Genomic DNA, 57671 nt, shown 5'->3' with positions numbered 1-57671 from the left:
GCGGATCCTCGCGGGCGCCGTAGACGTCGAGCACGACCACCTCGTCGGCCAGGCTCAGCGCGGTGCCGAACTCGGCCGCGAACGTGGCGGTGCGGCTGTACAGATGCGGCTGGAACACCACGATCACCCGGCCGCGACGGGTGCGCGCGCCGTCGCGTGCCTCCTGGGCGACGAGCTGCGCGGCGGCCTCGAGCACGGCCCTGACCTCGGTGGGGTGGTGGGCGTAGTCGTCGAAGACGCGGACACCGTTTTCCCGGCCGGTGAACTGGAACCGGCGATGCACGCCGCCGAATCCCTCCAGGCCCTGCACGATCTCGTCGACATCGACGCCGGTGGCGCGGGCGGCCAGCAGCGCGGCCAGCGCGTTGAGCGCCATGTGCCTGCCCGGCACCGACAGTCGCAGCGCACGCGGGGTGGTTTCGCCGTCGAGCTGGAATTCGACGATGCCGCCGATGTCACGCGGTTGCCAGTCGAGCAGGCGCGCACCGACGGTCACGGGGGCGTCGGCGAGATCGCCCGAGCCGTAACCGAGGACCGTGATCCCGCGTCCGGCCATCCGCGGTGCGACCCGTTGAGCCAGCGCGCGCGAACCGGGATCGTCGAGGCACACCACCAGCAGGCCGCCGGGGGCGAGCCGGTCGGCGAAGTCGTCGAAGACCTGGACGTAGGCCTCGTCGGTGCCGAAGTAGTCCAGGTGATCGGATTCGATATTGGTGACCACGGCGACGTCCGGGTCGTATTGCAGCAGTGAGCCGTCGGACTCGTCGGCCTCGGCGACGAAGATGTCGCCGCTGCCGTGGTGGGCGTTGGTGCCCGCCTCGTTGAGCTCGCCGCCGACCGCGAACGACGGGTCGGCGCCGCAGTGCTGCAGCGTGACGATCAGCATCGAGGTGGTGGAGGTCTTGCCGTGGGTGCCCGAGACCAGCAGGGTCTTGTGCCCGCGCATCAACGAGGCGAGCACCGTGGGACGCATCAGGACCGGGATATCGCGCCGATTCGCTTCGACCAGTTCGGGATTGGTCTTCGGAATGGCGGCGTAGGTGGTGACGACGACCGTCGGGCCGCCGGGCAGCAGGTCGAGTGCGTCGGCGGAGTGGCCGATACGCACCTCGGCGCCGCGGGCCCGCAGCGACAGCACCCCACGGCTCTCCTTGGCATCGGAACCGGAGACCTTGCCGCCCCGCGAGAGCAGGATGCGCGCGATGCCCGACATGCCGGCTCCACCGATGCCGACCATGTGCACGCGCTCGAGCTCGGGCGGCAGGGCGGCACCGGCGGATTCGCCGATCCGGCCCGCGCTCGAACCACCGCGCTCGGCTTCGGGCTCGCTCATCGGGCGACCTCGGTGACGATCCTGGCCACCGTATCGGCGGCGTCGCGATGGCCTGCGCCTGCGGCGGCGCGGCTCATCTGCGCGAGTGCGGCGGGGTCGAGCAGCAGCGGAATCACCTCTTCGATCACATATTTCGGGGTCAACTCGGCGTCGGCCACAATTGTGCCACCACCTTGCGCCACCACTGGTCGGGCGTTGAATTCCTGTTCGCCGTTGCCGTGCGGCAAGGGCACGTAGAAGGCGGGCAGGCCGACCGCCGACACCTCGGCCACGGTCATCGCACCGGATCGGCACACCACCGCGTCGGCGGCGGCGTAGGCCAGGTCCATGCGGGACAGGTAGGGCACCGCGACATACGGTGCGGGTGCGTCGGCGGTGCTCACCTCGACACTGTTCTTCGGGCCGTGCGCGTGCAACACCGAGACACCCGCGGCCGCGAGTTGCGGTGCGGCACCGGAGACGGCCTCGTTGAGACTGCGCGCGCCCTGCGAACCGCCGAACACCAGCAGCACCGGACCCTCGGCGGGCAGTCCGAAGTGTGCGCGAGCCTGTGCGCGCAGCGCCGGACGATCGAGCTCGGTGATGGAGGCGCGCACCGGAATACCGACGACCTGTGCGCCGGCCAGCCCCGAATCAGGGACGGCGGCCAGCACTTTCGCGGCAAGACGGGCACCGACCTTGTTGGCGATCCCGGCCTTCGCGTTGGCCTCGTGCACGATCACCGGCACCTTGCGCTTGCGGCCGAACAGCCCACCGCGAGCGGCGAGGTAGGCGGGCAGTGCGACATAACCGCCGAAACCGATGATCACATCGGCCTGGACGTCGTCGATCACCGCCCTGGTGGCCTTGACCGAGGCGCGTACGCGGCCGGGTAGTCGCAGCAGGTCGGCGGAGGGCTTGCGCGGCAACGGCACCGGCGGGATGAGTTTCAAGGGGTACCCACGTTCGGGCACCAGTTTCGTCTCGAGTCCACGTTCGGTACCCAAGGCCGTCACCCGGATCGAATCGTCGAGTCTGCGCAGCGCGTCGGCGACTGCCAACGCGGGTTCGATGTGGCCTGCGGTTCCCCCGCCTGCGACGATCACCGACAACCCGGATCGCGGGTTACTCACCTGGATCTACCTCGTTCTCTGTCGTATCGAATCTCGCGAAGGCCTTGTCACGTTCCGCTACCTCCGCCGGTCCGCCGTTTCACCGGGCGGTGTGGCATCGGATAGGTCGGCTCCCATGCTCGTGTCGACCGTAGCGAACTCGTACCGCGGCTCTCCGGCGCACGTCGCCTCCGGTCGGCGGGCGGTTGGCGACGGGGTGCCTGACGTGGGCGTTCGGTTCTGGCGCGCGGCGCGGGCTTACGCGGCGGGCTCGGCGGGGTGTACACCTCGGGCACCGGCAGTCGCAGCAGTCGGCTGAGTCGGCCGTCCTGACCGGCCTGCAACGCCGAGACGGCCTCCGGTTCGTGCCGGGCGGCGCTGGCGATGATGCCGAACATGAACAGCGTGATCGCCAGCGAGGAGCCACCGGCGGACACCAACGGCAACTGCAGACCGGTCACCGGCAGCAGCCCGACGACGTAGCCGATGTTGATCAGCGCCTGCGCGGTGATCCAGGTGGTGGCGGTGGCGGTGAGCAGGCGCAGGAACGGGTCGACCGAGCGCAACGCGATGCGAATGCCCGCATAGACGAACAGGGCCAGCAGTGCCAGCACCAGCATGCAGCCGAGGAAGCCCAGTTCCTCACCGATGATGGCGAAGATGAAGTCGTTGTGCGAGTTGGGCAGGTAGCTCCACTTCGCGCGGCTCTGGCCGAGGCCACGGCCCCAGATGCCGCCGTCGGCGAGGGAGTACTTGGCTTGGCGTGCTTGGTAGTTGACGCCTTGCGGATCGTCACCGGGGTTGAAGAACGCGCGCACCCGGTCGGAGCGGTAGCCGGCCGACAGCGCCAGCACCGACGCGGCGACCAGGCCGGTGACGAGGATCCCGACGAACAACCGCACCGGCAGCCCGCCGAACCACAGCAACGCCATCAACACGATGCCGAGCGCGATGGTGGTCGACAGGTTCGGCTCGAGCACCACCAGCAGACACACCAGCAGACCGGCGGGCACCAGCGGTACCAGGATGTCCTTGAGGTGGGCGCCCCGGCGCGAGGCGAGCAGGTGCGCACCCCACACGATCAGGGTCACCTTGACGACTTCGGAGGGCTGGATCGACAGCGGGCCGATGTCGAACCAGCGGCGCGCGCCGCCGTGGATCGAGCCGATGCCGGGAATGAGCACCAGCACCAACGCGAGCACCGAGATGCTGAAGATCGGGAACGACCACTGGCGCAGGAACCGCAGCGGCAGCCGCAGCGCCACATAGAACGCGACAGCGCCGAGCGCGGCGAACATCGCCTGCTGGATGAACAGCGAGTAGGCCGAACCACCACCGGCATAGGCCTCGACACTCGACGCCGACAGCACCATCACCAGACCGAGCACCGTGAGCAGGGTGGCGATGGTGACGATCAGGAGGAACGACGCGAGCGGCCGAGCCAACCACGCGCCGAACCGCTCCCCCGCCCAATTCGGTTGCCCCGAACTCTTTCGACGGGTACTCGCGCCCGTCGCGACCCGGCTGTCGTCCACGCTGCCCCGGCTCTTACCCACGCTGCCCCCTCTTGGGCGGTGACGGTTCGACCGGGCGCGCCTTCGTCACAGCGCCCGCCCGATGTCACCATCTTCCAGTGCCGTCACCGCATCCACGAAACAGCGTCCGCGATGGGTGTAGTCGTCGTACATGTCCAGGGAAGCGGCCGCGGGTGCGAGCAGAACGGTGTCGCCGGCGCGAGCCAGGCCCGCCGCGGCGCGCACCGCACGGCCCATGACCGCCTCGGCTCGCTGGGATCTCGACGACTCCATGTCTGCATCGTCTCCCGCATCCAGCTCGATGACCGGGACTTCGGGTGCGTGTCGCGCCATCGCGGCGGCGATCACCGGCGCATCGGCCCCGAAAAGCACCGCGCCGACCAGCCGGTCACCGATCTCTTCGATCAGATCGTCGACACTCGCGCCCTTGAGCAGACCGCCCGCCACCCACACCACCTGCGGATGCGCCATGATCGCGGCGCGCGCGGCGTGCGGGTTGGTGGCCTTGGAGTCGTCGATGAACTCGACACCGCCCAGTTCGCGCACGAACGCGGTGCGGTGCGGGCCCACCTTGTGTTCGGCGAGGCCTTCCTTGACGAACTGCGGCGCCACGTCGATGGCCCTGGTCAACGCGGACGCGGCCAGCGCGTCGGCGATGCCCGCCGGTCCCGGCGGGCTGATGTCGCTGGTCTCGGCGAGGATCGCGGCCTTGGTGAACGCGCGGTCGAGCAGTTTGCCGTCGACCACGCCCAGCTCACCGTCGGCGGGGACACCGATCCGGAAGCCGACCGTGCGGCGCGCCTTGGCTTTGCGGGCCAGCGAGCCGGCGACGGGATCGTCGAGGCCGACGACGCCGACGCGACCGGTCAGCGCGCGCGCCTTCGCGGCGGCATAGGCGTCGAGGCCGCCGTGCCAGTCCAGGTGGTCCTCGGCGACATTGAGCACCACGCCCGCCTCGGGGCGCACCGACGGCGCCCAGTGCAGCTGGAACGAGGACAGCTCGACGGCGAGCACCTGCGGGCCGGGATTGCGGCGCAGCGCGTCCAGGATCGGCAGACCGATATTGCCGCAGGCCACGCTGGCGATGCCGGCGGCGCGCAGGATCGAGTGCGTCATCTGGGTGGTGGTGGTCTTGCCGTTGGTGCCGGTGATCACCAGCCACTTGCGGACCGGGCCGTAGATGCGGGCCTGATCGACCCACCAGGCGAATTCGACGTCACCCCAGACGGGCACGCCCTCGGTGACCGCGGAGACCAGCACCGGCGAGTCCGGGCGCCAGCCCGGGCTGGTGATGACCAGCGCGAACCGGCTCAGATCGGCGCTTTCGAGTTCGACGCTGGTGGCGATCTCGAGGCCGAGTTCGGCGGCCTCGGCCAGTGCCTTGGCGCCGTTGTCGGTGACCACGGGGTGGGCACCGATATCGCGCAGCGGTTCGATCAGCGAGCGTCCGGAGACGCCCCAACCGGCGACGAGAACGTCACGGCCACGCAGGAATTCGAGCATCGGGCCCGGGGAACGCAGGGCGCGGGGCGAGTGTTCGACCATGTCTCTACTCACCCGACCTGTGACAGATATTCGCTGTAGAACAGACCGAGGCCCACCGCGGCGGAGATGCCCGCCAAGATCCAGAACCGGATGATCACCGTGGTTTCGGCCCACTTACTCAACTCGAAGTGATGGTGGAACGGCGCCATCTTGAACAACCGATTGCGCGTGGTGCGGTACACCGCCACCTGCAGCATCACCGACGCCGCCTCGGCGACGAACAGCGCGCCGATCACGGCCATCAGCAGTTCGGTGCGAGTGGTGATCGACAGACCGGCGATCAGGCCGCCGAGTGCCAGCGAACCGGTGTCGCCCATGAAGATTCGCGCGGGCGCGGCGTTCCACCACAGGAAGCCGATACACGCGGCAGCCGCCGCGGCGCAGACCAAGGCCAGATCCAGGGGGTCGCGCACGTTGTAGCAGCCGGCTTCGGGACTGGTGGAGCAGGAATTGCGGTACTGCCAGAAGGTGATGATCACATACGCGCCGAGCAGCAGGCTCATCGAACCGGCCGCGAGACCGTCGAGGCCGTCGGTCAGGTTGACCGCGTTGGACCAGGCGATCACCAGGAACAGCACCCAGATCACGAAGATCAGCGCGCCCATCGACAGGGTGTTCCAGTCCCGCACGTAGGACAGGTGCTTGCTGGCGGGGGTGAGCCCGTCGGTGCTGCGGAACTGCAGGGCCAGCACCGCGAAGATGACCGCGGCGGCGGTCTGGCCGATGTACTTGCCCGCGGCCGTCAGCCCCAGATTGCGCTGTTTGCGCAGCTTGATGAAGTCGTCGAGGAAGCCGACGATGCCGAGCGCGGTGGTGAGCCCGAGCACGAGCAGACCCGACGCCGTCGGACCTTCCGCGTCGTAGCCGATACCGATCAGGTGCGAGCCGAGGTAACCCGCCCACATACCGATCAGGATCGCGACACCACCCATAGTGGGAGTACCGCGCTTGGCCTGGTGACTGGCCGGGCCGTCGACCCGGATCTCCTGGCCGAAGCCCTGTTTGGCGAACACTCGAACCAGCAACGGCGTCAACAGGATCGACACCGCCAGTGCGATCGCCGCCGCGAACAAGATTTGCCTCATCGAGCTGAACTACCTTCCGCTGCCCCGGTCAGGTGCTCGGCGACGGCCCACAGGCCCACCGCCTTCGACGCCTTGACCAGTACCACATCGCCTGCGGCGATCTCGTCGTCGAGCAGCGCGATCGCCGCGTCGATATCGGGAACGAGGATCGATTCCTCGCCCCATGAGCCTTCCATCACCGCTCCCTGGTGCATGCCGTGGGAGGGTCGTCCGGTGCCGACCACGATCAACCGGTCGACGTCGAGGCGCACGGCCAGACGTCCGATCGCGTCGTGTTCGATCACCGAGGTGTCGCCGAGTTCGCCCATCTCACCGAGCACGGCCCAGCTGCGCCGGGGTTCGGAGCTCGACTTCGCGAGGGTGACCAGCGCTTTGAGTGCCGCGCGCACGGAGTCGGGGTTGGCGTTGTAGGAGTCGTTGATGACGGTGACGCCCGCGGGGGTCGTCGTCACGTCCATCCGGCGGACCGAGGCCGCGGTGGCGCCGGCCAGCGCCTTGGCCACGGTCGCCAGGTCGGCACCGCATTCGAGGGCGACGGCGGCGGCGGCCAGTGCGTTGCCGACCTGGTGTTCGCCGTGAACCGCGAGCTGCACCGGGACCGATTCGCCGCCCACGTGCAGGGTGAAGTGGGCGCGGGCCTGGTCGTCGGTGGTCACGTCGGTAGCACGGATATCGGCGTCGCCGGACAGGCCGACCTTCACCACGCGTGCCTTCGTCCGCGAAGCCATGGCCGAGACGTTCGGGTCGTCGGCGTTGAGCACGGCCAGTCCCTCGGCGGGCAGTGCCTCGACGAGTTCGCCCTTGGCCTGCGCGATCGCCTCGCGGCTGCCGAACTCACCGAGGTGGGCGGTGCCGACATTGAGCACGACACCGATCCGGGGCGGCGCGATCCGGGCCAGTTCCGCGATGTGGCCGCGACCGCGCGCGGACAGTTCCAGGGCGAGGAACTTGGTGTCGGTACCCGCGCGCAGAGCCGTCCACGGGTGGCCGAGTTCGTTGTTGAACGAGCCGGGCGGTGCCACCACGGCACCGAGCGGTGCCAGCACCGCGGCCAGCAGGTCCTTGGTCGAGGTCTTGCCGGAGGAACCGGTGACGCCGACGACGGTGAGTCCGGTGCGCTCGGCGAGCCGCTCGGTGCTCACCCGTGCCAGCTCGGCCAGCGCGGCGAGTACCGCGGCGCCGGAACCGTCTTCGTCGGAGCTCAGCGCGACCGAGGTCGCCGGCACCGAACCGAGGTCCGGTGCGACGACGACGGCGGGCACGCCGACCGGGCGGGCGGCCAGTACCGCGACCGCCCCGGCGGCGACGGCCTTCGCGGCGTAGTCGTGTCCATCGGAGTTGGCGCCGGGTAGCGCGAGGAACAGATCGCCGGAACCGATTCGGCGCGAATCGAATTCGACCGAACCGGTCACCAGTGCCTGGGGGTCGGGTACGTCGTGCAGCTCGCCGCCGACGACGTCCGCGATCTCCCGCAGTGTCATCTCGATCATGAAACCGTCAAGTCCTCCGAGTCCGTCTGCGGACGCTGTTGGGTCCGCAGGGTATCCAGCGCCACCGCGACTACCTCGCGGTCGTCGAAGGGATGCTTGACGCCCTTGATCTCCTGCCCCGCCTCGTGACCCTTGCCCGCGACGAGTACCACGTCCCCGGTTCGGGCCCAAGCGAGTGCGGCGGCGATGGCCGCCGCGCGATCACCGATCTCGCGGATCTCGCCGCGGTCGGTGGCCGGGAGTTCGGTGGCACCGGCCACCACGGCGGACCTGATGGCCGCCGGGTCCTCGGTGCGTGGGTTGTCGTCGGTGACGATCAGCAGATCGGCACGTGCCGCCGCGGCGCCCATGAGCGGGCGTTTGGCCACGTCCCGGTCGCCACCGGCGCCGAGCACGACGGCCAGTCGGCCCGCGCCCGCTTCGGTGAGGTGGCCGCGCAGGGTGCTCACCACGGATTCGATGGCGGCGGGCTTGTGCGCGTAGTCGACGACGGCGAGGAAATCCTGACCGCGCTCGACGCGCTGCATCCGGCCCGGCACATCGACGACGGCCAGCGCGGGGGCGGCGACGGCGGGGTCGACGCCTGCCGCGGCGCAGGTGGCGACGGCCAGCAGCGCGTTGGCGACGTTGTAGCGGCCGGGCAGGCGCAGGCGCACCGCCAGTTCACCGGCGGGCCCGGCGGCGGTGAATTCCTGCTCGCCACCGGTGGTCTTGATATCTCCGCTGACCTGCCAGGTCGCGCCGCGATCGGTGGTCGACACGGTGACCGGCTCGACCAGGTCACCGGCCAGGCGGGTGCCCCATTCGTCGTCGACGCAGATCACCGCGGTGCGCGCGGCGATCGGCGAATCCGCCTCGAACAGCCGACGTTTCGCGGCGAAGTAGTCCTCGAAGTCCTTGTGGAAGTCGAGATGGTCCTGGGACAGATTCGTGAACGCGCCGACCGCGAACCGCACACCGTCGACCCGGCCCAACGCGAGCGCGTGGCTCGACACCTCCATCACGACCGCGTCGACACCCTGCTCGACCATCGCGGCGAACATCGCGTGCAGTTGCGGCGCCTCGGGCGTGGTGAGCGCGCTCGGCACCCGCTGCCCGCCGATCCGCGTTTCGATGGTGCCGATCAGCCCGGTGGACAGTCCGGCCGCGGCCAGCCCGGCTTCCACCAGATACGCGGTGGTGGTCTTGCCCGAGGTGCCGGTGATGCCCACGATGCGCAGTCGATCGCTGGGGTGGCCGTAGATCTCGGCGCAGAGTTCGCCGAGTACGGCGCGGGGCTGCTCACGCACCAGCACGGGCACCGACACGTCACCGATCAGCTCCGCGCCCGCGGCATCGGTGAACACGGCCACCGCACCGTTGGCGATCGCGTCGGCGGCGAAGCGGGCGCCGTGGGAGGTCGTGCCTGGCAGCGCGGTGAACAGGTCACCGGGGCGCACCGCGTTGGAACGTTGCTCGATGCCGGTGACCGTCACTTCGGTGGACGGTGTCGGGGCGCCGACGAGGTCCGCTACGGCCTGCAGCGATATCGACGGCGGAGTGGTTGGCCGGAGCGCGTGCGGGCTGGACTGCGCGGGCACAAGGCTCCTCTCTGAGAGTGATCGAGCGCGTAGGCGAGACGAGCAGTCAGGTTACCGACGCGCGGTGTCGGACGGACAACGTGGGTTGAGTTAGTCGGTGGTTCTCGGCCCGCCCGCCGCCGGACTGGGTGGCGGGCGCGAGGAAGGAGTACCCAGGAGGAGAGAAGTGAGCCGAGAACCCGCGGCACCAGCCGCTACGAAGTTGCCTCGAGCACCAACTGCTTCGGCTCCGGCGACGGCGGCACCCGGTCGCGCTGCAACGCCCAGGAGGCGATGCTGTGGAACAGCGGCGCGGCGGACCCGCCGCCGGTGCCGTCGGAGCTGCGCACGGGGGCGTCGAGCATCATGCCGATCACGTAGCGGGGGTTGTCGGCGGGCGCCATTCCGGCGAAGGTGCTGTAGAACGACGAGGTCGAATAGCACCGGCACGCGGGGTCGACCTTCTGCGCGGTGCCGGTCTTGCCCGCCACCTGGTATCCCTCGATCGCGGCGGGTGCCCCGGTGCCCATCTGCACACCCATCGGGTCCTTCTGCACGGTCGCCTGGAACAGCTCGCGCAGCGTCTGCGCGGTCCGCGGGCTGACCACGCGCACGCCGTCGGGCTGCAGTTCCTCGGTGCGGGTGCCGTCCGGGGCGACCTTCGCCTTGACGATGCGCGGCGGGATCCGCAGGCCGTCGTTGGCGATGGCCTGGTACATGGCGGTCATCTGCAATGTTGTCATCGAAAGGCCCTGGCCGATGGGCAGATTCGCGAAGGAACCGCCGGACCACTGATCGCGGGCGGGTACCTGACCGCCGCTCTCGCCGGGCAGGCCGACGCCGGTGCGCTGACCGAGCCCGAAGCGGTCGACCATATCGGCGAACCGGTCCTCCCCCACGCGCTGGGCGAGCATGAGAGTGCCGACGTTGGAGGACTTTCCGAAGATGCCGGTGGTGGTATAGGGCGCGACATCGTGTTGCCACGCGTCGTTCACGGTGACACCCGACATGCGGATCGAGCCGGGCACCTGCAGCACCTCGTCGGGAGTGGTCACGCCGTATTCGATGGCGGCCGCCGCGGTGACGATCTTGTTGACCGAGCCCGGCTCGAAGGGCTCGGAGACCGAGGGATTGCCCATCTTGCCCGAGGCCCAATGATTTGGCCCCAGTGCGGGATTGAAGGTGCCGTCGTTGGCCATGGCCAGCACCTGGCCGGTCTTGGCGTCGAGTACCACCGCCGAGGCCGAGGACGCACCGGACACCTGTTTGGCCTGTTGCACCTGCTGCTGCACGTAGTACTGCAGGTCCGCGTCGAGGGTGAGTTCGACGCCGTAGCCGTTCACCGCCGGCTGCAGGTCGCGGTAGCTGCCGGGGATCACCGCACCGTCGGAACCCTGATCGTAGGTGCGCGAACCGTCTGTACCCGACAGCACCGAATCCAGTGCCGACTCCAGACCCATCTGACCGTGTTTGTCACCGCCGATCGCGCCGATGACATTGGACGCCAGTGAGCCACCGGGATATTCGCGCAGGTCCTGCCGTTCGGCACCGACCTCCGGGAATTTCGCGGTGATCTCGGCGGCCACTCGCGGATCGACGTTCTTGACCAGGTAGTGGAACAGTTTGTCACTGCGCAGCTTGTCCAGCAGTTCCTGCTCGGTGGGCAGTCCGGGTGCCGCACCGAGCTTGTCGTGGATGAACTTCGCGATGTCCTCCAGCCGCTGCTCCGGGTCCGGTGCGCTCGGCTTGATCTTCTTGGCTTCGGCCAACTGCTTGCGCACCGTGACCGGCTGGAAGGTCAGGGCTTTCACGGTGAGTGTGAAGGCGAGCTGATTGCCGTACCGGTCGGTGATCGGACCACGCACAGCGGCCTCGGTGTCCTTCTTGGTGCGCTGCGAAGCCGACTGAGCCTGCAACGCCGGGGCGGCCAGGCTCTGGATGTAGAGCAGCTGCAACGCGACCACGGCCAGGGTGGCCAGCAGGGTGACCCGGCCGATGCCGAGGCGCAGGCGGATCGGCCGATCCGGGGAGAGCGAGCCGGAACGGCCCCTCGACGAGACCGGCCCGCGCCGCTGCTGCGACGCGGGCCCACTCTGCTTCATCGGAGAGCGTCCGGCGATTCGACGACCTGCGGCTGTTCGCTCGGCGGCCCGGCCGCGGGAGCTCGTAGGCCCGGGGTCGTGGCACCGGGTAACGGCTCTGCGGCCGCAACCACCGGGTCAGCCACGGCACCCGGTGCGGGCGGCGGCGTGTCCGCCGAGGCCAGAAGTTCACCCTGGCCTGCGACGTCGACCCGATCGGGCACGGTCACCGGGGCAGGCGCGATCGGAGCAGGCACCGCAGCGGCCGCGGGCTGCGGCGAAACGGCCGGAGCCTGCGGCGAATTCGCCGTCGGTGTCGGCGGTGACGCGAGCACGTTCGGCGCGACACCGGTCGGCGCGGCGGGACCGGCCGTGGCCGCGCCGGGCTGAACCGGCACCACCCGCTCACCCTGCGCCTGGGCGTGCCCGGGCGCGGGACTGTTCGGCGTGGTGGTCGGCGGGCCGTTCAGCGGCGGCACCGGCGCACCCTGTGCGGGCGTCGGGTTACCGATCACGGTGACCTCGCCGTCGGCACCGATCACCAGCCGGGCCGGATCCTTGGCGGGGATCATGCCGAGCTCGCGTGCACGGGAGGCTAATTCGGGGGCGGAATCGGCGGCGGCGACCTCGCGCTGCAGGGCAGCCCGCTCGTCGTCGAGCTTGCGGTTGACCGCCCTGGCGTCACCGAGCTGGTAGCTGTCCTCGGCGGCGCGGGTGGTGAGCAGCAGGGTCAGGGCCAGGCCGCAGCCGAGCAAACCGATGATCGCGGTGACGAACGGGATCCGCCCCGCCATCGTCGAGTCCCGTTCGGGCAGGTCGATGCCGTCGAGCAACTGCTCTCTGGTGCGCTTGCGGGCGTAGGCCCGCTCTGCCGCACCGGACTTCACTCGTTCGGCCGCCTGCACGCGCCGAGCTGTCTTGCCCGGCACTGCGATGGTGCTCGTCCGCACGCTCATCGTTTCCCCTCCTGTGTCCTCCCTGACCTCTCCGCGATTCGTTCGGCCGCGCGCATCCGCACCGGCGCGGATCGCGGATTGACCTCGATCTCGGCTTCGGTCGCTTTTTCCGCTCCACGGGTGAGCATCGTGAATTCCGGTCCCATGCCGGGCAGTTCGACCGGCAGGTCCATCGGGGACCGGGACACGATCCGTGGCGCGAGTTCGTGTTTGACCAGCCGATCTTCGAGCGACTGATACGACATGACGCAGATCCGTCCGCCCACCCGCAGTGAATCCAGGGCCGCGGGCAGTGCTGCCCGCAGCGAGTCGAGCTCACCGTTGACCTCCACCCGCAGCGCCTGGAACGAGCGCTTGGCCGGATGTCCGCCGGTGCGGCGCGCCGCGGCCGGAATGGTCGCGTAGAGCACCTCGACGAGTTCGGCGCTGGTGGTGAACGGTTTCACCGCTCGCCTGCGCAGCACCTCCGAGGCGATCTTGCCCGCGAACCGTTCGTCACCATAGGTTTTCAGCACCCGGGCCAGGTCGCCGTGGCTGTAGGTGTTGAGCACGTCGGCGGCGGTGATGCCGGTGGTCGGGTCCATCCGCATGTCCAGTGGCGCGTCGACGGAGTAGGCGAAGCCGCGCTCGGCTTCGTCGAGTTGCATCGACGACACCCCGAGATCCATGAGGACGGCCGATACGGAGCCGGTTTCGTCCAATCCCGCTTCGGCCAGCGCCGCGGGGATGCCGTCGTAGCGGGTGTGCACCAGCGTGATCCGGTCGGCGTAGGGCGCGAGGCGCTCACCCGCCATCCGCAAGGCGGTGGTGTCGCGGTCGAGACCGACCAGGCGTGCTTTCGGATAGGTGCGCAGGAAATGTGCTGCGTGGCCGCCCAATCCGAGTGTGGCGTCGATGAAGACGGCGCCCGGTTCGCTCAGCGCGGGGCCGAGCAGGTCGTCGGCGCGCTCGAGCAGGACCGGCACATGACGGGGGTTCTCGGCGTCATGGTTCACCTCGACCTCCCGGAGTACTGCCTCGCGTCGCAGACGGGTCGCCTTGCCACACAGTGCTTTTCGAATGAGTGCTTGTCGAACGAGTTCGGTGCGAATGCTTCGAGGTCTCTGACCGGAGCAAGGCACCTGGCGTCGGGGAAGTACGTCAGGGTCCACGCCCGGGCAGAGGCCTCGCGGCACTCGCCTGCTCGCCAGGTCAGAAGATTCCGCCCAGCGACTCGTCTCCGGCTTGCGCGTAGTCCTCCTCGTGTTCTTCGAGGTAGGTCTCCCACGCCTGCTTGTCCCATATCTCGAGGAAGTCGACCGAACCGATCACCACGCAATCCCGCGAGAGGTTCGCATAGCGCCGATGGTCCGGCGACAGCGTGATCCGGCCTTGTGCGTCCGGACGTTGCTCGTCGGTGCCTGCCGCCAGCGCTCGAACGAAAGCCCTTGCCTGCGGGTTACTTCGAGACGCCGACGCGGCTCGCCGCGCGAGCGCGGTGAACTCGTCTTTGGGATACACGGCCAGGCTGTGGTCTTGGCCTTTCGTGACCATCAACCCTCCCGCCAGATCGTCTCGAAATTTCGCAGGCAACGTCAGCCGCCCTTTGTCGTCCAATCGGGGGGTGTAGGTACCGAGGAACATCTCGGCCACCTCCCTACTGGATTCACCTCGCCGTACGGCCTCTCCTGTAGTGCGCGACCCACATTACCCCACTTTCCCCCACTTTCAATCGAAACCCTGCGTGATCCTGCTCCCCGCCAACGCAATTCCGCAGGTCATCCCAGCTATCACTGAGATTCGCGGTTATCCCGTGTTCGGGCAACCCGCGCGGGTCGGCAACCCCCGGTTCCGACAACGTTCAGCAAACATCCCAGGTGCGAACCAGGTCGAGCGACCTGATGGGGGAAGTGTGGGGCGCGGTGGGGAACCGCCCTGACCGCGCTCGATCAGGGAACCGGGCCACAGACGCACGAAGGCGGCGCCGCACCCGGTGGTGGGTGCGGCGCCGCCTTCGTAGTCGGCTAGGTCTGAGCTATTCCTGCTCGAACCGTCGACGGAATCGGTCTTCCATTCGCTCGGAGAAGCCGCCGGACTTGCGCTGGCGACCACCTCGGGCCGGGGGTCCCGCCGTCGGGCCGCTGCCCGCGGCGGGGGGCTCGGTCGCGTCCGGTCTTGCGGCGTGACGCGAGGTGCCGATCATCAGCAGGACACCAGCGCCGAACATGGCGATGAATCCGACGAGGCTGATGATCGGGAAACCGCCCGGCTTGAACGGGGCGGCGATGCCGGCGACGAGCAGAAAAAGGCCGACGGCGAACAACGCCGCAGCCTGGAGTCTGCGTCGACTCGACGTGGAACGAAGTCGTCCGCCGCGGACGGACGAGGCGAACTTCGGGTCCTCAGCATAGAGAGCGCTCTCGATCTGTTCGAGCATGCGCTGCTCGTGCTCGGAGAGTGGCACGGTACCTCCCCCGGCACTAGGCGTGGCTGGTCGCCTCCGGGTAGGCGACGGGTAGCCGACCTTGGCGGCTATCTGCTCCCCATGATACGAGTTCGATCGGTGGCGTACCACCTACTCGGTCATAACTAAGCGGTCATGTCGCGGCCACGACTCGGCTGCGGGAGGTTCTTAGCCGCGGCTACCAGCGCATCGTCGACGTCGTAGAGGAACGCGCCCACCCGTGAGCAGAACTCGTCAGCTTGCGTATCGGTGATCGCACGGTCCAATCCGGCCTCCAGCGCGGCCCGTAATTGCGAGTGCGCCTCGAAGTAGTCGGCCCACATCACGAACTCCGGACTGGCGCGTCTCAGTAACACCCACGCGCTGCGCGATCGCGCGCGCGGCGCCCGATCGGCGCCCGTGAGCGCGATCATGGAGCCCGCACCACGCAGCGCGGCCAGGTACGCGGTGCGGAACCGCTCCCCCGGTTCGTGCTCCCAGGCGGAATCGGTGAGCAGCGCATCGGCCTGGCGTAGTAGTCCGCCTGCGCGCCCGTCGTGGCCCGCGCGTGCTCGACCATCGTTGTGACCAGCCATCTGCTGCCCCTTTCGCCCCTCGCACTGATCGAACTGACATTCGAACGTTTGAATTGAGATTGAATATAGGGACACCCACCGACAACTTCGGCGCGTCCGCGCCCATCGACGAGAGCCATGACAGCCGTCAAGCCGAATCACACCCCCGCCCCCGTCATCGTCGACCTCAGCGTCGCCGCCCTGCGCGCACGCCTGCACGACGCCCTGTCGGTCTATGTGGCCGCGATGGATTACCCCCGTGGCACCGAGCACCACCGCGCCCCGATGTGGACCGAACACACCACCAGGGCAGGCTGGCGGGCCGTGGCCGCGGTGCTACCAGACGATGCGGGCGGCGTCGACCTGCGCACCGCGCCGATGCTGGCGATCGCCTACGGCTACAGCGGCGCCCCGCGACAGTGGTGGCATCAGCAGGTGCAGACCGGGATGCGCCGCTGCGGGTGGCCCGATGCCGCCGCCCGTGACCTGCTCGCCGACTATTTCGAACTCACCGAGCTGCACGTCCACCCGGCCGCGCAGGGGCGCGGCATCGGAGCCCGACTGCTGGCTCGGCTGCTGGCCGACCGCGCCGAGGCCGCCGTGCTGCTGTCGACGCCGGAGGTTCCGGAAGAGGCGAACCGGGCCTGGAAGTTGTACCGGCGGGCCGGATTCACCGATGTGGTCCGCGATTTCGTGTTCGCGGGCGACACACGGCCGTTCGCCATCCTCGGGCGCAGGCTGCCGATGCCACCGGCGGAACTATGACGACGGTGGTGGTCGGATCCGGCCACAACGCCCTGGTCGCGGCCTGTTATCTGGCGCGTGCCGGGCAGCGGGTGCAGGTACTGGAGCGCGATGAGGTGCCCGGTGGAGCGGTGTCGACGGTGGAGCGGTTCCCCGGCCATCTGGTCGATCGAGGTTCCTCCGCGCACATCATGATCCGGCACACCGGGATCATCGAGGAACTCGAGCTCGAGCGGTTCGGATTGCGCTATCTCGACTGCGATCCGTGGGGGTTCACGCCCGCCGACGGCGTGCGGCCGCCGATCGTGTTCCACCGTGATCTCGACGAGACGTGCGCGTCGATCGCGGCGGCGTGCGGTGTCAAGGACGCTGACGCATATCGCGGGTTCGTCGGGGTGTGGGGCGAGCGCAGCGCGCGGGTGATGCGGTCGTTCGGTGGGCCGCCGACGCCGGGCCGACTCGTCCGCTCGTTCTGGGGGCTGGACGCGCGGGCAGGCGGATCGGCGCTGTCGCGGGAGTTCCTGCAGTCCGGCGACGCACTGCTGGACTTCTGGTTCGACGACGAGCGGCTCAAGGCCTCGCTGGCGTGGTTCGGTGCGCAATCGGGTCCGCCGATGTCGGAACCGGGCACGGCATCGATGGTCGGGTTCGCCGCGCTCATGCACACTTTGCCGCCCGGGCGCGCGGTGGGTGGAAGTGGGGCGCTCAGCGCCGCGTTGATCGCACGCCTGCGGGCCGACGGTTGCGAGCTGCACACCGGTGACGCCGTCACCTCGTTGCGCCGGTCCGGCGGCGGGTGGCAGGTGCGGACCGAGTCGGGCCGGACCCTGCACGCCGACACGGTGATCGCGGGCTCCCACATCCTCTCGACGCTGGACCTGTTGCGCGCGGGTGATTTCGACCCGGCGCTGCTCGACGACTGGCAGCGCCGCATCCGAGTCGGCCCCGGCATCGGCATGGTGGTGCGCCTGGCCACCGACCGGCTACCCGAATACCCCGGTGCCACCCCCGCCGAATCCGCCCGTGGTCTGCAGTTTCTCGTCTCGGACCGCCACCAGCTCCGGCTGGCCCACGGTGCCGCGCTGGCCGGTTCGCTGCCGCCACGCCCGGTGGTGCTGGCGATGAGTTTCAGCGCGCTCGACCCGTCCATCGCGCCCGCGGGCGAACATCAGCTGTCGCTGTGGGCGCAGTGGCATCCCTACGAGCTGGCCGACGGCAGCGACTGGGCAGCACACGCCGAGCCGGAGGCGGACCGGATCATCGCCGAAGTCGACAGGTACGCACCGGGTTTCGCGTCGTCGGTGCGTCAGCGATTCGTGCAGACACCGGTCGACCTCGAACGGGAGATGGGCTTGCGCGGCGGCAATGTGATGCACGTCGAGATGTCGCTCGATCAGATGATGCTGTGGCGACCGCTGCCCGAGCTGTCGGATCAGCGCGTCCCCGGCGCTCCCGGCCTGTATCTGACCGGCGCGTCCACCCATCCCGGCGGCGGTGTGTCCGGAGCCAGCGGTCGCAGCGCGGCTCGATTGGTTCTCGGCGATCGCCGCAAGCCTCGATTACGACTGCTACGCAAGCAATGAGAGCCTGTTCGTCGCATCACCGACATCCGCTCCCCACGCTCCGCGGTTGGTTGCGCAGTGATCCGTACCGTGCGATTCCCGCTGTCACCGCCATGGCGCTGGTGCTCGCGCAGATCGCCTACCCGTTGAGCGCGGGTGCGGCGCGCGACCGGATCACGGTTGCCGTCGTGGTGCTGTCGACCACGATCGCCTTGTCGCACGCGGCGACGACTCGCGGATCGCGGTGGGCTCTCGGCTTCTTCGTCATCGTGTCCGGGCTGGGACTCACCGCCGAAGTCGTCGGCACCGCGACCGGGTTCCCCTTCGGCGACTACGCCTATGCCGTCGATCGGCTCGGGCCCGCGTTCGCCGATGTCCCGCTGGCGGTGCCGTTGGCGTGGACCGGCGGGCTGTACCCGATCTGGGTCGTCGCGAGCGTCCTGGTGCCGGGCAGGCACCTGCGACGCGTGTGTCTGTTCGTCCTCGGCGCGGTCGGCTGGGATCTGTTCCTCGATCCGCAGATGGTCGCCGACGGTCAGTGGACCTGGTCGGTCACCGACGCCGGACTCCCCGGTCTGCCCGAGATCCCGTACACGAACTATCTGGGCTGGGCGCTCGTCGCCGCTGTCATGGCGGTGCTGCTCACCCTGCTCGATCGGCTGCTCGCGCCACCGCGTGATCCGTCGGTGGCGGTCCCGGTCGCGGTGTTCGGGTGGACCTGGCTCGGATCGGCCCTCGCGCACGCGGTGTTTCTCGGCCTCCCGGCGTCGGCGATCTGGGGTTTCTGTGGTTTGGGCGTGCTCGGGATCCCCCTGATCTTGCGCGCGTCGGACCGGCGACGCCCGTTCTGAGCGGCCGACCCCGCCGCGAAAATGCCTGATCGGCACGGGTCGGCGGCGAGCGGTGGGCCCGTCGGGTGGGCTCTCGGGCCTGAGCCTGGCACGATGTCAACCGTGCAGCAGAGTCCCGTCGCCGACATGCCCGCTCCTTCGCCGCGTCGTTTCGTGCCCGCGCGGCGCGTAGCCGCCGTTGCCGTCCTGCTGGCACTGCTCGTGCCCGCGCTGGCGGGGTGCCTGCGGGTGCAGGTGTCGATGGGGGTGTCGTCCAACGACCGGGTGTCGGGTCGGATCGTCGCCGCGGTGGTGCCGACCGGGCCCGAAGACAAAGGTCCGCAGCTGAAAGCGCCGGAGCAACTGGCGGCGAAGGTGCGGGTGGAGAACTACAACCAGGACGGTTACGTCGGCACCCAGGTGTTCTTCGACGATCTGTCCTTCGGCGAGGTCGGCCAGCTCGGTGGGCTGTCGGATCAGACGCAGGGCATGTTCACCCTCACCTTTCAGCGCAGTGGTGACCTGGTGAGCCTCACCGGCCGGGTCGATCTGGAATCGGTGCCGCCGCACGGCTCGGACGTGCAGTTCTCCATCGCGTTCCCGGCCCGCGTCGCCAAGACCAACGGCACCCGCGAAACCGCCAACAGCGAGAACACGGTGTCGTGGAAGCTGCCCGCCGGTGAGGTGTCGACCCTGCGCGCCGAGGTGAAATACGCCGACCCCAACACCCGCTCGTTCGCGGGCTGGGCGGGCATCGTCGGCGGCATCACCCTGGCGGTGGCCGCACTGGTCGCCGGGCTGGCGTTCCGTGATCGCAACCCCGCCCCGCCGCACGCCCCACGTGGCGGGTTCTCCCCCTCGGAGATGTGGCGCGACATCTCCAGTCGCCGACTGGGCCGCTGACATGGGCGCGGCCACCCGCTACCTGACCTGGACGGGCACCGGCCTGGCCGCGCTCGGCGCGACCACCGCGGCCTACAACCTGGCCACCCTGCGCACCCTGCCGCGCGGCGTCGCGGGCGTGATCGAGCCCGTCACGGTCTGTGTGCCCGCCCGCGACGAAGCCGAGCGCCTACCCGCGCTGATCGGCGACCTGCGCGCCCAGACCGGCGTCCCCCGCCTGAACGTGCTGATCCTCGACGACGCCTCCACCGACGGCACCTACGACGTCGCACTGGCCGCGATCGCCGGCGACGAGCGCTTCACCGTGCTCCGTTCCGCCGCCAACCCCGCTCCCGGCTGGACCGGCAAAGCCGCCGCGTGCGCCCGCCTGGCCGCCCGCACCGACGCGGCCGCCCTGGTGTTCATCGACGCGGATGTGCGCCTGGCTCCCCATGCGATCGCCGCGGCGGTCACCGAATTGCGTCGGCGCGAAGCGGGTTTGGTTTCGGTCTGGCCGATGCAGGAAGCGGGTTCGACCACCGAATACCTGGTCCAGCCGCTGCTCGCCTGGTCATGGGCCTCGACCCTGCCCGTCGGCCCCGCCAACCACAGCCTGCGCCCGTCCACCGCCGTCGCGTGCGGGCAGTTCCTGGCCGTCGACGTCGAGGCCTACCGTGCCGCAGGCGGCCACGGGGCCGTAGCCGCCAGTGCCACCGAAGATCTGGACCTGGCGCGGGCGGTGCGTCGAGCAGGCCACCGCACCGCCCTGGTCACCGCAGGGCAGGCCGCGAGCACCCGCATGTACACCGGCACCACCGAACTCACCGACGGATACACCCGTTGGCTCTGGTCGGCTTTCGGCGGCCGCCGCGACACCGGTGCCGCCATCGGAATCCTTGCTGCCCTTGCCTATTGGATCCCCCCACTGGCCGCCCTCTGCGGTCGCGGCCGCACCCGCCGCGCAGGCATCCTCGGCTACCTGGCGGCCATCACCAGCCGCCTCACCGCCCGCACCATCGAAACCCGCCGCCGCCCAACGAGTTCCGACCTCATCTCAGCCCTGGCCCACCCCGTGGCTGTAGCCAACTATCTGACCCTGTGGACCCGCTCCCACCACCGCCACCGGACCGGCCGCCTCCGGTGGAAACAACGGCCTCTGATCACTCCCGACGACCCCGTCGCCCGCCGCGCCTGAGGACTGTTCCCGGTCGGCCGACGCTCCAGGACTCAGTCGACCTCGGTGATGCCGACGGTGGGAAAGAAGAAGCAGGAGCGGCCCGCGTTGTCGGTGGTGCCGAAGACCGCAGCCAACACGGTCCCGCGGCCGGTGTCGACGGGGACCGCGCGCACCCCGCCGACGGGGATGGCGGCGAAGAGGAAGTCGCGGATGGCGGTTTCGGCGAGGGGGCGCAGTTCGGCGGGGACCTCGGGCGGCACCATGGCGCGCACGATGTCGGCGATCGGGCCCATCGAGGCCATGCCACCGCGGCCGGTGCTGATATTGAGCCAGGCCACCTGCATGCCGGAGGTCTTCGTGGCGGCGGTGTCGGGGGCCAGGCCGTAGGGCAAGAAGGTGAACAGGGTTTGGCCGGACTTCACGGCGGAGAGGTCGAGACCGGGGATCGGGAGGGTGTTCGCCGGCCACGGGCCCGGCACCGCGCCCGCGACGGCGGGGACAAGGCCCGCGCCGTCACCGGTGCAGTTCGCGGCGACCGTGGGGTAGAGGAACGGCTGGATGCCCATGGCTTTCAGCGTCTCGACGACCGTTTGGTAGGCGCCGAGGAGATCGCCCGGTCCTGCGGCGGGCGTGGCGTTCGGGGCGTCCCTGGTAACGGCGGGCGCCACCGGCGCGACCGGTTCGGCGGCGGCGAGTGGCGCGGCCAGCAGCAGCGCGGCGGCGCAGGCCGTCAGCGCGGTCAGTGTGGTGGAACGGCGCGGCACGATCACGACGTACTCCTCATCGACGCAGAGAAAGCCGACGCTACCGCGCGCAGTGGGTGAATCCCGGCAGGTGAGGTTACCGACCGTTCGGCGCGTCGCCAACTCGCAGCGAATCCACCGAGCACGCCGAACCCGGGCAATTATGCCGGTGCCTCCGGCCGGTTCCAAGCTCTGCGCTCACGCTGATTTCTACCGTTGTGCGCGGTCACACCTGTGCCACATGCTGATTCAGCTCGGGCCCAACCGCCAGGGCACAACCATCCAGAGCGACCGAGAGACCTGGCTCTACGACGTCGCAGCAACCCGCCCGCTCGAGGGTGTGGGTGCTTCTGCCGGGATCGATGGAGGAGTTTCGTGTTGACCGTGGGATATCGCCGCCGACATATCGACCAGTGCCGGGTGACCGCAACGGCCTGTCGGGCCTGAGCGCCGCCAGATCGTGAGCCCGTAGCTGGCCGGGTGGAGGTCACTGTGCCTCGTTCCACTGTTTTCGCGAAGGACTCCCATGACCGCGTCCGCCGTCTCCGACGCCGAGACCGCCCCGCCGGGCGACGCGCCGCCCACTGCGCCACTGTCCGACGACCTTCCCCGGATCGCCGGCTCGCGGCACCCGTGGCGGTGGGTCGTCGCGGCGATCGCGCTGCTGCTGGTGGCCCAGTTCACGCACGGTCTGATCACCAATCCCGGCTGGGACTGGGGCACTTTCGCCCAGTACTTCACCGCGAAATCGGTGCTGGCCGCGCTGCGAGTGACGATCGAGCTGACCCTGTGGGGCACCGTCCTCGGATTCGCGATCGGCACGCTACTGGCCATCGGGCGGGTGTCGAACAATCCCGTGCTGCGGGTGATCGCCTGGACCTACATCTGGGCATTCCGTTCGATCCCACTGATCGTGCAGCTGCTGTTCTGGTTCAACATCGCCTACCTGTATCCCCGCCTGTCCGTTGGTGTTCCGTTCGGGCCTGCGTTCTTCGATTTCGAAGTCAACGGCGTCATCAGCGGTTTCACCGCGGCGGTGATCGGCCTGGCCCTTCATCAGGCCGCGTATTCAGCCGAACTGATCAGGGCGGGGTTACTCGCCGTCGACAGTGGTCAGCTGGAAGCGGCTGCGGCGCTCGGGATTCCGCGCTGGCGGCAGTTCCGCACGATCGTGTTGCCGCAGGCGATGCGCTCGATTCTGCCGAACGCCGCCAATGAGGTGATCAGCCTGTTCAAGGGCACCTCGATCGTGTCGGTCATGGCGATCGCCGAGCTGTTCTACCAGGTCCAGGTGATCTTCGGCCGCAACGGCCGGGTGGTGCCGCTGCTGATGGTGGCCACAGCCTGGTACATCGTGCTCACCACCGCGCTGACGATCGTCCAGTTCTACGTCGAACGTCACTATGCCAAGGGCGCGCAGCGCGAGTTGCCGCCGACACCGTGGCAGCGGGTCCGCGCCAAGGTCTCCGAGATCGCCGTCGCACCCCGAGGAGCCACCCGATGACCCCAGCGGTGCAGGCGAGGGGAATTCGCAAGTCCTACAACGGCACCGAAGTGCTGCGTGGCGTCGACCTGGCGGTGCGTACCGGCGAGGTCGTCGCGTTGATCGGCCCGTCCGGCTCGGGCAAGTCCACCTTGCTGCGGGTGCTCAACCACCTCGAGGCACAGGACGCGGGCACCGTGCACGTCGACGGTGCGCTGATCGGCTACCGGCAGCGCGGCAACACCCTGCGCCCGCTACCCGACCACGCGGTGCGCGCCCAGCGCAGCCAGATCGGCTTCGTGTTCCAGCAGTTCAATCTGTTCCCGCATCTCACGGTCCTTGACAACGTCGTGCTCGCCCCGGTCGCGGCACAGCGGCGGCCGCGCGGCGAGGTGCTCGCGGAGGCGAAACAACTCCTCGACCGGGTCGGGCTCGCCGATTTCGCCGACGCCTACCCGCGCAGGCTCTCCGGCGGCCAGCAGCAGCGCGTCGCCATCGCGCGAGCCCTTGCCCTGAAGCCGCGCCTGATCCTGTTCGACGAGCCCACCTCCGCGCTCGACCCGGAACTGGTCGGCGAGGTCCTCGCCGTGATCCGCGATCTCACCGTCACCGGCACGGCCCTGGTGATCGTCACCCACGAAATCGGGTTCGCCCGTGAGGTCGCCGACACGGTCGTCTTCCTCGACGAAGGACAGATCGTCGAACAAGGCGACGCCGCCACGGTCCTCGACCACCCCGACCATCCACGCACGCAGGCATTCCTGTCGCGCGTGCGCTGAGTATCCCTTCCCACGACAGGTTTCGACACTGATGAAACTTTCCACACTGATCGGCATCATCTCGGCGACGATGCTGCTCACCACCGGATGCACCACCGATCCGGAATTCGCCGAGACCGTCCAGGCGGGTTCGGTCACCTTCGACCTCTCGCCCACCCAGGAGGGCAGGGTGCGGGTGGCGAAGGTCGACGCGATCGCCGCCGAAGTGCCGCAGGCCATTCGCGATCGCGGCACGCTCCTGGTCACCGGGTCGGGCGGTGCCGCGCCGCCGCTGCGGTTCTATGCCACCGACGACAAGACCGTGGTGGGTTCCGAGATCGACTTCGCCTCGCTGGTTGCCGACATCCTGGGCCTGAAACTTGTTCCGCAGGTGGCGGATTGGTCGCAGAACTTCGTGCGCGTCGATTCCGGCGAGGTGGACGCGTTCATCTCCAATGTCACGGTCACCGAGGAACGCAAGGAGAAGTACGACTTCGCGACCTACCGCAAGGACAATGTCGCGCTCGAGGTGCCCAAGGACAGCTCGCTAGTCTTCAGCGACCGAAAGAGTCTGGTGGGCAAGCGAATCGGCGTGGGTGCGGGAACCAACCAGGAACAGCTACTGGTGAAGTGGAACGAACAGAACGTCGCCGAAGGGCTGGCGCCGATCGACATCGCCTACTACCAGCAGGTCACCGACTACTACCTCGCACTCGCCTCGAAACGCCTCGACGGCTACATCGGCCCGAATCCGACGGGCATCTATCACTCGACGACCACCGGCGAAACCAAGATCATCGCTACCTTCTCCGGCGCCGGCGAAGCCCTCCAGGGCGAGATCGCGGTGCTGTCCAAGAAGAACAGCGGGCTCAACGCGGCCGTACACAAGGCGCTCGCCCATGCCATCGCCGACGGCAGTTACCAGAAAGTCCTCGATCGGTGGGGCCTGGATTCGGAGAAGGTCACCGAATCGCGGATCAACCCACCCGGTCTGCCGAAAAAGCCTGCCGCATGAGGTCGTTCGAGAAGCCAGGAGTACGCGCATGAAATTCCTGCTGATGACGCTGATCACCCGCGTGCCCGATCCGGTGACCGGCGTGGTGCCGAGTACACGCGATCGCCTGCGCGAGGTGATCGACCAGGCAAGGCGCGCCGAGGAGTTCGGCTACGACGGGTTCGCTGTCGGTGAGCGGCACGAAGATCCGTTCCTCTCGGCCGCTCCCCCCGTGGTGCTGAGCCATATCGCGGCGGTCACGTCGAGGATCAGTCTGTTCACGGCGGTCACCACCTTGAGCCTGCTCGATCCGGTGCGCGCGTTCGAGGACTACTCCACCCTGGACAACCTGTCCGAGGGCAGGCTCGAGCTGATCATCGGGAAGGGCAACGGCGCGGCACAGGCGCAGCTCTATCACGTCACCACCGAGGATCAGTGGGAGCGCAATCGTGAAGGGTATGAGCTGTTTCGAAAGCTCTGGGACAGCGACGAAGTGACGTGGTCGGGACAGTTCCGGCCCTCGATCACCGCGGCCAAGGCGTTGCCGCGACCGCTACAGCCGCGGTTGCGGATCTGGCACGGCAGCGCGACCAGCAAGGAGTCGGTGGAACTGGCCGCGCGCCACGGTGATCCGGTGTTCTCGGCCAATGTCACCAATCCGATCGAGCCGTATGCCGAGCTGATCCGCCACTATCGCGAACGGTGGGCGCACCACGGGCACGATCCGGCCGATGCGCTCGTCGGCGCGGGCACGGCGGGCTTTCACGTCGCGCGGACCTCGCAGGAGGCCGTGGCGGTGTTCCGCCCGCTCTTCGAGGCGCGGACCTCGCTGCAGCGCAAGGTCGGCAATCCCGTCGTGTTCGAGACGATCGAAGATTTCGTCGCCCGCTCGTCGGCGCTGGTCGGCAGCCCGGAGCAGGTGATCGACAAGGTCGGCCGCTACCACGAGCAGTTCGGGCACGAGGTGATCCACCTGTCCGCCGAACGTGACGGCCGCACCGAATCCGACTATCTGGACAGTCTCGCACTGTTCCAGGCCGAGGTGGCGCCCGAGCTGCGCCGCCGCATTCCCAGCCGTCCCCTGGCCACCGGCCGTGAATTCTCTGGAGTTATCTCGTGATCCGACATCGTCTCGCTGCTCTCGCGGGTGTGCTCGCCGCCGCTACCACGGTGGTCGCGTGCGGCGCCGACACCGGGGGCACCGATGGACAGGCCGGTCCGCCGCAGCCCGGCGGCACCTTGCGCTACGGGCTTTCCGGCGCGCCGACCTGCTCGGACCCCGCGCAGTCGGGCACCAACCAGACCATCTATGTGGCCCGCCAGATCGTCGACTCGCTCACCGATCAGGACCCGAAGACCGGCGCGATCACCCCGTGGCTGGCCAAGAGCTGGGAGGTCAGTGCCGACGCCAAGGTGTTCACCTTCACGCTGGCCGACGGGGTCACCTTCAGCGACGGCACCGCGCTCACCGCCGACTCGGTGCGCGACACCTTCGACGCGATCGTCGAGCTCGGTGCCGCCAAGGCGCAGTTGGGAGCCAGCTACCTGACCGGCTACGTCGGCACGACCGCGGTCGACAAGCTCACCGCCCGTGTCGAATTCAGTGCGCCCAACGCCCAGTTCCTGCAGGCGTCCTCGACCGCGCAGCTCGGTATCTTGGCGCAGTCCACCAATGCCAAACCGGCCGAGGCCCGGTGCGCGGGAGACAACATCGGCAGCGGGCCGTTCACCTACGCCTCCTACAAGCAGGACACCTCGGTGACGCTGGCCAAGCGCGCCGGATACAACTGGGGCTCCGCTGTTTTCGGCCACCAGGGTGAGGCGTATCTGGATCGGATCGAGTTCACCGTCGTTCCCGAATCGGGTGTGCGCACCGGCAGCCTGGCGTCGGGCCAGCTGGACGCGATCAGCGACGCGCTGCCCCAGGACGCTCCACAGATCGAGGCCGTGGGCGGTCGGGTCCTGTCGACCTCCAACCCCGGCACTCCGTTCGGCCTGCAGGTCAACGTGACTCGTGGCCCGCTGCGTGATCCGGCGGTCCGACAGGCGCTGCTCCCCGCGATCGACCGCAAGCAGCTCGTCGAGACGGTGCTCGGTCCGCAGTTCAAGCCGGCGACCTCCAGCCTGGCATCGGCCACTCCGGCATATCTGGATCAGTCGGCGCGCCTGGCCTACGACCCGGCCAAGGCGAAGTCGATCCTCGATCAGGCGGGCTGGGTGCTCGGCGCGGACGGCGTGCGGGCCAAGAACGGTGAGCGACTGAGTTTCGCGGTGACGTTCAGCCAGGTGTTCGCGGGCAATCAGTCGATTCTCGAGCTGGTCCAACAGCAACTGCGCCAGGTCGGGGTGGACCTGAAGCTCGATCTCGTGTCCACCCCGGAGGCCATCGCCAGGCAGAACGCCAAGGATGTCGACGCCGGTTACGGCAACTCGACCCGCGCCGACGGAGATATCCTGCGCACGTCGTTCGGCCTGGCCGGGCGCAATATCAACGCGCGCGGCCCGATCCCCGAGCTCGACGCGACCCTCGACCGGCAGCTCGCCACCAACGATCCGGCCGCCCGCGCGGAACTGCTCGCGAGCGCGCAGCGGCAGGTGCTCGACAACGGGCTCTACATCCCCACGATCGAGCTGTCGCAGGCGATCGGTGCGGCCGCGCACACCCAGGATCTGAAGTTCGAGGCCTCGGCGCGACTGCAGTTCTTCGACACCTGGTTGAGCGGGCACTGAGATGAGCGGGCTGGTCGGAAGTCTGCGGCGTGTCGGCTCGGCGCGCGGTGTTCGGCGCGCGGCCGGACGGACAGACTTCGCACGGTACGTGGGTTCGCGGATACTGCAGGCGATCTGGGTGCTGTGGGCGGCGTTCACGATCTCGTTCGTCGTGCTGTATCTGCTGCCCGCGGATCCGGTGTCGATGGCGGCCGACAACGCGGGCACCGGCGCGCCGGTGGACCAGGCGGCGATCGCCGAGCTGCAGGCTCGCTACGGCCTGGACAAGCCACTGTGGGAACAATATGTGACCGCACTCGGCAATGCCGTCACCGGCGATCTGGGGCGATCCATCAACACAGGTCAGCCGGTGACCGAAGCCCTCGGTGACGTCATCCCGGCCACGCTCGGATTGGCCGCTCTCGCACTACTTTTCGCGATCATCGGCGGGACGGCCCTCGCGTTCGCCGCTACCTATACGCGGCGGCCGTGGCTCCGCAACACCTTGAGTACGCTACCGCCACTGGGTGTTTCGGTGCCGACATTCTGGACCGGTCTACTCCTGTTGCAGCTGTTCTCGTTTCGACTGCACTGGTTCCCCGCCTTCGGTGGGACCGGGCTGCGCGGAACGCTACTGCCCGCCCTGACGCTGGCCTTGCCGATCGGTGCGGTGCTCGCCCAGGTCCTCGCCGCCGGGCTGGAACACACGTGGCGTCAGCCGTTCACCGATGTGGCGCTGGCCAAGGGGGCGTCGCGCTGGTGGGTGCAGCGCCGCCACATCGCCCGGCTGGCGAGCGTGCCCGCGTTCACCATCGCGGGTGTGCTGGTCGGCACGATGTTGGCCGGGTCGGTGGTGGTGGAGTCGGTGTTCGCCCGCGCGGGCGTCGGCAGGCTCACCCAGACCTCCGTGCTCAACCAGGACATCCCCGTGGTCCAGGGGGTGGTGCTGCTCTCTGCCCTGATTTTCGTTGGCGTGAATCTGGTGGTCGACCTGCTCTATCCGCTACTCGATCCGCGCATCACCGGTACGCGGCGCAGTCGCCCGGTGCAGACGCGGGCCGACGCGGCTGTCGATAGTGCCCCGCCGCTCGCTACTGCCGCCGCATCGCCGCCATCTGCCCGGACTCGCACCACTGATACAGAAGGGAGCGACCATGGTTGACGTTCTTGTGCGCCGCGAGAGAGTCGCCGAACAGCCCAGTGCGGCATCCGTTGTCGCACGCGGTGCACAGGTGTTGCGTTGGACGCGCGGGCACCTGGGACTCGCGCTCTCCGGTGTCGTACTCGTGATCGCCGTCGGGTGGGCGGTGGCGCCGACGGTGTTCGCCTCCGGTGACCCGCTGATCGGCGTGCCCGCGCAGAAGTTCCAGGCGCCCAGTGCCGCGCATTGGTTCGGCACCGACAATCTCGGGCGCGACCTCTACACGCGCATGGTGCACGGTGCGGGGCTGTCGCTCACCGCGACACTCACCGCGGTCGGGATCGCGCTGGTGGCGGGGTCGTTGCTCGGGCTGCTGTCGGGGGCGGCGGGTGGCATCGTCGACACCGCGATCATGCGCGTGGTCGATGTGCTGCTGTCGATTCCCTCGCTGCTGCTCTCGCTCGCACTCGTGACCGCCCTCGGCTTCGGCACCCGCAATGTGGCACTCGCCGTTGGTATCTCGCTGATCGCGAACTTCGCGAGAGTGATGCGCTCGGAGGTGCTGCGGGTGCGGCACGCGCCCTATGTCGAGGCCGCGCACGCTTCCGGTGTGCGCTGGTACGCGGTGCTGACTCGGCATGTGCTGCCGAATTCGTTCCAGCCCGTACTCGCTTTGGCCGCAGTCGAATTCGGTATGGCCGTGCTGGCCGTGTCCTCGCTCAGTTTCCTCGGCTACGGCACCAAACCGCCCACCCCCGAATGGGGTTCGCTGATCTCGGAGGGCCGCAACTTCCTCGCTTCGGCCTGGTGGCTGACCACGCTGCCCGGCCTCGTGATCGTCGCCGTGGTGTTGTCGGCCCAGCGTCTCGGCCGCTTCGCGGGAAGGAGCGCATCATGACGCGCGACTCTCCGAACAGCACTCCCGGCCCCCTGCTGCGAGTGGACGACCTGCACATCGCCTACCAGGTCGGCGCGGGCACCGTCACCGCGCTTCGTGGTGTGTCGATCGAGGTGGCGCGAGGAGAGGTCGTCGCCCTCGTCGGGGAATCCGGGTCAGGGAAGTCGACGGTGGCGCACGCGGTGATCGGGCTGCTCGGCGCGTCGGCACGCATCACCTCGGGCGGGATCGAATTCGATGGTGAGCGGGTCGATCCCGACGACGAGAAGACGTTGCGGCGACTGCGGGGCGCGCGGGTGGGGTTCGTGCCACAGGATCCCGGCCTGTCGCTGAATCCGGTGCTGCGGGTGGGCGATCAGGTGGCGGAGGCGCTGCTGGTGCATCGACTGGCCGATCGGCGCGGGGCAGCATCGCAGGCCCTCGACCTGCTCGAGGAAGTCGGCTTGGATCGGCCGGAGGTGCGGGCCCGGCAGTATCCGCACGAGCTGTCCGGCGGGCAGCGGCAGCGGGTGTTGATCGCGATCGCGCTGGCGTGCGGGCCGGAGTTGATCATCGCGGACGAGCCGACCAGTGCGCTCGACGCGACGGTGGCGCGGCAGGTGCTCGATCGACTGGCCGAGCGGATCGCGGCACGGGGCACGGCCGTACTGCTGATCACCCATGACCTGGCCGTGGCCGCCGAGCGTGCCGATCGGGTGGTGGTGCTCGAACAGGGCAAGGTCGTCGAATCCGGTGCCACCGCACAGGTTCTGGCCCGTCCGTCGCAGCCCTACACTCAGCGACTGCTGGCCGCGTCCCCCGCGCTGTCGCCCACCCCGTTCCGTCGGCCGCGTGCCAGAGCGGACACACCGTTGCTGTCCGTTCGTGCCCTGCACAAGCGATTCCATGCGGGCGCGGGCTCGATCACCGCCGTCGATGACGTGGAGTTCAGCCTCGATCGCGGCGAAACACTCGCGTTGGTCGGCGAATCCGGTTCGGGCAAGTCGACCACGGCTCGCATCGCGTTGCGCCTCACCGATGCCGACAGCGGGACAGTCACCTTCGACGGCCACAACCTCACCAGTGTCCGGCGAAAGCGTCTGCGCGCGCTCCGTCAACGGTTCCAGGTGGTGTACCAGAACCCGTACTCCTCGCTGGATCCGCGATGGGATGTCGCCGACATCATCGCCGAACCCCTGCGGGCCTATGGCGTCGGCGACCGCACCGAAAGGGTCGCCGAACTACTCGAACAGGTCGCGCTCCCCGCGGATTTCACCGAGCGCAAGCCCGCGGAACTGTCCGGCGGACAACGACAGCGGGTGGCGATCGCCCGCGCCCTGGCTCTGCGCCCTGACCTGCTGGTGCTCGACGAACCGGTCTCCGCGCTCGACGCCTCGGTGCAGGCGCAGATCCTCGACCTGCTCGACGCCCTGCAAACCGAACTCGCGCTCGGCTACCTGTTCATCTCCCACGACCTGGCCGTGGTGCGCCGGATCAGCGACCGGGTGGCGGTGATGCGCCACGGTCGCATCGTCGAAACCGGCTCCACCGCAACCTTGTTCACCGATCCTCAGCACCCCTACACCAGGGAGTTGCTCGCGGCGATCCCCGCGCCGGGCACCCGGATCGATCCCCTCGACGGAAAGGACCTCACCCGATGAGCAAGCCACTGTTCCTCGGCATCGAAACAGCGGGCACCGGAACGCATCCCGCGTCCTGGCGGCGCGCCGATTCCCGTGCCGAAGACCTGTTCACCGCCGACTACTGGACGGCCGTGGTCTCGTCGGCCGAGGAGCTCGGGTTCGATGCCGTCTTCCTGCCCGACTCGTTCGGCATCCAGTCCGGAGGTGCGGCCGCGACCCGCGGCAGGCTCGACGCCGTCGCGATCGCCGCCCGCACCGCCCCGCTGACCAACCGCATCGGCCTGATCCCCCAGGTGCCGGTCACCCACACCGAACCGTTCCACGTGTCCAAGGCCGTGACCGCGCTCGACTTCGCGAGTCTCGGTCGCGCGGGGTGGGAGGTGAGCGTCTCCACGGCCGACGCGAAGGCGTTCGGGCGCAAGGCCGTGCAAACGCCGAAGTCGCTGTGGCACGAGGCCGACGAAGCAGTCGAGGTGGTGACCCGGCTGTGGGACAGCTGGGAGGACGACGCCGAGATCCGCGACGTCCCCACCGGCCGGTTCATCGACCGCGACCGCCTGCACTACATCGACTTCATCGGCGAGAACTTCTCGGTCAAGGGCCCGTCGATCACCCCGCGTTCGCCCCAGGGACAACCGATCGTCACGGTCCGCGCCGACACCCCCGAATCGACCGAAGTCGCCGTCCGTCGCGCCGACCTCATCCGCATCACCGCCCCGGATCTCGCCACCGCACGCGCCCGTCGTATCGCCCTGCGTGCCGCCATCGCCACCGCGGGCCGCGATCCCGACAGCGTGCGGATACTGCTGGATCTCGTCGTCCAGCTGGACGATTCGGCCGATGGAGCGCAGGCAGCGGTACGGGAGCTCGACCGGTGGGCCGAACACGCCGAGACGCCCACAGCGCGCCGACCCAGCACGGCACCCACCTGCGAGGCGGAAACCACCCGGCTCCGTCATGTGGGCACTGTCGCCGGACTCGACGAACTGCTCGCGGAGATCGCGCGGTCCGGGATCGCCGACGGAGTGGTTGTGCGGCCACTCGCCCTCCAGTCCACCCTGACCACACTCACCGCTCACCGGCGAACAGTCCGCCCACCGGCGACCACGCCGAACCCTCGACCCGAGACCCTGCGCGATCGCCTCGGCCTCCCCCGCCCCGCAAGCCGATACGCCACGACAGGAGCAGCGCAGTGACCTCGAAACCACGTAAGCAAGTCCACCTCGCCGCGCACTTCCCCGGCGTCAACAACACCACCGTCTGGGCCGATCCGGCGTCGAAATCGCAGGTCGATTTCGTGTCCTTCGAGCATCTGGCGCGCACCGCCGAACGCGGCCTGTTCGACTTCTTCTTCCTGGCCGAAGGGTTGCGGCTGCGCGAGCATCGTGGACAGATCCACGACCTGGATGTGGTCGGCAGGCCCGACACGTTCACCGTGCTCAACGCGGTGGCGGCGGTGACCGAACGGCTCGGGCTGGCAGGCACCATCAACAGCACCTACAACGAACCGTTCGAGGTCGCCAAGCAGTTCGCCTCGCTCGATCACCTCTCCGGCGGCCGGGCCGCGTGGAACGTGGTCACCTCCTCGGATGCGTTCACGGGTGCGAACTTTCGGCGCGGCGGCTACCTCGAGCACAGCGAACGGTATCGGCGTGCGGAAGAGGCGGTCGCCGCGACGAGGGCGCTGTGGGACAGCTGGCCGGCCGACTCGCTGGTGATCGATCGCGAGCGTGGTGTCTTCGCCCGCGAGGTTCCCGAAACGACCTTCCGCAGTACACAGTTCGACTTCGCGGCGCCTTTCGTTGTGCCACCCAGCCCGCAGGGGCACCCGGTGTTGTTGCAGGCGGGCGATTCCGACGAAGGGCGTGAGTTCGGTGCGAAGACCGCCGATGCGATCTTCACCGGACACGGCACCCTCGAGGCGGGCCAGAAGTTCTACGCCGACGTCAAGGACCGATTGGCGAAATACGGTCGCGCACACGGTGACCTGCTGGTTCTGCCCGCGGCCACGTTCGTCCTCGGCGACACCGCCGACGAGGCGAACGAGCGTGCCCGCGCCATCCGCTACCAGCAGGTGAGCCCACAGACCGCGATCGCCTTCCTCGAACAAGTGTGGGGCCGTGACCTTTCCGGCTACGACCCCGACGGCCCGCTGCCCGAGGTCGATCCCGACGCCGCGGCCGAGATCACCCGGGGCCGGGTCAGGCACACGAAAGACCCACTGGCCGTCGCGAAAGCGTGGCGCGAGCAGGCAGCGGCGGAGAAGTTGAGCATCCGCGAACTCATCATCGAGGTCACCGCCCGCCAGCAGTTCATCGGCACGCCCGCCCAGGTCGCCGATCAGATCGACCACTACGTGCAGTCCGATGCCGCCGACGGTTTCATCCTCGTCCCGCACCTGACCCCCGCCGGACTCGACGAATTCGTCGACAAGGTTGTTCCCGCACTGCAGGAACGCGGCAGTTTCCGCACCGAGTACACCGGCACCACCCTGCGCGACCACCTCGGTCTGCGTCACCCCCACCACCACACCGTCGCCGAAGGAGCACGCGCGTCATGACCATCACTGTCGAGAACCTCAGCACCACAACCACATTCGCCGACAAATGGTCGCGCTGGCACGACGCCCGCGAGGACGGACTGCGCGACCCCCTCGGCTGGCTCAGCCTGGCCGGGCTGCACTGGCTCACCGACAGCCCGCAGCGCCTGGACGGCGTCCCCGGCACCTGGTGGGTCACCGACGAGAAGGTGTTCATCACTGCCCAGCCCGCCGACCGGCTCGATGTGGACGGCGAGCGGATCGCCGGCGTGCGGATCGTGACGCCCGGGGAGGGCGCGCCCGGGGTGAGCGTGCTCAACGAGGAGAAGGTCCTCGAAGTGATCCGGCGCTCCGGGCAGTTCGCGGTGCGCGTGCACGATCCGGCCGCGCCGACACTGACCGCGTTCACCGGCGTCGCGGCCTATCCGGCCGACCCGCGCTGGGTCGTGACCGGGCGGTTCACCCCGTTCGGGCAGGCGCGCACCGTCACCACGGGCGCCGTGGTCGACGGGCTGGAGCACCACCACAGCGCCGCGGGAATCATCGAATTCCAGCTCGGTGACAGCCATGAGGCGCTGGTCGCCTTCGGCAACGCCGACGACCTCAAGGTGCTGTTCACCGACGCCACCAGCGGCGTCACCACCTACCCGGCGGCCCGCTCGCTCGCCATCGGCGCGGTCGAGGCCGACGGCACCGTCACCCTCGACTTCAACCGGGCCGTGAATCTGCCCTGCGCGTTCACCGACTTCGCCACCTGCCCCGTCGCGCCACGCGAGAACAGGTTGCGCGTGGCGATCGAAGCGGGAGAACAGGATCCGAAGCTATGAGCGTTCCACTGTCGATTCTCGATCTGTCCCCGATCAGCGAAGGGACAAGTGCCGCACAGGCATTGCGTAACACCATCGACCTGGCTCGCCATGCCGAGCAGTGGGGCTACCGCCGATACTGGTTGGCCGAGCACCATTTCGTGTCGGTGGCGAGTTCGTCGTCGCTGACGCTGCTCGGGCTGGTCGCCGCGGCCACCTCGCGCATTCGGGTCGGTACCGGGGCGGTGCAGGTGGGCCATCACACGTCGGCTTCGATCGTGGAGGCGTTCGGCACCGTCGACGCGTTGCATCCCGGTCGGCTCGATCTGGGTCTGGGCCGGTCCGGGCACCGGATCAGCCAGTTCGGTGCGGCAGCGGCGACCACCAAGGGCGGGCATCCCGTGCTCGACACGGTCACCGGGCGCACCGAGGTCCGCGACGGCGTGGTGGTGCCACCGCCTTTCGATCCGCGCCGGGTCACCGACCGCTCGAAGTTCCTCGCTTCGGCCGAGGCGCTGCAGCTTCCCGGTGCGGAGCCGCTGGACTTCGCCGACCAGGTGGCCGAGGTTCAGGCGCTACTCGACGGCCGCTACTTCACCGCCGATGGTGTTGAGCTGCACGCTGTTCCGGGTGAGGGTATCGACGCCGAGCTGTGGTTGTTCGGCAGTTCGGCGGGCGAAAGCGCCGAACTGGCAGGCGCGTCGGGGCTGCCGTTCGCGGCTGCCTATCACGTCGCGCCGGGTACGGCGCTGGACGCGGTCGCGGCATATCGGGCGGCATTCCGGCCGTCGGAGATGCTGGCCGAACCGCACGTCATCGTGTCGGCGGACGTCGTGGTCGCAGCCGACGACGACACCGCCCGCCACCACGCGAGCACCTATGGACACTGGGTCCACAGCATCCGCAGCGGTGGCGCGGCCGAATACCTCGACCCCACCACAGCTTCCCCCCTCACCGCGGACCAACGCCGTCTCGTCGACGACCGCCTCGCTTCCCAGATCGTCGGCTCCCCCACCACTGTGGTCGAGCGCCTCGACGCCCTCCAGAAGGTCACCGGCGCGGACGAACTCCTCATCACCACCATCACCCACCACCACGCCGACCGCCTCGAATCCCATCGCCTGCTGGCCGACGCATGGGGTTTGCGAGCCGCCCGCGCCGCCTGACCGCGCCGACCAGCTCGAGGGTGCGTGCCCGAACGCGAGGTAGACCAAAGTTCTCGCGCGACGTGGCGGCCATGGCATCATCCCGTGGCCGCCACGCCCGTCAAGCCCACATTCGTCACATCGACTCTATGCATACGTAGGCGTATATCAGCGGTATCGTCCATTTATACGCCACCGTACAAATGGAGGTTCCTGCCATGCGACTGCCCGAATCGGCCCACACCGATCAACCCTGGCGCATCCACGAAATCGCCCCCGACTTCGCCGTCGAGGACATCTGGCGGTTCCGCACCCCCGGCGGCGGCCCCGACGACTTCCGCGCCCTGCTGTCCGCCCTCCGAGCCGAACGCGCCTCCGAATCCACCGGCCTCAGCGGCCTACTGTTCACAATCCGCTGGAAGCTGGGCCAATGGTTCGGCTGGGACCGCGAAGACGCAGGCACCGGTACCCGAGTCGCGTCCCTACGAGACCGTCTCCCCGCTGACCTCCGCGACACCGACACCCCCGTCGAGGACAGCCCCCTCACCAGCCTCTACGTCCTCGACAACGAATACGCCGCCGAAATCGCCAACGGCACGATGCACGGCATCATGCACCTGGGCTGGGTCCCCGACGACACCGGCTACCGCCTGCAAATGGCCGTTTTGGTGAAGCCCAACGGCTGGTTCGGCCGCTTCTACATGGCCCTGATCAAGCCCTTCCGCTACGGCATCGTCTATCCCGCGATGACCCGCAGCTGGGAACGAACCTGGAACGACCTCGCCGTCACACAGTAGGCAGCCCGATATCCGAACGCGCTGGGCCCAGGTGCTTCTGGTCGGCAAAACCAATGGTCGGGATCGAGGGTTCCGAGCAGGATGTGGTGCGTGGCTGCATCGTGTTCTGCCGTGCTGCGTTGGCAGTTCGACCTGACCTGGTCCCTGTTCGAGTTCCATCTCGATCGGCTGGAGGATGACGACTTCCTGTGGGAGCCCGCGGGTTTGTGCTGGACGCTGCACCTCGACGAACGCGGTGTCTGGGTGCCGGACTGGGCCGACTCCGAGCCCGATCCGATTCCGGTCCCGACCATCGGTTGGATCAGCTGGCACATCGGGTGGTGGTGGAGCGTCGCCATCGACCACCTGCGGGCGCGCACTCCACGGGACCGTACCGAGATCACCTGGCCGGGACCAGGGCCCGCGGTCACCGCTCATCTGCGCGGCCTGCGCGAGGAATGGCTGCCGATTCTGGACCAGGTCACCGACGCCGATCTCGCCGCCCCAGCGACCTTTCCGTGGCACAGCGACCCCGACAAGACCGTCGCCCATACCCTCGCCTGGGTGAACAGCGAGCTGATGAAGAACGTCACCGAGATCGGCCAGTTGCGACCGCTGCGCGCAGCCCGCAACGTCGAGTGACGACCTCGTCGCGACAGCGCTGACCCGTCCTCAGGTGCCGTTCATCACCGCGAGCACATCCGGTGCGGCGAAGAAGCGGGTGCGGGCTCGGGTTACTTCTATGAGAATCCCTGCCTCCACTAGTTTTTCGACATTCAAGGTGGCGGCGCGGTGGGTGACATCGAGCGCCTTCATCGCATTCGCGATGCCGATGATCGGGGAGCGGAACAGCTCGTCGATCAGGATCGGCAGGAGGCCGGATGAGCGGGCTCTGGCGACCCGCAGCCTGAGTTCGGTCCGCAGCGCATCCAGACGCACAGCGCGAGCGAGGCTGTCACGGGCCTGCTCCTCGATGACCTCGAGAAAGAAGTCGAACCAGCCGAGCCAATCGCCGTCGGTCGAAACACGCAGCAAGCCTTCGTAGTACCGGTTACGCCGTGGCTCGATGTAGGACGACAGGTCGAGCAAGGGGCCGGGCAGCAAGCCCCACTCGACCAAGAGCATCACCACGAGCAACCGGCCGATGCGACCGTTGCCGTCGATGAAGGGATGGATCGCCTCGAACTGATAGTGCACCGCGGCGATCGCCAACAGCGGCGGGAGTTCCCCGTCCGCATGCAGGAACTTCTCGAAGGCATCCAGGCCCTGCCACAGCGATTCCGGTGGCGGCGGAACGTATTTCGCGGTGTCGATGGTGGATCCTGGAGGGCCGATCCAGTTCTGACTGCGCCGAAATTCGCCGGGGGTGGCGTAATCGCCACGAACGCCCGTCATCAGAATCCGATGCGCTTCCCGCAGTAGCGACAGACTCAACGGCAAGCGCCTACCCGGATCGAGAACATGATCCATCGCGCTCATGTAGTTGAACACTTCTTGGACGTCACCCCGAGGGTGGGCGGGACGCTCGACCTCGTACATCGCCACGTCCGACAACGACGCGACGGTGCCCTCGATCCGGCTCGACAGCACGGCCTCGCGGCGCACCAGTGCCCGGCCGAACAGCTCGGGGCTGGGCAGTCCGCGCCCGAGACCGGCCAACTCGCCAACGGCCCGATCCGCGCTGGACAGCCTGCGGACGAGTTTCGGAGACATCTGAACGTTCGGCGGCAGTGGTGGCGGCGAGAACGCGCGGTATCCATTGTCCGCGCGGACGACGTTTACCTGCTGCGCGGTGGAGAAGTCCTCCAGAAGCATCAGCTCAACCCCTCGGATCGGCATTCAATGATACTTTTCAGCCGAAAAGTATCACTGACGAAGGGTAGTGCTACTTAAGTAGCACCGCCAGCTTCTTGTGCTACTTTTCGCGCGAAAAGTAGCACAAGCGCCCTCGGTTACGCGCTGAGTGGGGCGGCGGTTACTCCGTAGCCGAGGTTGGTGAGGACCTCGCTGGTGGCCTTGGCGAAGTTGAGGGTGATGAAGTGGAGGCAGGGGGCGCCTTCGTCGGTGAGGCGTTGGGCCATTTCGGTGGCTATCTGGATGCCTTCGGCGCGGACGGCGGCGCGGTCTTCTTCCGGGCCGGTACCCGCTGCTCGGGTGAGGCGGGCCACGACGGCGGGCGGGACGGGGCGACCGCTGAGTTCTTCGGCGCGGGCGACGGTGCGCAGGGAGGTGATGGGCATCAGTTCGGGGATGATCGGTTTGGTGCCCTCGATGGGGTCCATGGCAATCACGCGGTCGCGCAGACGCAGGTAGTGCTCGACGTCGAAGAACATCTGGGTGATCGAATACTCGGCTCCCGCACGGAGTTTCGCGGCCAGATGGTGGGTGTCGTGGTCGAGGTCGGGTGAGCGATGGTGGCCCTGGGGGAACGAGGCGACACCGACGTGGAAGTCGCCGAGATCGCGCACGATGCGGACCAGTTCCTCGGCGTATTCGACGCCACCGGGGTGTTTGGCCCATGCGCCAAGTGGGTCGCCGGGCGGGTCGCCGCGCAGGACCAGGACATTGCAGATGCCGGAGTCGGCGTAGGAGCCGATCAGGGAGCGCAGTTCGGCGATACTGTGACCGACGGCGGTCAGGTGGGCGACCGGGAGCAGGGTGGTTTCCTGCGCGAGGGCGCCGGTGATGCGGACGGTGCGGTCGCGGGTGGAACCGCCCGCGCCGTAGGTCATCGACACGAAGGCGGGGTGCATGCGTTCGAACTCACGAACCGCGCGCCACAGCCGAGCCTCGCCTGCCTCGTCACGCGGGGGGTTGAACTCCACGGAGAACGGCACGCCGTTGCCCGAGTGCGTGCGCAGACTCTGCACCACCGAGGGGGTGTTCGAGACGATCGACGGCCGCTGGGCGGGTCGATCTGGGGTCGAACTTCCCCGTCCATTGTCGAAATCCACCGGCTCAGTCTAGTGGGAGGCGATGGCTGCCCGGCACCGACCGGGAAACCGGCCACCGAACACCCGACAACATGTCAAGTCCGGTAAACGTGACGATGGTGGCAGGAGGCGCCGAAACGCCGGGTGTGGGCTGCGTCGCAGCGGGCGTGTGCGCCGGAGGATGACCGGCTCACCCGCGTATCGTTCGGTATGACGCAGGTGAGGCGCACCGCCGAGTGCCCGACCGGTCCCGCTGCTCGCCCACTTCGCCACTGGAGGCCGCCCTGTCCGCCGGAATCGGAACCCCGCTCTCCCGGTCCGCCGTCGACGCGCTGACCTCGGTCGATCTCGTCGCGCTGACACCGGGTACACCGGCCTTCGTCGCGGCTGTCGAACAGGTGCTGACCAGCTTCTTCGCCACTCGCCGTGAGATCGTCGAGCCGCTGGGGCCGGTGTTCGTCGACGCGGTCGAGGCGTTGCAACAGTTCGTCGTGCGGGGCGGCAAGCGTACGCGGCCGGGCTTCGCCTGGACCGGCTGGCTCGGCGCCGGTGGCGATCCGTCCGGACACGACGCGGCCGCGGTGCTCACTGCCTGTTCGGCGCTGGAGATGGTGCAGGCGTGCGCGCTCGTGCACGACGACATCATCGACTCCTCGCGGACTCGGCGCGGATTCCCGACCGTGCACATCGACTTCGAAGACCGGCATCGAGCGGCGGGCTGGCCCGGCGACGGCGCCGCTTACGGCTCGGCCGTCGCGATCCTGATCGGCGATCTCGCGCTGGCCTGGGCCGATGATCTGGTCCACGAGGCCGGATTGAGCCCCGACGCGCTGGCCCGGTACGCACCGGTGTGGGCGCGGATGCGGACCGAGGTGCTCGGCGGGCAACTCCTCGATATCAACGGTGAGGCCGGTGGGGACGAATCGGTCGAGGCGGCCCTGCGGATCAACCGGTACAAAACCGCCGCGTACACGATCGAACGGCCGTTGCATCTGGGTGCGGCGCTGGCGGGCGCCGACGAGGCACTGGTGGCCGCGTTGCGGATCTACGGAACCGATGTGGGGATCGCGTTCCAGCTGCGTGACGACCTGCTCGGGGTGTTCGGCGACCCGGTGATCACGGGCAAGCCCTCGGGCGATGACCTGCGGGAAGGCAAGCGGACCGTGCTGATCGCGGAGGCGCTGCGCCGAGCCGATCCAGCCTCCGCCACCCTGATCCGGACCGGTCTGGGCACAGATCTCGACGATGCGGCCGTCGACCGGTTACGCACGGTGCTCACCGACCTCGGCGCGGTCGACGAGGTGGAGCGACGAATCACCGAGCTCACCGACACCGGGCTCGCCGCCATCGCGACCAGTTCCGCGACACCGGAAGCCAAGCAGTTGTTGCACGCCATGGCGCTGGCTGCCACTCGTCGCGCAGCCTGATAGGAAAAGTGTTGTGGGACAAACGAATCATGTCGTCGTAGTCGGTGCCGGCCTGGCGGGCCTGGCGGCCGCGCTGCATCTGCGGGGCGCGGGGCACGAGGTGACGGTGCTGGAACGGGCCGATCATCCCGGCGGACGGGTCGGGCGCTATCGGTTCGACGACTACGAGATCGACAGCGGCGCAACGGTACTCACGTTGCCCGAGGTGATCGATGACGCGCTGGCCGCCGTCGGGCACACCAGGGACAGCGTCGACCTGCGCATCCACCGCCTCACCCCCGCCTATCACGCACGTTTCGCCGACGGCAGCGACATCCGGGTCTTCGATGACGCCGACCAGATGGCCGCCGAGGTCGACAGGGCTTGCGGTCCGGCCGAAGCGCGCAACTACCGGCGCCTGCGCGACTGGCTCGGTCGCATCTACGACGCCGAATTCGACGAGTTCCTGAACGCGGATTTCGATTCGCCCCTCGATATGGTGCGTACGCCGCGAGCCAGGGCCGCGCTGACCGCACTCGCCAAGCTCGGCGGGTTCGGCAGACTGGGGCCGCGCGTGCGGTCATATCTGCACGATGAACGCCTGACCAGACTCTTCACGTTCCAAGCGTTGTACGCCGGCATGTCGCCGGATGACGCGCTGGCGATCTATGGCGCAATCCCGAACATGGATACCTGCCTCGGTGTCTACTTTCCCGAAGGGGGGATGCGCGCGATCACCGCCGCGCTCGCCCGAGCATTCACCGACGCGGGTGGGCGCCTCGTGCTGGATGCCGAGGTCGATGGCATCGACTATGCGACCGGCCCAACTCGTGGCCGCTACGCGGAAGCCGTGCGCACCACCGACGGGCGCAGTTACGTCTGCGACTCGGTGGTCCTCACCGCCGACATCGGCTCGCTGCCCCGCTTCGGTCTGCGCCATCGTCGCGGCCTGCGCGCGTCCCCGTCGGCAGTGGTCGCCCACGGCACCATCCCGGCCGAGATCGCCGCGCGATGGCCCGTGCAGGCGCATCACACCATCGACTTCGGCGCGGCCTGGGCGCAGACGTTCACCGAGATCGCCGCGCGCAAGGGGCGCGGGCAGCTCATGAGCGACCCGTCCCTGCTGCTCACCCGGCCCGCGCTGACCGATCCCGGACAGTTCGTCGACCGGGCGAGCGGCCGCTTCGAACCGCTGTCGGTGCTCGCACCATGCCCCAACCTGACCGCCGCCCCACTCGACTGGGACCGGCTCGGCCCCTTCTATCTGCGCGAGCTGCTCGCGGTACTCGAACAGCGTGGCTACACCGGCATCACCGAGCACTTCCGTGTCGACCACCTCGACACTCCCGGCACGTGGGCCGCCCAGGGCATGATCGCGGGCACGCCGTTCTCCATCGCGCACCTGTTCCGGCAGACCGGACCCTTTCGCCCACGCAATCTGCCAAGGGGTGTGGACAACGTTGTTCTCGCAGGTTGCGGCACCACTCCGGGGGTGGGTGTGCCCACCACAGTGCTGTCGGGCAAGCTGGCCGCGGCACGAATCACCGGCAGCCGGACACACGCCGGTACCGACCACCGGGTTAGTGTTCCCACATGAAGCCGTAAACTGACGGCCGACTTATCAGCTCGCGGTTGCGACCGCCGACCACCTGGGGGGACCGACCGAACATGCCGCCCCCTGAGACGACCGTAGGCACCATGGACAACACGCGCACACTCGAGCGCCGGCGCCACCTACCCAGCGGGAGCGATCCCGGCGTCCGGACCTGGCTGCGTACGGCAGGTGAGTTCGCTCGCAGCCCCGAAGGCCACGCGGCCCTCATGGGATTCTTCGGCGCGGCCATGATCACCTTCGGTGGGTTCGGCGCAGGCGCTGTTCGCAAACGCGACCCGCTGCTCGAGGCGCTGCACCTGTCCTGGCTTCGGTTCGGCCACGGGTACGCGCTGTCGACGATCGTGATCTGGATCGGCGTGCTGATGATGATCACCGCGTGGGTTCGGCTGGGTCGCACCACGATCGGTAAGGGTGAATCGACGGTCACCCTCAACGAGTTACGCGCGATCGTCGGCATCTGGATCACGCCACTGCTGTTCGCGGCGCCGATGTTCAGCCGCGACTCCTACTCCTACCTCGCCCAGGGCGCCCTGTTGCGCGACGGTTTCGACCCCTATCAAGTGGGTCCCGTCGCCAATCCCGGTGTGCTGCTGGACAACGTGAGCCCGGTCTGGACCACCACCACCGCGCCGTACGGACCCGTGTTCTTGCTGATCGGCCGCGCGATCACCTCGATCACCGGCGACAATGTGATCGCCGGGACCATCGCCCTGCGCTTCGTCATGCTGCCGGGGCTGGCGCTGATGATGTGGGCCGTGCCGTATCTGACCAAGCATCTCGGCGGTAAGCCGACGGTGGCGCTGTGGTTGGCGGTGCTCAACCCGCTGGTGCTGGTGCACCTGATCGGTGGCGTGCACAACGAGATGTTGATGGTCGGCCTGATGTGCGCGGGCGTCGCGCTCGTGCTCGAACGCCATCATGTGGCGGGCATCGTGGTCGTCGCCATCGGCGTCGCGATCAAGGCGACCGCGGGTGTGGCGCTGCCGTTCCTGGTGTGGATCTGGATTCTGCACGAGAAGGAACGCCGAGCCGCCGAGCGTCGAGTCGCGATGGATTCCGATGCCGCTCTCGCCGAAGAACAGAAACACCCCGACGCTGCCAGACCGTCCGCGGATATGCCGCACCCCCTGTTCGTGTTCGCCAAGATCGCCGGGATCGGTGTCGGCGTGTTCGCGCTGGTATTCGGCGCGGCATCGGTGATCGCGGGAGTCGGCTTCGGCTGGGTCACCGCGTTGCAGGGTTCGAACAAGATCATCAACTGGCTTTCGCTGCCGACGCTGCTCGCGCACATGGTCACCTGGGTGACCCCGCTGAATTTCGATTCGGTGCTGGATGTGACCCGCCTGCTGTGCCAGATCGCCATGGTCGCGTTGCTGGTCGCGACGTGGTGGCGGTTCCGGCACAGTGAACGCGAGGCCGTGATGGGCATCATCATCGCCTTCGTCGCGATCGTGCTGCTCTCCCCCGCCGCGCTGCCCTGGTACTACTCGTGGCCACTGGCGCTGGCCGCCGGTTTCGCGATGTCGACCACAACATTGATGTGGCTGGTCGGGATCTGCACGTGGCTGATGCTGGTGTTCCAGCCGGACGGGTCGATCGGGCTCTACAACTTCTGGCACGTCGCACTCGCGACCTTCGCCGCCGTGGTCGCCGCGATGTCGCTGCGCATCGTCGATCCGCTGCATCTGCGTTCGGCCAGGTCGAAGCCCGTTGTCACGGAATCGGCGCCGCCTGTTCGGGCATGATTCCTTGTCACCTTCGGTGGGCGCGGTCTTTGCCTCGGGAATTCGACTTCACCGAGCTGCCGTGAGTTTCCTCATCGACACCAACGTCGTCTCCGAACCCTCAGAAGGGTTCGGCGTGGGCGCGGCGGACCACCTCGCGGGCCAGGTGGCCGTGCAGGGCGTCGACGGGGCGGCCGGGGAGGGTGGGGTCATCGGTGTAGAGCCACTCGAGGATGTCCTCGTTGCTGTACTTGCCGTCACGCATGACGGTGATCACGCCGGGGAGCATGCGCACGATCTCGTCTTCGGAATTGAAGAAGCGGGCGGGGATGCCGGGGACACCGTTGCGGCGGATCGCGAGGATCTGGTGGTCACGCAGCAGTTGGTGCACCGAGGTGACCGGGACGCCGAGTATGTCGGCCGCCTCGGGGAGCGAGACGATGGTTTCGGTGTCGGGCAGCACGTCGTCGCCGCAAGGGAAGGCACTCACCCCCACAACGGTAGTACGTGTCGGTGCGCACTCATCGTCGGGCATGCCGACACCGCCCGGTTACCATCGTGGTGGCCGCACCCGGCGGCCGGTTGAATGCCGGAGGACATCACTTGATCGGCCAGATGCTGGAAGGGCGCTATCGCATCGATGCGCCGATCGCTCGCGGCGGGATGTCGATGGTGTTCCGGGGAACCGACACCCGGCTCGATCGCCCGGTGGCGATCAAGGTGATGGACCCGAAGTTCGCCGGTGACCCGCAGTTCCTCAGCCGTTTCGAGTTCGAGGCGCGGGCGGTGGCCAAACTCAAGCATCAGTCCCTGGTGGCCGTGTACGACCAGGGTGTCGATGGCGAACACCCGTTCCTGATCATGGAACTGGTTGAGGGCGGCACCCTGCGTGAACTGCTGCGCGAACGCGGGCCGATGCCGCCACACGCCGTGCGCGCCGTGGCCGAGCCGGTGCTGCGCGCGATCGGCACCGCCCACGACGCCGGCCTGGTGCACCGCGATGTGAAGCCGGAGAACGTGCTGATCTCCGATGCGGGCGAGGTGAAGATCGCCGACTTCGGCCTGGTCCGCGCCGTGGCCGCGGCCAACACCACCTCCGCGAGCGTGATCCTCGGCACGGCCGCCTACCTCTCCCCCGAGCAGGTCACCACCGGCACCGCCGACGCCCGCAGCGACGTGTACTCCTTCGGCGTGCTGATCTTCGAGCTGCTCACCGGGCGGGTGCCGTTCAGCGGCGACAACTCGCTGTCGGTGGCCTATCAGCGGGTCGAGAACGATGTGCCCGCACCGAGCCAGTTCATCGGTGGCGTGCCCACGGAATTCGACGAACTGGTCGCCAAGGCCACCTCCCGCGACCCCGCGCAGCGCTTCGCCGACGCCAACGAGATGGCGGCGAAACTGCAGTCGATCGCGATGGAGCTGAAGCTGCCGCCGTATCGGGTTCCGGCACCGCGGGATTCGGCCGAACACCTCAGCGAGAGCTACCGGACCGGCGCCGCCCATCATCCCGGTGAGCGCCCACACACCCCCAATCCTGTTGCCGCGCATCATTCGCCCGCACCGGAACCGCACCACACCAGGGTGGTGACCGCGCAGCGCCCACGGCCGGAGGTGTACGCGCCCGCACCCGCCGCCACCGCGTTCGGCGACAGTCATGCTCGCCGAACAGGTTTGGTGTGGGTGGGTATCGTCACCGCGCTGACCCTGCTGGTCGGCATCGGCGGCTGGTGGCTCGGCGTCGGCCGCTACAGCGCGGTGCCGCCGATCGCGGGCATGGACTCCCAGCGGGCCGTCGCGGTGCTCCAGGAGGCCGGTTTCGAAACAGAGTTACGGCAGAAGGCTTCCGACACCATTCCGGTGGGCGGGGTCGTCGGCACCGACCCGTCGGCCGGGTCGCGGGTGACCAAGAGTTCCACGATCGCGGTGCTGATCTCCAACGGCAAACCGCGCGTGCCCGATATCAAGGCGGGCGATCAGATCAGTGCCGTGAACCAGGCGATCCGCGACGGCGGCCTGCAGCCGATCGACGCCGGTGAGGCGGCGAGCACGGCGCCGAAGGGTTCACTGGCGAAGGTGGAGCCCGCGCCGGGCACGATCCTGCCGGTGGGTGGGCAGGTGAAGGTGTACCGCAGCAAGGGCTCTCAGCCGGTCAATGTGCCCGATGTGCGCGGCAAGACCACCGAGCAGGCGGCCAGTGCGCTGACCACGGCGGGCCTGGTCGTTCGTGAGACGCGCGTGCAGTTCGACAAGAACATCGAGGGCGACAAGGCGATCGCCACCGAGCCCGCCGTCGGCACCACCCTGCAATCGGGCGACACCATCACGCTGATCGTGTCCAACGCGGTGACGGTGCCCAATGTGATGGGCCAGAACGTCGGCAACGCCCGGTCCAAGCTCCAGCAGCTCGGCCTGCGGGTGGCGGTCAATTCCCTCACCGATTCCGACAGCTCCCTGGTCATCGGCCAGCTACCCGGCATCAATTCGAATGTGGAGGCGGGGAGCGTGGTCACGCTCACCGCCCTGCCTTGAAGGGGCAAGGATCCCGAGAAGGACAAAGAAAAACCCGGGCGCGGTCCTCGCTGACCGCCCCCGGGCTCATCTGAGCTGATTCAGCGCAGCATTTCCGCGACCAGGAACGACAGTTCCAGGGACTGCTGGGTGTTCAGGCGCGGATCGCAGGCGGTTTCGTAGCGGCCGCCGAGGTCGAGGTCGGAGATGTCCTGGGCGCCGCCGAGGCACTCGGTGACGTTCTCGCCGGTCAGCTCGATGTGCAGGCCGCCCGGATGGGTGCCGAGGGCGTGGTGCACCTCGAAGAAGCCTTGGACCTCGTCGACGATGCGGTCGAAGTGGCGGGTCTTGAAACCGTTGGACGACTCGTGGGTGTTGCCGTGCATGGGGTCGCACTGCCAGATCACCTGGTGGCCGGTGGCCTGCACCTTCTCGATGATCGGGGGCAGCACATCGCGGACCTTGCCGTTGCCCATGCGGGCGACCAGAGTGAGCCGGCCGGGCTCGTTGTTCGGGTCGAGCCGCTCGACGTATTCCACGGCCAGGTCCGGTGTGGTGGTCGGCCCGATCTTGAGGCCGATCGGGTTCGCGAGCAGTTCGGCCAGCGCGATGTGGGCGCCGTCGAGCTGCCGGGTGCGCTCACCGATCCACAGGAAGTGCGCGGACAGGTCGTAGAGCAGCGGTTCGCCGGTTTCGGACTCGCTCAGCCGCAGCATCGCGCGCTCGTAGTCGAGGACGAGCGCTTCGTGCGAGGCGTAGATACGCGCGGTCTTCAGGCTCGGATCGTTGACCTGACAGGCGGCCATGAAACGCAGGCCGCGGTCGATCTCCTCGGCGAGGGTCTCGTAACGCGCACCCGCGGGCGACTGGGCGACGAAGTCGCGGTTCCAGTCGTGCAGGCGGTGCAGGTCGGCGGTGCCCGCGCTGGTCAGCGCACGCACCAGGTTCATCGCGGCGCTGGCGTTGGCGTAGGCGCGGACCAGGCGTGACGGGTCGTGGCGGCGCAGCGCCTCGTCGGCGACGAGGGAGTTCACCATGTCACCGCGGTAGGACGTCAGGCCGAGGGCGTCGGTGTCGGACGAGCGCGGCTTGGCGTACTGGCCCGCGATGCGCGCCACCTTCACCACCGGCATGCTCGCGCCGTAGGTGAGAACGACGGCCATCTGCAGCAGTGTGCGGATATTGCCGCGGATGTGCGGTTCGGTGTTGTCGGCGAAGGTCTCCGCGCAGTCACCGCCCTGCATGAGGAAAGCCTCACCGCGGGCAACGGCGGCCAGCTGCGCCTTGAGGTCCTCGACCTCGGCGGGTAGGCAGATCGGTGGCACGCTCTCCAGCACAGTGCGCATGGTGGCGGCCTCGTCGGCGTCCCAGGACGGTTGCTGCAGGGCGGGCCTGGCCAATGCTGCGTCGAGGCGGCCACGCAGTTCGGCGGGCAGCGGCGGCAGTTCCGGCAGGCGGTCAATGGGTACGTCGACGGTCCAGGTCACCAGTCAAGAATACGGACCCACCGCGCCGAGCGAATATCCGGCGTACCGGCGACGGCCCGCAAAGTTTCGCGCGCGGGCTCCACCGACCCGTTCGAAGTGCTCGCCAGGTGCCGACATAAGGTTTCGTCATCCCATTGTGGGGCCACCGCGCGGATCGTCGAGCCAGACGTCACGAGCAACCCACCGGCGAGAAGAGGCGATCTCCCTGCGATATTTCTACGACTCGGAATTCGTTGAGGACGGTGTCACGATCGATCTGATCTCGATCGGTGTCGTCTGTGAGGACGGCCGCGAGTACTACGCGGTGTCAACCGAGTTCGACGCGAAGCGGGCCGGGCCGTGGGTGCGCAAGCACGTGCTGCCGAAGCTGCCGCCCGCCGGATCGCCGCTGTATCGCACCAGGGAACAGATCCGCGACGACCTGTTCAAGTTCTTCCTGCCACGGCCGAGTGTGCAGCCGGAGCTGTGGGCCTGGGTCGGCGCGTACGACCACGTCGCGCTGTGCCAGCTGTGGGGTGACATGACCGCGCTGCCCAAGGGCATGCCGCGCTATACCAACGAACTGCGCCAGCACTGGGCGGTCAACGGCAGCCCCGCCCTGCCGCCCATCCCCGACGACGCGCACGACGCGCTCGCCGACGCCCGCCACAACCTGGCCAAGTTCGAGGCGATCGAGACCTTCCGTCGCAGTCCACGACTGTGAGCAAAAGCGAAGGCCCCGAGTCGAATTCGACTCGGGGCCTTCGCTGCACGACGTCAGGTCAGTGATCGGACCGATCGTCGCGGTTGGCGATCGCCTGCTGTTCGGCGAGGACGGTGAGCATCCGGTGCTCCTCGGCCTCCTCGATCTCGACCCAGGCCTCGCCCTCGGCCTTCGGATCGGCCTTGAGGAAGCTGCCGGTGCCCGGCTTGCCCGCCGAGCCCAGCTTGTTCATCTTCTTGGGCACCGGGGCGCCCTGGTACTCCAGCGGGATGGCGTGGCCGTGTGCGTCGACCCCGCCCAGCGGCTGGTGCACCTCGATGTACTCACCGTGCGGCAGACGCTTGATCACACCGGTTTCGATGCCGTGCTCGAGCACCGCCCGGTCACTGCGCTGCAGACCGATGCAGAACCGGTAGGTCACGAAGTACGCGATCGGCGGCAGCAGCAGCACGCCGATCCGACCGATCCAGGTGGTGGCGTTCAGCGAGATGTCGAACTTCAGCGAGATGATGTCGTTGACACACGACAGTGTGAGCACCACGTAGAACGCGATGGCCATCGCGCCGATCGCGGTACGCACCGGCACGTCGCGCGGACGCTGGAGCAGGTTGTGGTGCGCCGTGGTGTCGTTGGTGAGCCGCTTCTCGATCCACGGGTAGGCGACGAGCAGGGTGAACACCAGGCCCATCACCAGCGCGACCCAGAACGCCGCGGGGATCGTGTAGTTGCCGAGATAGATCTCCCAGGCTGGCATCAGGCGCGCCATGCCGTCGGTCCACATCATGTAGAAGTCGGGCTGCGAACCCGCCGATACCTGCGATGGGTTGTACGGACCGAGGTTCCAGATCGGGTTGATCTGCAGCACACCGCCCATGATGCCGACGATGCCGAGGGTGAACGCGAAGAACGCGCCCTGATCGGCGGCGAACACCGGGATGATGCGCGCGCCGACCACGTTGTGCTCGGTGCGGGCCGGTCCGGGGAACTGGGTGTGCTTCTGGTACCAGACCAGCGCGACGTGCGCACCGATCAGCGCCAAGATGATGCCGGGCAGCAGCAGCACGTGCGCGATGTAGAGGCGCGGGATGATGATGTCGCCGGGGAAGTCGCCGCCGAACATCAGCCAGTGCATCCAGGTACCGACCACCGGGACACCGATGGTGATACCGGAGAACGCGGCGCGCAGGCCGGTGCCGGAGAGCAGGTCGTCGGGCAGCGAGTAGCCGAAGAAGCCTTCGAACATCGCCAGGATCAGCAGCAGCGAACCGATCACCCAGTTGCCTTCACGCGGCTTGCGGAACGCGCCGGTGAAGAAGATGCGGAACAGGTGGATGATGATCGACGCCGCGAACAGCAGGGCCGCCCAGTGGTGGATCTGCCGGACGAACAGACCGCCGCGCACCTCGAAGGAGATGTTCAGCGCGGTCTCGTACGCCCGCGACATGCCGACACCGCGCAGCGGCTGGTAGGCGCCGTCGTAGACCACGTGCGCCATCGACGGATCGAAGAACAGCGTCAGGTACACACCCGACAGCAGCAGGATGATGAACGCGTAGAGCGCGATCTCACCCAGCAGGAACGACCAGTGGGTCGGGAAGACCTTGTTGATCGAGCGCTTCACGAACGCCGCGGCGCGATACCGCTCGTCCATCTCGTTTATCTGGCTCATGAACGACGCTCCCAGAAGGCCGGGCCGAGCGGCTCGATGAAGTCGCCCGCGGCGACCAGGAAGCCCTCGGAGTTGACGGTGATCGGCAGCTGAGGCAGTGCGCGGGCGGCAGGACCGAAGATCGGCTTACCCCACTCGGTCGCGGAGAACTGCGACTGGTGGCAGGGGCACAGGATTCGGTTGGTCTGCTGCTCGAACAGCGAGGTGGGGCAGCCGAGATGGGTGCAGATCTTCGAGTAGGCGAAGTAGTCGCCGAAGTTGAAGCTCTCCTGGCCCTTGCGCTTGATCGCCTTCTCGGCGTCTTCGGTGCGCAGCCGGATCATCATGACCGCGTTGCGGATACCGCGCAGCGACTGCAGGGTCTCGTGCGCATCCCCGCGCCACTTCTCTTTCCACGGGAACACCGTTTCCATGGAGCCCGCGTCGAGATCCTCGGGACGGACCAGCACGATGTCGTTGGGGCGGCCGGTGTCGCGACGGATGTAGACGGTCTCGCCCGGGTAGTCCGGGGTCCACCCCGACACCCACAGCGGCGACTTCTCGCGCTTCGCCCACGGGTTCTTCACCATGCCGCCGACGAACACCAGCAGCGCGCCGATACCGAGCACGCCGACACCGGCGCCCGCGGTACCGAGCATCATCTTGCGACGCCCCAGGGTGGAGGTGTCGAGCGCGTCCTGCAGCTCGGCAGCCAGGGTGCGGCGCTCGATCTCATCCGACGGGCCGTCGTGGCGCTGCTGGATCGAGATCTCGGCGGGGATGAACTTCTTGCGGATCAGCACCACCGCGATACCGATGACCAGCACCGAGATGCCGAAGGTCAGGCCGATGAGCGGGGTGTACAGCGAATAGGCGGCATGGCCCTCGTCGCCGTAGCCCTTCCACTCCCACGGCCAGAACAGGAAGACACCGATGAGCGCGGCGGCGGCCAGGCCGGAGATGGCGAACCAGAACGTGACCGCACGTTCGGCGCGCTTCTCGGCCTTGGTGCCCGGCACCGGCCACCGCTCGTTGCGATAGACAACATCGACATCGTCGCGTTTGGCGCCGAGCTCAGCCAGCTCGGCGGTCGACATCGCGTCGAGTTCGTCTTCGGTGGGTTCGCGACCCATGTCGCTGTGCTCCTGTCCACTCATGATCGGGAACCGATCCACATCGCGGCGCCGACAACGGCGGTGATGCCGATGACCCAGATGGCGAGGCCTTCCGTGGCCGGACCGAATCCGCCGAGGTCCCAGCCGCCGGGCGACTTCTCCTCGGCGGAGTTCTTGACGTAGGCGACGATGTCGCGCTTCTCTTCCGACGTCAGCTGCCGGTCGGAGAACTTGGGCATGTTCTGCGGGCCGGTGACCATCGCCTGGTAGATCTGCTGCTCGTTGGCCTCGGCCAGCGGCGGCGCGAACTTGCCGCTGGACAGCGCTCCACCACGACCGGTGAAGTTGTGGCAGGAGGCGCAGTTCATGCGGAACAGCTCCGAACCACGGGCGATGTCGTCGCCGCGCAGCGATTCCTGCGCGATCTCACCATTGGCGTCGCGGATCACCGAGGGGCCACCGCCGTTGGCGGCGATGTAGGCGCCCATCGCGTCGGTCTGGTGCGCGTCGAACTTCGCCGGCTTGCGCACGGCCTGAGCGCCGTTCATGGCCATCGGCATCCGGCCGGAGGAGACCTGGAAGTAGACCGCGGCCTCGCCGACACCGATCAGGCTCGGACCGCGATCGGCGACACCCTGCAGGTTCGCGCCGTGGCACGTGACGCAGGAGGTGTCGTAGAGCTGCTTGCCCTCGCGGATGAGCGCGGACTGGTCCTCGTTCGCGACGGCAATCTGCGGCTCGGGGGTGAGCGCGGTAGCCAGGAAGCCGGCTCCGACCAGGCCGATCATCAGCGCGAGAGCACCCGCGATGCGACGACGGGCGCGACGCTGTTTACGCGCCTGCTTTGCGGCCTTGGCGGCCTGCCCGTTGCCGGGGCCGGCGGGCTCTGGGGCCGACGGGGGAGATGAACTCATCTGTGTCCCTTTGGAGTAGACGGAACCGACTTGTGCAAATGCTTAGGAGTGCGCGGCGCGCTAACGGACGAAGTAGATCGTGGCGAACAGCCCGATCCAGACGATGTCGACGAAGTGCCAGTAGTACGACACCACGATCGCGGCGGTGGCCTGAGCGGGCGTGAACTTGCTCAGCGTGGTGCGGACGAGCAGGAACACGAACGCGATCAGACCGCCGATCACGTGCAGACCGTGGAAACCGGTGGTGATGTAGAAAACCGAGCCGTAGGAGCTACCGGCGATGGAGGTTCCCTCGTGCACCAGGTGGTAGTACTCGTAGCCCTGGCCTGCCACGAAGAACGCACCCATCGCCAAGGTGATCGTGTACCAGCGGCGAAGGCCGAACACGTCGCCCTTCTCCGCGGCGAACACGCCCATCTGGCAGGTGAACGACGATGCGATCAGCACGGCCGTCACCGGAATGGCGAGCGTCATGTTCAGCTCGGTCGGCTCCGGGGGCCAGTTGCCGTGCGCCTGCGCGCGCGCAACGAAGTACATGGCGAACAGGCCCGCGAAGAACATCAGCTCGCTCGACAGCCAGATGATGGTTCCGACGCTGACCATGTTGGGCCGGTTCAGCGAATGCACACGCTGAGTAATGGCCGATCCTGGGGTGCCTACTGCGGTCGTCACCGGGTAAGTATGACTCTTCGTAGTACGACACATGTACCCGGGTACGAAAGTTTGTGGCGCGAGTCGGAAAACCCACGCACAGAGGGGGTCTACGACGTCCGTCGGCGTGTTGGCGACCAGCGCGCGACAACACATTGTGACAGCGTTGGATGTGCATATCCTGAGACTCGAGGAGGCGGCGATGGTCGTGGTGCGGATGTGGCGGCGGCTGTTCGGTGGGTCGGCGCGGGAGCTGGATGCCTCGCGCGACGATCTCGTCGTGGTCGCTTCGAGTTTCGACGATGTCGAGGCGTGTTCGACGGCGCTGGATCGGGCGAGCGCGCTGGACCTGGAGGCCGATGCGGTGTTGCGCCATCATCTGCGGCTCCCCGCCGAGCAGATCGAGGCCGCGTGCGAGATCGCCGGCTACGACGGATACGAACGTGCCGAGACCACCGCGGGATCCGATGACCTGGTTGCGGTCATCCTGCAGCGGGTGCAACGGCTCGATCCGCTGACCTGCTCGCAGGAACGATCGCGGATGGCCGGACTCGCGCAGCGCCACGACGGTGTCGCCGACGGGTGGGACGCGCTGCAACCGCCGCGCACCGCCCCGTAAACTCGCCCGACGGCGCATAAGACCTTGCGCCACCTCCGCGCGCCCGATCTACAGTGGCGCAATGGTGTCGTCGAAGGAGAAGCAGCAGATGAGCGCGCGCAGCTGGCCCCAGGTGCTCGGAACCCTCGCCGACGGTGGCGACCTGGCCGCGGACGACACCACCTGGGTGATCGACGAGATCTTCACCGACAACGCCACCGCGGCCCAGATCGCGGCGTTCGGCGTCGCCATGAAGATCAAGGGTCCGACGCCGACCGAACTGGCGGGCATGGTGGCCGGGATGCTCGGACACGCGCGACTGGTTCGCATCGAGGGCGACGCGGTCGATGTCGTCGGTACCGGTGGCGACCGGTCCGGGTCGGTGAACATCTCGACCATGTCCGCGGTGGTCGTGGCCTCGGCCGGGGTGCCGGTGGTCAAGCACGGGAATCGGGCGGCGTCGTCGAAGTCCGGTGGCGCCGATGTGCTGGAAGCGCTCGGGGTGAAGCTCGCGCTCGGGCCCGAGTCGGTGGCGCGGTCGGTGCGCGAGGTGGGAATCGGGTTCTGTTTCGCACCGCTGTTCCACTCCGGGCTGCGGTTCGCCGGCGCGGCGCGCAAGGAGATCGGCATTCCGACCGTGTTCAACGTGCTCGGGCCGCTGACGAATCCGGCGCAGCCGCGCGCGGGGCTGATCGGGTGCGCGTTCGCCGATCTGGCACCCGTCATCGCGGGGGTGTTCGCGGCACGCGACGCGAGTGCGCTGGTGGTGCGTGGGCGCGACGGGCTCGACGAGATCACCACCTCCGACCTCACGGATGTGTGGGTGGTCAGTGGTGGGCGGATCCGTCAGACGGTGCTCGATCCGACGCGGTTGGGCATTGCCCGAGTGAACCTCGACGATCTGCGCGGCGGGGACGCCACGGTCAACGCCCAGGTCGCGCGCGATGTCTTCGCGGGGACGCCGGGGCCGGTTCGTGATGCGGTGCTGTTGAACTCGGCCGCGGCGATCGTGGCCTACGACCTCGCGCGCGGGGTCGGCGATGTCGACACCGAGCTGGACGCGGCGCTGGTCGGTGGGCTCGAGCGCGCCGCCGCCGCGGTGGACAGCGGGGCGGCGGCGAAACTGCTGCAGAGCTGGGCCGAACTCACCCAGGTGCTCGACGAGCGCTGAGCGTGGTGCGCTGGAAGGTTCACTCCCCCAGCGAGAATCCGGCTTCCACGTCGTGGCTGGAATATGACTTGAAGGCGATGTGGGTGGTGGTGCGGACCACGCCGTCCACCTTGTCGATGCCTGCGGTGACCACTTCGGCGATGCGTGCATGGTCGCGCACGCGCACGATCGCGATCAGGTCCACGTCGCCGGCGCACGAGTACACCTCGGCGACGCCTTCGGTGTCGGCGAGGGCCTGGGCGGTCTCGGGGATGCGAGAGTTCTGCGCCTGGATCATCACGATGGCGGTAATCATGGGATCACTCTAGAACTTCGTCGGCGTCGGTGGCGGCTTTGAACCGTCGCATCAGGTCGCGGCTCTTCACGCCGGGCGCCGTTTCCACCGAGCTGGACACGTCGACGCCGAAGGGACGGTGCCGGGCGATGACGTCGGCGACATTGTCCGGGTCGAGGCCGCCCGCGAGCACGACTTTGCCGGGTTGCGCGCGCACCCAATCGGGAAATTCCGCGAAGACGCCGGAGCCCGCGCTCGCGTCGTAGAAGAAGTATTCGCTGGTCTGCTCAGGTGCGGGCGGGTTCGACGAGCAGAAGGCCAGGTTCGGCAGGTCGGCCCACTGGTAGAGCTGCACGACATCGAACGCGTCGGCCACCTCGGCGACCTCGCTCGCCTCGAGGGCGACAGCGAAGGTGGTGATGCGACCGCGCGCGTGATCGGCGAGGGCGCGTGCCTGTTCGGGGGTGCGGTAGCGCTTGCTCTTCGTCGTCACCATGACGCCGATCGCGGAGTATCCGAGCTCGACCGCCCAGTCGATCTGCTCCTCGGTGGTCAGCCCACACACCTTCACGAACATCCGCCGCCACTCCTTGTCTCCTGGCCCCGCCACGGTGCAGGGAGCCGACATCCATGATCCAGGACCGTGCCGCTGCCACCCGGCCAGGTCCGCCCCGAGCTGCCGAGCAGTCAATTCTGCCGCGCATCCGTACACCGCTCGGTCACCGCTCGGCCAGATACTGCTCCTGCGCGCTCCTGGTGGTCGCGGCCGTGCGGGCCAGCTGCGCCCAGCCCACCCACCGCGCGGCACCGTGCAGCGGTTCGCTGTAACCATCGCTGGTTCGCACGATCCTGGCGCCGGGTTTGGCGAGCCAGCGGGCGATGACGCCGACTTCCTCCGGGGGTGCGCCGCGCAGCGGTGGGATGTCGTCGGGCGAAACGCACTCGGCCCCGGCGGCGCCCAGGTCTGGGATCACGGTTTCCGCGGCGGCGACTATCTGGTCGACGACGGCCATCGGCGGCGTACCGCGTGGGGCGGTGCCCGCGGCGGCGAGGCGGCCGTAGCGGATGACGGAGAATTCCCAGCCGCCCTCGCCGTCGGGGAGGGCGATGATCAGTTCGGCGAGCCGGGCCAGAGCGGCCAGGCGCTGGGTGCGGTGCAGCTTGGTGACGACGGTCGCGGCGCGGTCACGCAGCCGGGCCGCGGCTTCGAAATGCTGGGCAGCCGAATGAGTTTCGATGCGATCGAGCATCGCGCGCAGCAGGGCGTCGGCGCGGCCGGTGAACAGGTCGCGGACCGCGGCGACGGCCGGGGCGTAGCCGGTCGCATCGAGGTCGCCGCCCTGCCGTGCGGCGGGGCAGCCGCCGATGACGGCGGGCGGGCAGGCGTGTTTTCCCGCGCTGGTGAGGCGGGTGGCACAGGTGCGCACCCCCGCGAATTCGGCGATCGTCAACGCCACATCGACCGCGTCGGTCCGAGAGTTGAACGGCCCCAACGCTGTTCGGCTCGGGGTGCGCACGGCCATCAGACGAGGGAAGGCCTCGTCGCTGAGCGTGAGCCACCACCCACGCTGGGGGAATTTCGAGCGACGGTTGTACGGCGGCGCGTGCGCGGCGAGCAATCGCAACTCACGCACGCCGGCTTCGAGACCGTGCGCGCACACCACATGGTCGACCCGAATGGCAAGGGCCACCATCTCTTTCATCCGGCCACGGGTTTCCGAACCGGTGAAATAGTTGCGCACGCGACGGCGCAGATTCACGGCCGTCCCTATATAGAGGACTTCCTCGGACGGTCCGCGGAAGAGATAGACGCCGGGCGCGGCGGGCAGGTCGGTCGCGAACGTGCGTTTGGCGCGCTGGGTTCCGGTGACGCCGGGCAGATAGTCGAGCAGCTCGCTCAAGCTGTGCACGCCTTGATTGCCGACTCGCCCGATCAAGGCGTGCAGCACGTCGACGGTGGCGCGGGCGTCATCGAGCGCGCGGTGCGTCGGTGTCGTCGACGCACCGAGGATCTGCGCCAGCACCCCCAGCCGCGCCGATGGCGCCTCGTCCCGGGTGAGCACCCGCCGCGCCAATTTCACCGTGCACAACACCTGTGGATTGGGCCACGCGATGTCCTGACGTGCCGCGGCCGCTTTGAGGAACGCGGTGTCGAATCGCGCGTTGTGCGCCACCAACACTGCCCCCGCGGCGAACTCGAAGAACCCCGGCAACACCGCTTCGATCCGCGGCGCCGCGTACACCATCGCCGTGGTGATCCCCGTGATCTGCACGATCGCAGGCGGAATCGCGTACCCCGGATTCACCAGCGTCGCGAACTCCCCCAGCACCTCACCCCCACGCACCTTCACCGCCCCGATCTCGGTGATCGCATCCCCATCCGGGCTGGTCCCGGTCGTTTCGAGGTCGACAACGACGAAAGTGGTGGCATACAGCGGAGTAT

The 57671-nt window shown here is 68.4% G+C and carries 51 protein-coding genes and 1 riboswitch (2 of these 52 running past the window's edge); of the genes, 26 read left to right on the top strand and 25 right to left on the bottom strand.

Features of this window, described 5'->3' with window-relative positions:
• The 13 genes from murC to ACLJPD_RS29590 all read right to left on the bottom strand — a co-directional run.
• Window positions 1–1237: the 5' portion of a UDP-N-acetylmuramate--L-alanine ligase gene (gene murC, locus ACLJPD_RS29650; RefSeq protein WP_410876565.1), read on the bottom strand. Its footprint begins 206 nt before the window's first position; only the first 1237 of its 1443 coding nucleotides appear in the window; its start codon is at window positions 1235–1237; its stop codon lies beyond the left edge, outside the window.
• Window positions 1238–1329: 92 nt separating this feature from the next.
• Entirely contained in the window at window positions 1330–2445 is a 1116-nt protein-coding gene (gene murG / locus ACLJPD_RS29645; protein WP_410876493.1) for an undecaprenyldiphospho-muramoylpentapeptide beta-N-acetylglucosaminyltransferase, read from the bottom strand.
• Between the two features lie 47 nt (window positions 2446–2492).
• Window positions 2493–3980, bottom strand: a complete 1488-nt coding sequence (gene ftsW, locus ACLJPD_RS29640; RefSeq protein WP_410876492.1) for a putative lipid II flippase FtsW — start codon at window positions 3978–3980, stop codon at window positions 2493–2495.
• Window positions 3981–4025: 45 nt separating this feature from the next.
• Window positions 4026–5462, bottom strand: a complete 1437-nt coding sequence (gene murD, locus ACLJPD_RS29635; RefSeq protein WP_410876564.1) for a UDP-N-acetylmuramoyl-L-alanine--D-glutamate ligase — start codon at window positions 5460–5462, stop codon at window positions 4026–4028.
• Between the two features lie 50 nt (window positions 5463–5512).
• Window positions 5513–6589 carry a phospho-N-acetylmuramoyl-pentapeptide-transferase gene (mraY, locus tag ACLJPD_RS29630; RefSeq protein WP_410876491.1) on the bottom strand — a complete coding sequence of 359 codons (1077 nt, stop codon included), beginning with the start codon at window positions 6587–6589 and terminating at the stop codon, window positions 5513–5515.
• Complete coding sequence (locus ACLJPD_RS29625; RefSeq protein WP_410876490.1) at window positions 6586–8079, bottom strand: UDP-N-acetylmuramoyl-tripeptide--D-alanyl-D-alanine ligase; 1494 nt, start codon at window positions 8077–8079, stop codon at window positions 6586–6588. Before ACLJPD_RS29625 ends, mraY begins: the two co-directional genes overlap by 4 nt.
• Window positions 8076–9659: a UDP-N-acetylmuramoyl-L-alanyl-D-glutamate--2,6-diaminopimelate ligase gene (locus ACLJPD_RS29620; RefSeq protein WP_410876489.1), complete on the bottom strand. Its 1584-nt coding sequence runs from the start codon at window positions 9657–9659 to the stop codon at window positions 8076–8078. Before ACLJPD_RS29620 ends, ACLJPD_RS29625 begins: the two co-directional genes overlap by 4 nt.
• A gap of 194 nt (window positions 9660–9853) precedes the next feature.
• A complete protein-coding gene (locus ACLJPD_RS29615; protein WP_410876488.1) occupies window positions 9854–11740 on the bottom strand; it encodes a peptidoglycan D,D-transpeptidase FtsI family protein in 1887 nt (628 codons plus the stop codon).
• On the bottom strand, window positions 11737–12675 hold the full coding sequence (locus ACLJPD_RS29610; protein WP_410876487.1) for a hypothetical protein: 939 nt from the start codon (window positions 12673–12675) through the stop codon (window positions 11737–11739). Before ACLJPD_RS29610 ends, ACLJPD_RS29615 begins: the two co-directional genes overlap by 4 nt.
• Window positions 12672–13670 (bottom strand): 16S rRNA (cytosine(1402)-N(4))-methyltransferase RsmH, encoded by a 999-nt coding sequence (gene rsmH / locus ACLJPD_RS29605; RefSeq protein ID WP_410876486.1) that lies wholly within the window; start codon window positions 13668–13670, stop codon window positions 12672–12674. Before rsmH ends, ACLJPD_RS29610 begins: the two co-directional genes overlap by 4 nt.
• Window positions 13671–13866: 196 nt before the next feature.
• Window positions 13867–14298, bottom strand: a complete 432-nt coding sequence (mraZ, locus tag ACLJPD_RS29600; protein ID WP_056816815.1) for a division/cell wall cluster transcriptional repressor MraZ — start codon at window positions 14296–14298, stop codon at window positions 13867–13869.
• A 391-nt stretch (window positions 14299–14689) separates the two neighbouring features.
• Window positions 14690–15118, bottom strand: coding sequence for a DUF3040 domain-containing protein (locus ACLJPD_RS29595; protein WP_410876485.1), 429 nt, complete (start codon window positions 15116–15118; stop codon window positions 14690–14692).
• A gap of 125 nt (window positions 15119–15243) precedes the next feature.
• Entirely contained in the window at window positions 15244–15693 is a 450-nt protein-coding gene (locus ACLJPD_RS29590) for an SAV_6107 family HEPN domain-containing protein (protein WP_410876484.1), read from the bottom strand.
• 117 nt (window positions 15694–15810) lie between these two features.
• On the opposite strand from ACLJPD_RS29590, the gene ACLJPD_RS29585 reads away from it, so the two are divergent.
• The 5 genes from ACLJPD_RS29585 (at window position 15811) to ACLJPD_RS29565 (ending at window position 20885) form a co-directional block, all read left to right on the top strand.
• Window positions 15811–16437 carry a GNAT family N-acetyltransferase gene (locus ACLJPD_RS29585; RefSeq protein ID WP_410876483.1) on the top strand — a complete coding sequence of 209 codons (627 nt, stop codon included), beginning with the start codon at window positions 15811–15813 and terminating at the stop codon, window positions 16435–16437.
• Window positions 16434–17999 carry a phytoene desaturase family protein gene (locus ACLJPD_RS29580; RefSeq protein WP_410876482.1) on the top strand — a complete coding sequence of 522 codons (1566 nt, stop codon included), beginning with the start codon at window positions 16434–16436 and terminating at the stop codon, window positions 17997–17999. The genes ACLJPD_RS29585 and ACLJPD_RS29580 overlap by 4 nt, the downstream gene beginning before the upstream one ends.
• Window positions 18000–18091: 92 nt before the next feature.
• On the top strand, window positions 18092–18829 hold the full coding sequence (locus ACLJPD_RS29575; protein ID WP_410876563.1) for a carotenoid biosynthesis protein: 738 nt from the start codon (window positions 18092–18094) through the stop codon (window positions 18827–18829).
• A gap of 126 nt (window positions 18830–18955) precedes the next feature.
• The gene (locus ACLJPD_RS29570; protein ID WP_410876562.1) at window positions 18956–19711 is read left to right on the top strand and encodes an LppM family (lipo)protein; all 756 of its coding nucleotides are present in this window, start codon (window positions 18956–18958) and stop codon (window positions 19709–19711) included.
• Between the two features lies 1 nt (window position 19712).
• Complete coding sequence (locus ACLJPD_RS29565) at window positions 19713–20885, top strand: glycosyltransferase family 2 protein (RefSeq protein ID WP_410876481.1); 1173 nt, start codon at window positions 19713–19715, stop codon at window positions 20883–20885.
• A 32-nt stretch (window positions 20886–20917) separates the two neighbouring features.
• Here the strand turns inward: ACLJPD_RS29565 and ACLJPD_RS29560 are convergent, their stop codons facing one another.
• On the bottom strand, window positions 20918–21637 hold the full coding sequence (locus tag ACLJPD_RS29560) for a hypothetical protein (protein WP_410876480.1): 720 nt from the start codon (window positions 21635–21637) through the stop codon (window positions 20918–20920).
• 248 nt (window positions 21638–21885) lie between these two features.
• A riboswitch (SAM riboswitch) is annotated at window positions 21886–21979 on the top strand.
• 157 nt (window positions 21980–22136) lie between these two features.
• On the opposite strand from ACLJPD_RS29560, the gene ACLJPD_RS29555 reads away from it, so the two are divergent.
• The 14 genes from ACLJPD_RS29555 to ACLJPD_RS29490 all read left to right on the top strand — a co-directional run bounded on the left by ACLJPD_RS29555 (window position 22137) and on the right by ACLJPD_RS29490 (window position 37123).
• Window positions 22137–23114 carry an amino acid ABC transporter permease gene (locus tag ACLJPD_RS29555; RefSeq protein WP_410876479.1) on the top strand — a complete coding sequence of 326 codons (978 nt, stop codon included), beginning with the start codon at window positions 22137–22139 and terminating at the stop codon, window positions 23112–23114.
• Window positions 23111–23872 carry an amino acid ABC transporter ATP-binding protein gene (locus tag ACLJPD_RS29550; protein ID WP_410876478.1) on the top strand — a complete coding sequence of 254 codons (762 nt, stop codon included), beginning with the start codon at window positions 23111–23113 and terminating at the stop codon, window positions 23870–23872. Before ACLJPD_RS29555 ends, ACLJPD_RS29550 begins: the two co-directional genes overlap by 4 nt.
• Before the next feature lie 31 nt (window positions 23873–23903).
• Window positions 23904–24866 carry an ABC transporter substrate-binding protein gene (locus ACLJPD_RS29545; protein ID WP_410876477.1) on the top strand — a complete coding sequence of 321 codons (963 nt, stop codon included), beginning with the start codon at window positions 23904–23906 and terminating at the stop codon, window positions 24864–24866.
• Window positions 24867–24894: 28 nt separating this feature from the next.
• Window positions 24895–25965 carry an LLM class flavin-dependent oxidoreductase gene (locus tag ACLJPD_RS29540; protein ID WP_410876476.1) on the top strand — a complete coding sequence of 357 codons (1071 nt, stop codon included), beginning with the start codon at window positions 24895–24897 and terminating at the stop codon, window positions 25963–25965.
• Entirely contained in the window at window positions 25962–27575 is a 1614-nt protein-coding gene (locus ACLJPD_RS29535; RefSeq protein WP_410876475.1) for an ABC transporter substrate-binding protein, read from the top strand. The genes ACLJPD_RS29540 and ACLJPD_RS29535 overlap by 4 nt, the downstream gene beginning before the upstream one ends.
• Window positions 27576–27663: 88 nt before the next feature.
• Window positions 27664–28716 carry an ABC transporter permease gene (locus ACLJPD_RS29530; protein ID WP_410876474.1) on the top strand — a complete coding sequence of 351 codons (1053 nt, stop codon included), beginning with the start codon at window positions 27664–27666 and terminating at the stop codon, window positions 28714–28716.
• Window positions 28709–29593 carry an ABC transporter permease gene (locus tag ACLJPD_RS29525; RefSeq protein WP_410876473.1) on the top strand — a complete coding sequence of 295 codons (885 nt, stop codon included), beginning with the start codon at window positions 28709–28711 and terminating at the stop codon, window positions 29591–29593. Before ACLJPD_RS29530 ends, ACLJPD_RS29525 begins: the two co-directional genes overlap by 8 nt.
• Window positions 29590–31233 (top strand): dipeptide ABC transporter ATP-binding protein, encoded by a 1644-nt coding sequence (locus ACLJPD_RS29520; RefSeq protein WP_410876472.1) that lies wholly within the window; start codon window positions 29590–29592, stop codon window positions 31231–31233. The genes ACLJPD_RS29525 and ACLJPD_RS29520 overlap by 4 nt, the downstream gene beginning before the upstream one ends.
• On the top strand, window positions 31230–32411 hold the full coding sequence (locus ACLJPD_RS29515; protein WP_410876471.1) for an LLM class flavin-dependent oxidoreductase: 1182 nt from the start codon (window positions 31230–31232) through the stop codon (window positions 32409–32411). Before ACLJPD_RS29520 ends, ACLJPD_RS29515 begins: the two co-directional genes overlap by 4 nt.
• A complete protein-coding gene (locus ACLJPD_RS29510) occupies window positions 32408–33775 on the top strand; it encodes an NtaA/DmoA family FMN-dependent monooxygenase (RefSeq protein ID WP_410876470.1) in 1368 nt (455 codons plus the stop codon). The genes ACLJPD_RS29515 and ACLJPD_RS29510 overlap by 4 nt, the downstream gene beginning before the upstream one ends.
• Window positions 33772–34581, top strand: coding sequence for a DUF1684 domain-containing protein (locus ACLJPD_RS29505; protein ID WP_410876469.1), 810 nt, complete (start codon window positions 33772–33774; stop codon window positions 34579–34581). The genes ACLJPD_RS29510 and ACLJPD_RS29505 overlap by 4 nt, the downstream gene beginning before the upstream one ends.
• Complete coding sequence (locus tag ACLJPD_RS29500; protein ID WP_410876468.1) at window positions 34578–35726, top strand: LLM class flavin-dependent oxidoreductase; 1149 nt, start codon at window positions 34578–34580, stop codon at window positions 35724–35726. The genes ACLJPD_RS29505 and ACLJPD_RS29500 overlap by 4 nt, the downstream gene beginning before the upstream one ends.
• A gap of 197 nt (window positions 35727–35923) precedes the next feature.
• Entirely contained in the window at window positions 35924–36502 is a 579-nt protein-coding gene (locus ACLJPD_RS29495; protein ID WP_410876467.1) for a DUF2867 domain-containing protein, read from the top strand.
• A gap of 90 nt (window positions 36503–36592) precedes the next feature.
• A complete protein-coding gene (locus ACLJPD_RS29490; protein WP_410876466.1) occupies window positions 36593–37123 on the top strand; it encodes a DinB family protein in 531 nt (176 codons plus the stop codon).
• A 30-nt stretch (window positions 37124–37153) separates the two neighbouring features.
• On the opposite strand, the gene ACLJPD_RS29485 is transcribed toward ACLJPD_RS29490, so the two are convergent.
• Window positions 37154–38296 carry a Fic family protein gene (locus tag ACLJPD_RS29485; protein WP_410876465.1) on the bottom strand — a complete coding sequence of 381 codons (1143 nt, stop codon included), beginning with the start codon at window positions 38294–38296 and terminating at the stop codon, window positions 37154–37156.
• 137 nt (window positions 38297–38433) lie between these two features.
• Window positions 38434–39435, bottom strand: coding sequence for a methylenetetrahydrofolate reductase (locus ACLJPD_RS29480; protein ID WP_410876464.1), 1002 nt, complete (start codon window positions 39433–39435; stop codon window positions 38434–38436).
• A 251-nt stretch (window positions 39436–39686) separates the two neighbouring features.
• On the opposite strand from ACLJPD_RS29480, the gene ACLJPD_RS29475 reads away from it, so the two are divergent.
• The 3 genes from ACLJPD_RS29475 to ACLJPD_RS29465 all read left to right on the top strand — a co-directional run bounded on the left by ACLJPD_RS29475 (window position 39687) and on the right by ACLJPD_RS29465 (window position 44180).
• On the top strand, window positions 39687–40841 hold the full coding sequence (locus ACLJPD_RS29475; protein WP_410876561.1) for a polyprenyl synthetase family protein: 1155 nt from the start codon (window positions 39687–39689) through the stop codon (window positions 40839–40841).
• Window positions 40842–40854: 13 nt separating this feature from the next.
• Window positions 40855–42417, top strand: a complete 1563-nt coding sequence (crtI, locus tag ACLJPD_RS29470) for a phytoene desaturase family protein (RefSeq protein WP_410876463.1) — start codon at window positions 40855–40857, stop codon at window positions 42415–42417.
• A gap of 101 nt (window positions 42418–42518) precedes the next feature.
• On the top strand, window positions 42519–44180 hold the full coding sequence (locus tag ACLJPD_RS29465; protein WP_410876462.1) for an alpha-(1->6)-mannopyranosyltransferase A: 1662 nt from the start codon (window positions 42519–42521) through the stop codon (window positions 44178–44180).
• A gap of 100 nt (window positions 44181–44280) precedes the next feature.
• On the opposite strand, the gene ACLJPD_RS29460 is transcribed toward ACLJPD_RS29465, so the two are convergent.
• Window positions 44281–44649: an Rv2175c family DNA-binding protein gene (locus ACLJPD_RS29460; RefSeq protein ID WP_410876461.1), complete on the bottom strand. Its 369-nt coding sequence runs from the start codon at window positions 44647–44649 to the stop codon at window positions 44281–44283.
• Window positions 44650–44774: 125 nt separating this feature from the next.
• On the opposite strand from ACLJPD_RS29460, the gene pknB reads away from it, so the two are divergent.
• Complete coding sequence (gene pknB / locus ACLJPD_RS29455; RefSeq protein ID WP_410876560.1) at window positions 44775–46688, top strand: Stk1 family PASTA domain-containing Ser/Thr kinase; 1914 nt, start codon at window positions 44775–44777, stop codon at window positions 46686–46688.
• 80 nt (window positions 46689–46768) lie between these two features.
• On the opposite strand, the gene ACLJPD_RS29450 is transcribed toward pknB, so the two are convergent.
• Entirely contained in the window at window positions 46769–48154 is a 1386-nt protein-coding gene (locus ACLJPD_RS29450) for a class II 3-deoxy-7-phosphoheptulonate synthase (RefSeq protein WP_410876460.1), read from the bottom strand.
• A 205-nt stretch (window positions 48155–48359) separates the two neighbouring features.
• On the opposite strand from ACLJPD_RS29450, the gene ACLJPD_RS29445 reads away from it, so the two are divergent.
• On the top strand, window positions 48360–48857 hold the full coding sequence (locus ACLJPD_RS29445; protein WP_410876559.1) for a polyadenylate-specific 3'-exoribonuclease AS: 498 nt from the start codon (window positions 48360–48362) through the stop codon (window positions 48855–48857).
• Between the two features lie 58 nt (window positions 48858–48915).
• Here the strand turns inward: ACLJPD_RS29445 and ACLJPD_RS29440 are convergent, their stop codons facing one another.
• The 4 genes from ACLJPD_RS29440 to ACLJPD_RS29425 are packed head-to-tail and all read right to left on the bottom strand — an operon-like array spanning window position 48916 to window position 53206.
• Complete coding sequence (locus tag ACLJPD_RS29440) at window positions 48916–50526, bottom strand: cytochrome b (protein ID WP_410876459.1); 1611 nt, start codon at window positions 50524–50526, stop codon at window positions 48916–48918.
• Complete coding sequence (locus ACLJPD_RS29435; RefSeq protein ID WP_410876458.1) at window positions 50523–51662, bottom strand: ubiquinol-cytochrome c reductase iron-sulfur subunit; 1140 nt, start codon at window positions 51660–51662, stop codon at window positions 50523–50525. The genes ACLJPD_RS29440 and ACLJPD_RS29435 overlap by 4 nt, the downstream gene beginning before the upstream one ends.
• Complete coding sequence (locus ACLJPD_RS29430) at window positions 51659–52534, bottom strand: c-type cytochrome (protein WP_410876457.1); 876 nt, start codon at window positions 52532–52534, stop codon at window positions 51659–51661. Before ACLJPD_RS29430 ends, ACLJPD_RS29435 begins: the two co-directional genes overlap by 4 nt.
• Window positions 52535–52594: 60 nt before the next feature.
• Window positions 52595–53206: a heme-copper oxidase subunit III gene (locus ACLJPD_RS29425; RefSeq protein WP_410876456.1), complete on the bottom strand. Its 612-nt coding sequence runs from the start codon at window positions 53204–53206 to the stop codon at window positions 52595–52597.
• A 181-nt stretch (window positions 53207–53387) separates the two neighbouring features.
• Between ACLJPD_RS29425 and ACLJPD_RS29420 the strand changes: the two genes are divergently transcribed.
• The gene (locus tag ACLJPD_RS29420; protein WP_410876558.1) at window positions 53388–53804 is read left to right on the top strand and encodes a ribonuclease E inhibitor RraB; all 417 of its coding nucleotides are present in this window, start codon (window positions 53388–53390) and stop codon (window positions 53802–53804) included.
• Between the two features lie 61 nt (window positions 53805–53865).
• Window positions 53866–54954 carry an anthranilate phosphoribosyltransferase gene (gene trpD / locus ACLJPD_RS29415; protein WP_410876455.1) on the top strand — a complete coding sequence of 363 codons (1089 nt, stop codon included), beginning with the start codon at window positions 53866–53868 and terminating at the stop codon, window positions 54952–54954.
• Window positions 54955–54973: 19 nt separating this feature from the next.
• On the opposite strand, the gene ACLJPD_RS29410 is transcribed toward trpD, so the two are convergent.
• From ACLJPD_RS29410 to ACLJPD_RS29400, 3 genes are all read right to left on the bottom strand, one after another.
• Window positions 54974–55249: an Lrp/AsnC family transcriptional regulator gene (locus tag ACLJPD_RS29410; protein WP_410876454.1), complete on the bottom strand. Its 276-nt coding sequence runs from the start codon at window positions 55247–55249 to the stop codon at window positions 54974–54976.
• 4 nt (window positions 55250–55253) lie between these two features.
• Window positions 55254–55805: a phosphoribosylanthranilate isomerase gene (locus ACLJPD_RS29405; protein ID WP_410876453.1), complete on the bottom strand. Its 552-nt coding sequence runs from the start codon at window positions 55803–55805 to the stop codon at window positions 55254–55256.
• A gap of 142 nt (window positions 55806–55947) precedes the next feature.
• Window positions 55948–57671, bottom strand: partial view of a DEDD exonuclease domain-containing protein gene (locus tag ACLJPD_RS29400; RefSeq protein ID WP_410876452.1) — the 3' portion only. Its footprint extends 88 nt past the window's final position; the window shows 1724 of its 1812 coding nt (coding positions 89–1812); its start codon lies off the right edge, out of view; the stop codon is at window positions 55948–55950.

This window comes from Nocardia sp. A7, from assembly GCF_046549215.1.
In the GTDB taxonomy this organism is placed as follows: domain Bacteria; phylum Actinomycetota; class Actinomycetes; order Mycobacteriales; family Mycobacteriaceae; genus Nocardia.
The sequence above is the reverse complement of the archived record's forward strand: the minus strand, read 5'-3'. Positions and strand labels throughout refer to the sequence as shown.

Coding starts and splice junctions, on each gene's coding strand:
- mraZ (WP_056816815.1), bottom strand. CDS start 14,298: ATGTTCCTCGGTACCTACACCCCCCGATTGGACGACAAAGGGCGGCTG.
- ACLJPD_RS29430 (WP_410876457.1), bottom strand. CDS start 52,534: ATGAGTTCATCTCCCCCGTCGGCCCCAGAGCCCGCCGGCCCCGGCAAC.
- ACLJPD_RS29495 (WP_410876467.1), top strand. CDS start 35,924: ATGCGACTGCCCGAATCGGCCCACACCGATCAACCCTGGCGCATCCAC.
- pknB (WP_410876560.1), top strand. CDS start 44,775: ATGCTGGAAGGGCGCTATCGCATCGATGCGCCGATCGCTCGCGGCGGG.
- ACLJPD_RS29540 (WP_410876476.1), top strand. CDS start 24,895: ATGAAATTCCTGCTGATGACGCTGATCACCCGCGTGCCCGATCCGGTG.
- ACLJPD_RS29405 (WP_410876453.1), bottom strand. CDS start 55,805: ATGTTCGTGAAGGTGTGTGGGCTGACCACCGAGGAGCAGATCGACTGG.
- ACLJPD_RS29410 (WP_410876454.1), bottom strand. CDS start 55,249: ATGATTACCGCCATCGTGATGATCCAGGCGCAGAACTCTCGCATCCCC.
- ACLJPD_RS29465 (WP_410876462.1), top strand. CDS start 42,519: ATGGACAACACGCGCACACTCGAGCGCCGGCGCCACCTACCCAGCGGG.
- ACLJPD_RS29615 (WP_410876488.1), bottom strand. CDS start 11,740: ATGAAGCAGAGTGGGCCCGCGTCGCAGCAGCGGCGCGGGCCGGTCTCG.
- ACLJPD_RS29505 (WP_410876469.1), top strand. CDS start 33,772: ATGACCATCACTGTCGAGAACCTCAGCACCACAACCACATTCGCCGAC.
- ACLJPD_RS29590 (WP_410876484.1), bottom strand. CDS start 15,693: ATGGCTGGTCACAACGATGGTCGAGCACGCGCGGGCCACGACGGGCGC.
- ACLJPD_RS29555 (WP_410876479.1), top strand. CDS start 22,137: ATGACCGCGTCCGCCGTCTCCGACGCCGAGACCGCCCCGCCGGGCGAC.
- ACLJPD_RS29545 (WP_410876477.1), top strand. CDS start 23,904: ATGAAACTTTCCACACTGATCGGCATCATCTCGGCGACGATGCTGCTC.
- trpD (WP_410876455.1), top strand. CDS start 53,866: ATGGTGTCGTCGAAGGAGAAGCAGCAGATGAGCGCGCGCAGCTGGCCC.
- ACLJPD_RS29420 (WP_410876558.1), top strand. CDS start 53,388: ATGGTCGTGGTGCGGATGTGGCGGCGGCTGTTCGGTGGGTCGGCGCGG.
- mraY (WP_410876491.1), bottom strand. CDS start 6,589: ATGAGGCAAATCTTGTTCGCGGCGGCGATCGCACTGGCGGTGTCGATC.
- ACLJPD_RS29525 (WP_410876473.1), top strand. CDS start 28,709: ATGGTTGACGTTCTTGTGCGCCGCGAGAGAGTCGCCGAACAGCCCAGT.
- ACLJPD_RS29585 (WP_410876483.1), top strand. CDS start 15,811: ATGACAGCCGTCAAGCCGAATCACACCCCCGCCCCCGTCATCGTCGAC.
- ACLJPD_RS29515 (WP_410876471.1), top strand. CDS start 31,230: ATGAGCAAGCCACTGTTCCTCGGCATCGAAACAGCGGGCACCGGAACG.
- ACLJPD_RS29575 (WP_410876563.1), top strand. CDS start 18,092: ATGGCGCTGGTGCTCGCGCAGATCGCCTACCCGTTGAGCGCGGGTGCG.
- ACLJPD_RS29570 (WP_410876562.1), top strand. CDS start 18,956: ATGCCCGCTCCTTCGCCGCGTCGTTTCGTGCCCGCGCGGCGCGTAGCC.
- murD (WP_410876564.1), bottom strand. CDS start 5,462: ATGCTCGAATTCCTGCGTGGCCGTGACGTTCTCGTCGCCGGTTGGGGC.
- ACLJPD_RS29485 (WP_410876465.1), bottom strand. CDS start 38,296: ATGCTTCTGGAGGACTTCTCCACCGCGCAGCAGGTAAACGTCGTCCGC.
- ACLJPD_RS29550 (WP_410876478.1), top strand. CDS start 23,111: ATGACCCCAGCGGTGCAGGCGAGGGGAATTCGCAAGTCCTACAACGGC.
- ACLJPD_RS29580 (WP_410876482.1), top strand. CDS start 16,434: ATGACGACGGTGGTGGTCGGATCCGGCCACAACGCCCTGGTCGCGGCC.
- ACLJPD_RS29610 (WP_410876487.1), bottom strand. CDS start 12,675: ATGAGCGTGCGGACGAGCACCATCGCAGTGCCGGGCAAGACAGCTCGG.
- ACLJPD_RS29500 (WP_410876468.1), top strand. CDS start 34,578: ATGAGCGTTCCACTGTCGATTCTCGATCTGTCCCCGATCAGCGAAGGG.
- ACLJPD_RS29440 (WP_410876459.1), bottom strand. CDS start 50,526: ATGAGCCAGATAAACGAGATGGACGAGCGGTATCGCGCCGCGGCGTTC.
- ACLJPD_RS29435 (WP_410876458.1), bottom strand. CDS start 51,662: ATGAGTGGACAGGAGCACAGCGACATGGGTCGCGAACCCACCGAAGAC.
- ACLJPD_RS29520 (WP_410876472.1), top strand. CDS start 29,590: ATGACGCGCGACTCTCCGAACAGCACTCCCGGCCCCCTGCTGCGAGTG.
- ACLJPD_RS29625 (WP_410876490.1), bottom strand. CDS start 8,079: ATGATCGAGATGACACTGCGGGAGATCGCGGACGTCGTCGGCGGCGAG.
- ACLJPD_RS29565 (WP_410876481.1), top strand. CDS start 19,713: ATGGGCGCGGCCACCCGCTACCTGACCTGGACGGGCACCGGCCTGGCC.